The organism is Brevundimonas faecalis (genome assembly GCF_040549405.1).
Taxonomy (GTDB): domain Bacteria; phylum Pseudomonadota; class Alphaproteobacteria; order Caulobacterales; family Caulobacteraceae; genus Brevundimonas; species Brevundimonas faecalis.
Genome location: NZ_JBEPTF010000005.1, coordinates 1 through 57,671, shown reverse-complemented (window position 1 = coordinate 57,671; position 57,671 = coordinate 1). Strand labels below are relative to the sequence as shown.

Below are 57,671 nucleotides of genomic sequence, written 5' to 3'. Positions count from 1 at the left end.
GCAGATGCCGATCTATCGGCGCATCCGCTACGGCAAGTTGGCCGAGTTCTTCATGCTGGACGGTCGCCAGTACCGCTCGAAACAGCCGTGCAGCGCCGGCGAGAACGGCGGAAAGGGCCAGATCGTCTCCGACGCGACCTGCACCGACCGCCTCGACCCGTCGCGCACCTTCCTCGGCTTCGAGCAGGAGCGCTGGCTCTACGACGGCCTGGCCCGCGCCGACGCGCGCTGGAACATCCTGGGCCAGAATCTGGTGATGGCGGGCCTGCGCCTGTCTCGCAGCCCGGCCGAGGAAGACCGCTACTGGACCGACACCTGGGACGGCTTCCCCGCCGCCCGCGACCGCCTGACCTCCGCCCTGGCGGAACTCAAGCCGTCCAACCCCGTGGTCCTCAGCGGCGACTACCACTCCTTCTGGACCAATGACGTGAAGCTGGACAGCCGCGACCCGTCCTCCCCGACCGTGGCGACCGAGTTCGTCGGCACCTCCATCACCTCGACCGGCCCCAGCTACGACGGCCTGATGGCCGTCATGCCCAATAATCCCCAGGTGAAGTTCTTCGACAGCCGCCCGCGCGGCTATATGTCGATCGACGTGCGCCCCGACCGCATGGACACGCGCTATCAGGCCATCAGCGACGTGCGCGATCCCAAGGCGAGCCTGTCGACCCTGAAATCCTGGACCGTGGAGTCGGGCCGCCCCGGCGCCGTCGCCGCATGATCCCCGCCTACCGGAGCTCCGCCATGACCCAGCCGCGCCTCGTCTCCTCCCTCGTCGCGATGAGCCTGGCTCTGACTCTGGGCGGGACCTTAGGCGGTTGCGCCGGCGCGGTCTCGACCCAGACGGCGGCGGTCGCCGCGCCTGCCGCGCCGGTCGCATTCTGGACCGGCTTCCGCGATCACCCGCACGGCTATCTGACGGCCGAGAACACGCCCAACGCCGCCAACTTCCTGTCGCCGCCGCCGGCCGAAGGCTCGCCGCGCGAACAGGCCGACATCGCCGCCTATCGCGCCATGCGGTCGCTGGAAGGCTCCGAACGCTGGGCCATCGCCCGCGCCGACAACGAGATCGAGACGCCCGGCGCCCCGCGCGCCTTCGACTGCGCCCTCGGCTTCAAGTTCGAGCCGGAGAAGACGCCGACCCTCACCCTGTTGATGGGCAAGATGCTGGGCGACCTGGAGATGATCCAGACCCCGGCCAAGAAGGGCTGGTTCCGCAAGCGGCCCTTCGTGGTCGAGCCCCTGCCGACCTGCATCGCGCCGGAGACCTGGCTGGCGGCCAGCGGCTCCTATCCGTCCGGCCACTCGGCCCTGGGCTGGGCCTGGGCCCTGGTGCTGGCGGAACTGGCCCCGGACCGCGCCGATCAGATCCTGCGTCGCGGCCTGGCCTATGGCGAAAGCCGCGCGGTCTGCGGCGTCCATTACATGAGCGACGTCGAGGCGGGCCGCATTGTCGGCGCCGTCATCGTGACCCGGCTGAAGGCCGACCCCGGCTTCCAGGCCGACTTCTCCCGCGCCAAGGAAGAATTCGAGACAGCACGGGCTGCGTCCAAGGAGGCGACCGCAGCTTGCCCTGCTTCGCTCATGCAGCCTCTTATCTGATGAGAGCGCTTGAGCCACACACGGCCAATCCGCTGAGGAGCCTGGAATCCTGGATTCTTAAAGTGTTCGCAAAAATGCGACCAGCGCCTCACGCTCCTCGGCGGACAGATCCAGGCGGCGAAGCAGCGGATCGGTCTGGGGGAACAGAGGATCCTTCTCTTCTCCAACGCGCGGGCGAGGATGCGCTCCACCCGCTGTGTAGAAGTTGACAGTCGCCTCAAGCGAAGCAATCAGGCCATTGTGCATATAGGGGCCGGTCTGGTTCACGCCACGAAGGCTGGGCGTCCGAAAGCGCCCCACGTCTTCCGGCGACTGGGTGATCTCATAGCGCCCGAGATCCTGAAGCTCTCGTCCATAGAAATGCAGGCCAAGATTGTGGAACTTCATATCCGTCAATAATGGACCGCTGTGGCAGTTGGCGCAGCCGGCCCGCGTTCGGAACAGGTGAAGTCCCGTCAGTTGCTGATCGTTCAGCGCGCGAGCATCGCCCCGTACAAACCGCTCAAAACGGCTCCCTCGCGGTCGTAGTGAACGCTGGAAGGTCGCCAGAGCCATTGAGATGCGGCGTACCGTCACTTGTTCGTCTCCAAAGGCCGCCGCGAAGTCCGTCGCGTAAGTCAAGTCGCTCGCGACACGTCGCTCGACCCCGACAAGGTCCGCAGCCGCCATCTCCTTGGGATCGATCAAGGGGTGCAGAGCTTGATCCTCCAGGTCAGGACTACGCCCGTCCCAGAATAGCGGCTTCATCCAGGCGACGGTGAACAGGGATTGCGCATTGCGACGTCCGCGCTGCCGGTCATGCCCGAAAGAAGTTCGGACTCCATCGCCAAATCCCAACTCCTGCGCGTGGCACGATGCACAGGCGATCTGACCTGATTTCGACAACCTGGGGTCCTCGAACAGGCGCCGACCCAAGGCGACCTTGGCGTCATTGAACGGATTGTCCGCCGGGTGCTCGACCTGCGGCAACGGGCCGAACTCGGTGAACACAGCTCCTTCATGCAAGGTCGGCCGCGGCCAAGTCTCGGGGGACCCGGCGTATGCGAGGCGCAGTTCCGCTGTCGTTTCCGGAACCTGAACCCTCGACATCGCGGCTCCGGCGGCGAGATGCGCCGCCAGAACCATGACGCAGACGATCAGACCGTCCCGCAACAGCGAAGTGCGCGCCGACATCAGTAGCGATACTTGAGACTGAGCCAGACATTGCGCCCCAGTTGGTAGGGCTGCGAACCGCTGGTGTAGTCCTGATCAAGAACCGTATTGAACAGGTTGTTGACGCGCAGGTCCAACAGCGCCGAGCCGTACTGCGTCTTCACCAGATCAATCGTCGCCGACAGGTTCACATCCACCGAGGAGTCGAACTCTACCTTGTCGAAGACGTCATAGCGAACGCCGTCGACGGTGATGTTGACAAGGGTGTCCGCGACACGCGTGAAGCTGTCGCGCCAGCGAGCGTTGACGTTGGTCCGCAGACGGCCGTCGAACCAGCGCGCAGCCCAGTCGGCGTTGATGATGAACGGGTTGGCGTAGTCCTCGAGCTGATTGTCAGCCAGGGCCTGCAGCTTGGGCACGACCTTGCCTTGATAATAGACCAGTTCGCCCTCGAACTCGGTCTCATCCGCCATGTCGAAATAGCTGATGTTGGTCGCATCCGTGTGAGACAGATTGGTGCTGAACGACAGGGTGTGGTTACGCCCGAAATCGCGCACGTATTCCAACGACAGCCCTTCATAGCTGCGCTCGCCGTCATTGGTGATGGTGCGCGTCGTGCGGCGCGCCGTCGTGCCCGTCTCTGTGTCGTAGAAGCTGGTTTCAGCCGCCGAACTGGCGAACTGGTCACGACTTTCGCGAATGATCCCCTTGATGCGATATTCGCCGCCCAGCCATGCCACCGGCCCGTTCACGGCGATGGTGAACTCATCCGAGTAAGGCGTGTCCAGGCCGATGTTGGACCAGCGCGAGGTGTCGGTATGGTTCGTCAGGGTCCAGTTATCGGACCAAACCCTCTGACCGTTCACGACAGCCGGGGTTCGCATGTAGCCGCGTGTGACGCCGGCGCCTTCACGCAAGGCGTACCCCAGGAAGCTGCGCCCATAGTAACGATTTGCGCCGACCGTCAGATTGATCCCGGCCCAAGGCAGATCACGGGACACCGACAGGCGCGGCGCGATGTTGTGATTGCCCAGGAAGCTCTCATAATCGTAGCGAGCGCCTGTGCGGATCATGAAGCCCGCCCAGTCGAAATTATACTCGGCCCACAGGCCGAAGTTGTCGATCGAGGCCTTGGCGTCAAAAGCCGCATATCCATTCCGTCGCGCCGCCGCATAGACGCCCGGAATGCAGCTCATGCCTTCGTCTTTCGCACAGGCCGTGTTGAGGCCGGCCACGCCGCCTAGGTAGGCATAGACGGTTTCATCTCGCCTCTTTTGTCCTTCGATGTGAGCATAGTCGAAACCAGCCCGCAGTTGGCCGGTTCCCCACTGCTGCTCCCATCTGCCCTTTAGGCCCGTATCGCTCTGTTGCTGGGTCAGGGGTCCTACGCTGCCCAGAACGCAGCTTGCGCCCAATGAGCAATTTTCAAAGCCGGTCGCAGTGGTGGGAATTTGAATGGTGCCGGCCGGCCCATCGCGATCATTGTCCGACCAGGCGTGGGTCAGGTCCAACGTCCAGTTCGCCAGACCTCGCCGCCCTTCGAGCCCCAGCTTCGCCGTCAATCCGCCGCCGTGCGACTCGAGCAAGTTGTCGCGACTGTTGATCGGATGGAATTCGCTCTCATAGGGACTGTAGTTGACCTGCCCGGTCAGCAAGAGGTCCGAGGCCAGATCATACTCGCCCTTCAGCAGGAAATTGTCGCTGACGCTGCGCTGGCTGAGGTTGCCCAGTGCGACATAGTTGGTCGATGGGTAGTTGGTGACGCGGGCTTCCGAGCGATTATAGGCCGCCAACATTCGCAGGCGCTCCGACACCGGCAGGTCGACGCTGAAGCCATAGCGACGCTTGTCGTAGTCGGGCTTGGCCGGCAGCACGCTCAAGGCGGCGCGCGCACGGTCCGACACGCGGAAGCTGGCCATTTCCGTACTAGTCTGACCGTAATAGACCTCGCCGCCGTAGGTCCGTGAGGGCGCACGCGTGGCGATCTGGACCACGCCGCCCGTAAACTGGCCGTACTCCGCCGAAATGTTTGAATCCCGGACGGCGACTTCGCCGATCAGGCTGGCGTCCATCCAGACGGTTTGCGCCGAGCCGTTGCCGACATCGTCGAAGGCCGCGAGATTGGTTCCACTGACATCCAGACGCGAATTGACGCCGACACCATCCAGCACGAACAGGTTCTCATAGATCGAACCGCCGGAGATCGAGATGTTCTCAGGTCGCAGATCCTGCAGTTCGGCCCTCGTGGCTCGTCCTTGCGTCGAGGTGAATTGGACCGTCGGCAGCGCCTTCAGAATTTCGTTCACGTCGCCCGATCCGGGTGCTCGCGCTTCGACGGAATCGCGCTTGAAGGTGCTGGTTCCCGAGTCCTGCGCATCTCCCATGCGATAGTTTCGCGCCGCCTGCCCTTCCCCCTCGATCACCACCGTGGGGATTTCACCCGCTGAGGGCGAAGGCGCCGTCTGCGCCAAAACGGAACCGCTCGCAGTCAAGACGGCGACGGCGCCGACTGAGGTCAGCAGCAGAATACGCATGGGTGGGGCCCCTTCATTGAACAGGGGCGCGGCCTAAACCCTCGCCTTAGAAATTGCAACTGACTCGCAGTTGCGATATTTTTTCGCCGCCATTAGAAGGTGCGGGTGCGCATGCTCTCCGCCTCGACACCCGCCGCGATCTCGGGCGGCCGGCCCCTCATCTGGGCGGGCGTCGTCGCGCTGCATACAGCCGCCCTATTCGGCCTCTCGCTGGATTTACGTCCGACGCCGGTCATGGTCGGGGGAGCGCCCGTCATCCAGTTGACGCTGACGCCACGCGCTAGTTTCAACGGCGTCAACGCGCCCAAGATATCCGCGCCGAGTAGTTCGCCCCCTTCTGCATCCGCCGAAAGAAACGCCATAGGATCTGAAGGCTCGGCGCCTGAAAAACCGACGCCCCGTCCATCCACGTCTACAGCCCCGAGCGTCGGGCCGACGACCATTAGCGTCCGTCCGCCAGGAACCTCTGTGCGGCCTGGACAGCAGGACGGAACTATCCGCACAACCATCAGGCAGGCCAGCCCAGCCTCAGAATCCGGGCTCACCTCAGGCGGAGGCGCTCCAATCGTTGGAGCGTCGGCGGCTTCAACCGCCGACGTTTATGAAGCCCAGGTCCTGGCGTGGATCGAGCGCCACAAGCATCATCCCGGCGGCCCTGCTGGCGCTGTCGTCGTCGGTTTCACCCTTGACCGGCGCGGCAAGGTCAGAAGCAGAGAAGTGCTGACAAGCAGCGGAATTGGCTCCCTTGACCATGCCGCACTGTCCCAACTTGAAGAGGCAGAGCCCTTTCCTCGACCGCCGTCCAGCACATCATGGCGGACACGAGACTTCATCGTCCGCATAGACTTCCGAACCTTGCGCGCATCTGAATAGGCAGTGTGTTGATCGGCTCTATATGCGCCGAAATCGTCCACAAGGCCGGTCAGAACCGGGTAGGCGTGGCTATGGACCGTCCTCTCCCTCGGCGAATTGGAGTCCGACACAGACATCCTGCGCCGCCGTTGGCCCGGTCTCGCCAAGCAGCCCGACCGCGGGCCAGGATCACCGAACAGGTCTCGTAGAAGTTCATGACGCCTGGCGAAGCTGGATTTCGCCGCCCGGCGTCATTTCGGCCGTAACCGGGAAAACATCAGTCACGGCGCGCACGAACCCGTCGACATCGGACGTTCTGAAATAGCCGCCGAGCTTCAAGGAGGCGGTCGCTTTGTCCATCAGGACGATCTTCTGCTCATTGTAGCGGTTGAACTCAGCGCTGGCCTCGGCCAGGGATTGACCATCAAGCGCGATCGCGCCCTGCCGCCAGGCCAGACGCCGGTCCACTTCGCCCAAGGCAACCGTGCGCACGTGCGCTTGCCCATCATTCAGAACGGCAGTCTGAGCACGGGTCAGGCTCGCAACCTCGCGGCCCGCGGGGTTCATCGCGGAGACCTTGCCCTGGTGTACGATGATTGATGCGTCATCTCCCGGCATGAGCCTCACGGCGAGTTCAGCGTCGCGCGCCGCAAGGCGGCCGTCGGGCGTCACGATGATGAAGGGCCGGCTATCGGCTGCGACCTCGAACATCGCCTCTCCACGAACCAGTTCGACTTCGCGCTGTCCGCGGCGATAGCGCACGACGACTTTCGAGTTGGTATTGAGCTCCATGCGCGTTCTGTCCGGCAAGACGACAACACGACGCTCCCCGAGCGCCGTGGCGTAGGCGGGCGATGTTAATGTCGACACCGCCAGCGTCGCGACCAGACCGACCATAAGGGCGAATCCTGCCGCAATAGCCCACGGCCTTCTCCACGGCGCCCCTCGCATGGTTGAGCGCCGGGAGGCTGAACGCCTTGGAGCCAACAGGTCCGGGTCTGGACGTCCGTTGCCAGGACGAAGAGCCTGAAGTCGGTCCAACTCGGCCCAGGCTGCGGCTTCGCGTTCATAGGCGGCCTCATGTGCGGGATCTGCGTCTCGCCAGGCCTCGAAAGCGGCGCGATCCCGGGGCGCAGCGTCACTGGCCGTGAGCCTGACCACCCATTCGGCGGCCGCCTGCCTTATGTCTTCCCGTCGAGGTGACGACGCACGCGCCATGATGCTCCCGTTTTGACCGTTTCTGCTCGCGGATGGCGTGCCAGCTCGTCAGAGCAGATGCGCAGGCTTTTCGCGAGATGCTTCTCAACTGTACTGACGGACAGCCCCAGGCAATCCGCTATCTGCTTGTGCGAGAGTCCGTAGACTTTTCGCAAGGTAAAGACCTGACGCAGGCGTTCGGGCAACTGGGCGACGATATCGGCAAGCAGCCGCAACTCGTCGCGCCACAGGACGTCCAGTTCGGGGCCAGGTTGATCGACGCCGATCGAGAGCATCTCGACATCAGCGACGCTCTCGATCGCCACGATCCCTTCCCGCCGACGCTGATCGACCGCGATGTTCTTGAGCACCCGGCTGGCGAAAGCGGGCGCATTGGTCAAGGTCGCCCAATTTTCATACGAGATGAGGCGCGCGAAGGTCTCGTGAACGAGGTCTTCGACATCGACGGCGCCGCTGCGCGAAAAGCGCCGTGCATACGCACGCAAGCCAGGCTCCAGCGGGAGGATCTCCCGACGGAACCACGCCCTTCGCGCATCCTCGGCATTGCTCATTGCGATTCAAGAATAGCCGCGATCGTGACGGTCGCTATCGCTAGCCAGGTCAACTCGTCCTGGACTGTGTCGCGACGACGGAAACCACCGACGTCTCCCATATCAGGGCGTCTCATCCACGACCTCGGCGCGCTCCGGAATGAGATAGCGGTCGATCCAACTGATTGCAGCGTAGAGCTGGTCTCTCTGATCGGCTTCACCGATGAGGACGTGGTTGGGATCGTCGTAGATGCGATACTGAGCATCGACGCCCTGCTCCCGCCAGGCGGCGTACATCCACCCATAGAGATCGCCGGGCAGCGCGCCGCCGCGATGGCTGACGAACATGGTCGGCGTCGTTACGCCACGCGTGAAATTGATCGGCGACATGCGGCGATAGACATCGGGATTGTCGATGGGCGTGCCGTATAGCGTCGTAGCCAGCTGGTTCGTGCGTGCTCCCGCTCCCCAGCCCGCCATGTGATCGGCGAAGCCGCCTTCCTTGGAGATGGCCGCCTTGAACCGGTGGGTATGGGTGATGATCCAGTTGACCTCATAGGCCCCGTAGCTGTGACCGATCACCGCCATCCTGTCGGGATCGGCGACGCCGTCGCGGATCGCCGCATCGACGTTGCACATGATGTCGGTAAAGTCCTGAGCATAGGCCTCGCCCGTCCGCGACACCGCGTCGAAACCATAGAGCCCGCTCGCACGATAGTCGGCTACCAGGACGGCATAGCCCTTGGCCGCCCACATGTCGTGTTCGAGGCTGCTGGAGGACAGGATGGTGCCGGGCGTGTAGGCGCCGTGACTTCCGCCGTCCAACCCGCCGCGCGGTCCGCCATGAAGGTCGACGATGAGCGGATACCGACGGCGCGGATCATGGTTTAGCGGCAGCACCAAGATCGCCTCAGGGCGCACGCCGTCCGTGCTTTCGCAGCGAACGAACCTGCGTTCGGCCCGTGCATAGGACGCCAACGGCGGATCCGCCTTCCAGATCTGGCGCCGGGGCGAAGCCTGCCAGACCCCGCTGGCCTTGCGCAAATCGGCGACTGAAAGGCTCGCGGCGCCGTAGAGATCGATATCGAGCCAGGCTAGGCGGCGACCGTCCGGCGACGGCATGGCGTTGGCCGGTATCCCAGGGAGTTCGGTCTCGCGCCCCTCGATGTCCACAGTGGCGAGACGCCGCGTCAAGGGATGAGCGCCGGAGATGTCCGCCAGCACCGTCCGTTCGTCGAGCCAGCGGGGACGCTCTCTGGGGTCCATGGACACGACGTGGATTCGGCTGTCGGCCATCGAGGCGATGGCGAACTGCTTGCGCAGCTGATAGCCGAGGCCTTCCTTGTCGTAGGTGAAGGCGACATACGGCCCGACAGGGGCCGCTTGCAGGAAGGCGGCGCCCTGGCCGCCGATATTCGCCGCCAGGACGCTTCCCTGTCCCGTGGCGGGATCGAAGAGATGCAGATCGCTGCGAGGAAAGCCTTTTCCCGGCACCGGCGTCGCCGTGGCGGCGACGATCTTGCGGTCCTGGTCGGCCCAGGTCATTCGTCCGATCCGCGTCTCCGGAAGATCAGCGATGCGACGCGCGTCGCTACAGTGCTCATCAAGAACCCAGACGGCGACGTTGTGACCCCAAATTTCCGGCGCCGCGGCCTCAAGAACTCTTACGGCCGCTCCATTGGTCGGCGCGGCCGCCGGCGCTGCAAAACGCGACGCTCCATAACCGACCGCCACAGCGATATGACCGCCGTTCGCGGCAAGGGCTACGGCTTCAATTCCTGTCGTGTCCGACATCAGTTCCGAAACGGAAACCTCGCAGGTCGCGGTCCCGCCTGACCGCGCGACGACAAGGCGGCCGCCGCCCGAGCCTTCGGGGTGATAGGCGATCACATCGGCCTGCGCCGCCACGACAGGATCATAGCCCACGCCGATATCCGTGGTCGCCCCGGTGCGGACATCGACGGTCCGCTGCAGGTAGCTGAGCGGAACATACTCGGCGAACTGACCGCGTCCAGCGCCCGCTTGCGTCTGTACCGTCACCGTACTGATGAGAATGCGCCGACCATTGTCCAGCCACTGCATCCGAGGGTGAACCGGCGTCTCCTCGGCGTTCCTCCTTATGTGGGACAGCAGGATATCCGGCGTGACGGGGACGCCTCGATCCGCCGCCGTCGCCGCCGTGAATGACGTCAGCAGGAGGGCGCACGTCATCGTGCGCAAAACGGTCTTCACCATTGCTTTGTCACCGTCAGCGAGATGAATCGGCCGAGAGGATTCGCGTTGGTAGGGTCAAAACCGCTCCCGGACGGCGTAAGGACGAACGGCGGATCTTCGTTGAAGAGGTTTTGAACGCTGAGCGCGATGGATGCGCCGCGCAGATAGGATGCCGCTCCCGGCGGCGCGCCATATCGTATGTCGAGATCGACGGTCTTCCAGGCTTCGACAGACGGGTCTGCGACATTGCCCCGATCGCTATATCCGCCGACATAGTTGAGAAACACGGCGGCCGACCAATCGCCGCGAGCCAGGGTCGCGCCTGCGCGAGCCTTGAAATCCACGGGCAGGAACGCCTGATTGAGCGCATCGGCTTCCGGCGACGTCTCGATCACCTTGCGGGTTCCCGAGAGGATGTATTGGCCCGCCGCTGTCAGGCCGATGCGGTTGGGGCCGACTTCAAACTCATAGCCGATGTTGAAATCGAGACCGTCCTGGAAGGTCGCCGCGTTGTTGCGCAGACGGTTGTCGAGGATCACCTCGACATCGCTTTCATCCTGACCGGCAGGCACCGCGAAAGGCCCTGCGCGTGTCAGCGCATATTGGGCCCCGGCCAGCCCCATGTCCCTGAAACGGGTGATCAGATCCAGACTCGGACTATAGGTCAGGATCGGCGCATAGGGCGCCGTATCGCTCGCGAACAGGGTGGTGAAATTCCCAGGAAAGCCGCGATCGATCCGGTCGGTATAGGAGATGCGATAGTAGTTCAGCCCCAGGGAAAGGCCTTCGACGAAGGTCGGCTTGAACTCCACGCCCCCCGTCCAGGTCGTCGCCTTCTCCGCATCTAGGTCAGGATTGCCGCCCTGCAGGAGCATCAGGTTCGTGCGCCCCGTCGGAGCCCCCGCGTTCGGCAGATTGACGACCACGACGACGGCGTTCTGCGACTGCAGATCCTCAAAGATCGGCGCCCTGAAAGATGTGCCATAGGTGCCGCGGAACAGAAGGCCCGGCGCGGCTTCCCAGAGCAGACCCAGCTTGGGGTTCAGGGTCGAGCCGAAGTCGCTGTAGTGGTCGTATCGGGCTGCAATCGTCGCCTCCAGCCTTTCGGCGCCGGCGAAACGATTATTCGGACCAACGAGTGGCACAATGGCTTCGCCGAACACCGAAGCGACGTCACGGGCGCCGCTGACGGTCGGCTGCGGCCTCGTCCCTGCGGTGAAGCGGTTCCGATAGTCTTCGCTTCGATACGTCGCGCCCAGGGCGACCCGTATCTCACCGCCGGGAAGGGTGTAGAGAGGGCCGTCGGCCGCCAGATCCACATACCGGGAATCCGACGCAATGCTGAAGCTCGAAGCCGGGCTGACCACGCCGGCAGGCGTCGTCGAAAAGCCCGTCCGTTCGACATCGCTGTGACCGACAGCGCCGCTCAGCCGCACCTGCCAGGCTTCAGACAGGTCGTATGTCAGGGCGCCGGAAAGATCATACTGCTCTGTCGAGGGCGCGCCGATCTGATAATCGCTGGCCGTCGCCCGCACGGATCTGACGTCGCGCTTGGCGTAGAGGCCGTTCAGTTCGAGCGAGAGGTTCGGCGTGATCGTCTGCGAGATCGCGCCATAGAGACTGTGTCGTTCCGTCTCTGGATAGAGATCATAGGGTTGGAACGGCGCATTGCGGGAGAAGCCTCTCTCGGAGACGTCGAGATTATCCTGCGACAGGAATTCGTAGCTCAGCAGGGCCTGGCCGCTCGACCAGTTCCAGCCTCCTGTCTGGACCGCCTGAAACTCTTCCAGACCGCCCGAGGTCGCGCCGCCGTAGCGCAACCGGGTCTCGTAGCCCTCGAAGTCCTTGCGCAGCACGATGTTCACGACGCCGCCGATCGCATCGGACCCATACAGAGCCGACGCCCCATCCGTCAGGACTTCGATCCGTTCAACCGCCGACACGGGGATCAGCGAAATATCGACATACTGGAATTGGTTCGAGGCGGTGAGGCGGCGACCGTTGAGGAGGGTCAGGGTGGTGCCGGTGCCCAGTCCGCGCAGGTTCAGACCCGAGCCAGCCCCCCAGTTCGACCCTACATCGCGATCCACCCCGGAGTTGGCGTTGTTCCCGGCATTGGCGCCGCCGCCGAAGTTCTGCGGCAGCTTGTCAAAAAACTGCTGAAGCGTCGCGGCGCCGGACTGAGCGATCATCTGGTCATTGAAACGGATGACCGGAGACGCGCCGCTTCCGGCCCCACGAATGTGCGACCCGACGACGACGATTTCGTCCAATCGAGTGACGCTTTCTTCGCCGGCGGTTTCGGGTCTGGCGGAACGCATGCCCGTCGCCCGTCGCAACGTCACCGTCCTTGCATCATTCGTGACCACTTCAAGGCCTGCAGCCTGGGCGAGACGGGCGAGAACGTCGGCGTCATCAAACCGGCCGATGATTGCTGGCGCGCGGCGTCCATGCGCGGCGTCGAACGGGAACAACACCTGTTTGCCGGATTGCCGCCCGAACGCTTGCAGGCTCGCGGCCGCGTCGCCTGCGGGTATGTTGTAGGCGCGTGTCTGCGCGACTGCAGATGTCGCCGTCGCCAAGACGGCGACCGTGCCAAGCAGCAGATACCTGAAGTCCATCAACATTAGCTCCCCCTGCCACGCGCCACTCGAGCGGGCCTTAGCCGTACTGACGAGCGAGGCGGCGCTATCCGCCACGCACGGCTTCAAAAAAAACCAACGCGAGCGAGCGGCTGGAACGACGAACCGACGGAGGTCGAGCACAGCCTGGATCGCACGCAGAGGATGCGCCCCGCGAGGGCGTCGGCTCCTGTCGGAAACAGCATCAGCGCGGCTCACATGCCACGACATAGTCGGCGCCGTGCCTTAGGCCGTCTCGCTCAACGCATAGCGCCAGGCCTCTCTCCCGAACTTCAGTGACAGCCCGAGACAGGCTCGCGGCCAACCGACTGTTCTTGATGCCGGGCAGTCGCCGCAAGGCCATGTCCAGTTGAGCGTTCACCCATTTCGCCTTGTAGCGATTGGGAAATCGGCGGGCCGAGAGCACCCTGAAGCCGGCGCTGGCGAGTGCGTTCAACGTCCACTCCGCCGGATACTCCCGATAGGGCGTTTCGTTCGCCAACATCAGCACCGCGTCCCGCAGCCTGCCGATCTCTCGCACCATCCTCGCCTCGTCCGTCTCGGCGGGCCCGACGATGTAGGGATCAAGTCCGACGACATAGAGCCGTCGTCCCGTGTGAGGCCTCAATCGCCGCAGCAATGATTGCTGGAAATAGGGCGCGAACCCTTCCACGGCGCCGATCAGGTAATCAGCCAGAACCGTGTCGTGGACCTCACCCGCCAGAAGGCTTGCGTCGGTCCAATTGCCCAGCAGCAACCTGTCCTGCGGCCGAAGATGCGCGCCCACCGCGACGCGCACCTGGTCTGCATGGCCGGCCGCAGCGGTCACGCCGGTCCAGGCGTCAGTGGTCAGAGCCGCGCTCCAAAGGCTTGAATTAACGCCCGTGCCAGCATCCAGAAAGCGCCCCCAGGGCATGTCCCCCTGCAAGGCCTCGACGTGATCAAACAGACTCATTGCGCCTGGGCCTGGACGGCGCGAAGCGTCGCTCGTCGGATCAGCCGCACCTCAAGGTCATAGCCCATGGCGTCCGCGAGACGCGCCGCCGCCTTCAGCGTCATTCGCTCACGGTCTCTCAACCACAGGCAGACCTGCCCGCGCGGCACGCCGAGCCTTCTCGCCAGTTCCGACTGACTGAGGCCCTTCGCTCTGCGCTTTTCGTAAGCGCGTCCGATCATTCGCCAAACCTCGGACTGCACCCGTTCCGCCTCCGCCACCGTCCCCTCGCCCCTCATTCCAATCACCTCTCAAGCTCGCTTGATGAATGTTATGATATAACATAATAGCGACTCTCTTCATGAACGGGGAGTGTCATGCGCACAAGATCCATCCTGCTCGCAGCCGCGAGTTTTTCCGCCCTTTCGAGCACCGCCTTGGCGAACGCCCTGCCTCAGTCGGGCCCGGCAACGACCCGTGTCGATGATGTAGTCGTGACCGCCGACGCCCTGGGTCGGTCGAGCAAGGAGGTGGTCTCCAGCGTGGCGGTGCTGCGCGGCGACGAACTGGTTCAGCGCCGGCAATCAACCCTGGGCGAAACCTTGAACGGCCTGCCGGGCGTCAACTCCGACACCTTCGGCGGCGGGGCCAGCCGCCCGGTCATCCGCGGCCAGACGGCGCCGCGCGTAAAGGTTCTGACCGACGGATCGGCCCTGATGGACGCCTCGGAAGTTTCGCCGGACCACGCGGTCTCCGGCGAGCCCCTGCTGCTGGAAGGCGTCGAGATCCTGCGCGGCCCCTCCGCGCTCCTCTACGGCGGGGGCGCCATCGGCGGTGCGGTCAATCTGATCGACAAGAAGATTCCCACACGCATTCCCGAAAACGGCGGCGAAGGCGCAGCCGAATTCCGTCTGGGCACAGCCGACAATGAAGAAGCTGGCGTAATCGGCCTGACAGCCGGCGCCGGATCCTTCGCCATTCGGGTCGAGGCCGCCGGCCGCCGTACCGACGACTATGAAGTTCCCGACTTCAGCGAAGCCACGCTGGACGGATCGTTCAACCGGAGTTCGACCGCGACCCTGGGCCTGTCCTGGATCGGTTCGCGCGGCTATCTCGGCGCCGCCTATACGGAGCAGCGCAGCGAATACGGCCTGCCCGGCCACAGCCACGAATACGAGTCCTGCCACCCGCATGGCTCAAGCCTACACTGCGGCGGCCACGACCACGGCGACGACGACCATGACCACGATCATGATCACGACCACGATCATGGCCATGTCCCGATCGTCGATCTGATCAGCAAGCGCGTGGACGTGCGCGGCGAGATCGAGGATCCGTTCGCCGGGATCGAGCGTATCCGCTTCCGCGGCGGCTACACCGACTATCGCCACGACGAGATCGACGACGGCGAGATCGCCACCACCTTCACCAACCAAGGCTATGACGCCCGCGTCGAGGTGCAGCACGCCCCGATCGGCGGGGTGCGCGGCGTCATCGGGGCCCAGACATCCCACAGCGACTTCGCCGCAGTAGGCGCAGAGTCCTTCATTCCCGAGAGCCGGACGGAGAACCATGCCGTCTTCCTCATGGAAGAATATGCAACCGGCGACTGGCGCTTCGAAGGCGCCCTGCGTCAGGAATGGCAGGACGCACGCGCCCTGGGTCGGGCGGACACGAGCCACTCGCCCTTCTCGGCCTCGGCCGCGGCCAGCTGGACCTTCACGCCCGGCTATGTCGCCTCGCTGTCGGTCGCGCGGTCACAGCGCGCCCCGACCGCCCAGGAACTCTATGCGCGCGGCGTCCACCTGGCGACCAACACCTATGAGATCGGCACGGCCGGCCTCGACGTCGAAACGGCCAACTCGATTGAACTGGCGCTGAAGAAGACCGAAGGCGCCACCACCTTCGCCGCCAGCCTCTATCACTACGACTATGACGGCTACATCTTCGCCGCCACGCTCGACCAGTTCGAGGACTTCCGCCTGATCCGCTACACTCAGGCTGACGCCCGCTTCACAGGGATCGAGGGACAGGTCACCCACGATTTCCGCCCCGGCCTGTCGGCCACGGTCTTCGGCGACTATGTCCGGGCCGATCTCAAGGGTGACGGAGGCGACCTGCCGCGCATTCCCGCCGGTCGTCTCGGCGTGCGCGGCGATTTCTATCAGGGCGTCTGGTCCGGCAATCTCGAATACGTCCATGTCTTCGAACAGGACCGCATCGCCGCCTTCGAAACCACGACGCCCGGCTATGAGATGGTCAACGCCACCCTCGCCTACGACGTGGGTCTGAGCGGCGTCGGTCTGGGCGACATCGATGGCCAGATCTTCCTGCGCGGAACCAACCTGCTGGATGAAAAGGCGCTGAACCACGCCTCCTTCATCAGCAACCTGGCGCCCCTGCGCGGCCGCAACATCGTTCTCGGCTTCCGCGCACGGTTCTGATCCGCACCGCCTGACGCCGAAACAGGGCGGGGACAACCTTCCCGCCCTGCAAGGCTCCGTTCCTCCCTCGTAGAGTCATCGCCCTTGCGCCTCCTCGCCTTCTCCTCCCTGTCCGCCCTCACGGTCGCGACCGCCTCCTCAGCCTTTGCAGCGGACGTCGAACAGGACCGCCCCACGGTCATCGCGCCCGTCATCGTCACCGGCCTCCGCACGCCCGATACGGCGGAAATTCTGTCCACCGCCAGCCGCGCCGGTCTCGCGGGTCAGGCGCTGGAGCGCGCCCGGGCGCCCAGTCTCGGCGAAACCCTCGCCCGTATTCCCGGCGTACAGAACAGCAGCTTTGGTCCCTCCGCCGGCAGACCGGAGGTCCGCGGCCAGTCCGGCCCCCGCGTGGCCATTCTGGTCAACGGCATGGCGTCGCGTGACGCCTCCGCCCTGTCGGGCGACCACGCCTCCCCGATCGAGCCCTTTCTCGCCGACCGGATCGAGATCCTGAAGGGCCCGGCCGCCGTCCTTCATGGCGGATCGGCCATCGGCGGCGCGGTGGATGTGATCGACGGCCGCATTCCGCTCGCCCTGCCGAGCAAGCCTCTTTCAGGCCGGGCGGAGATCAGCGGCGGCTACAACACCGACTTCACCACCATGGCTCGCCTCGACGGCGGCCGCGGCGCCTGGACCTGGCACGCCGACGCCCTTTACCGCGACCGTCCCGACCTGCGCATACCCGGCGGCTCCAAGGTCGACGCCTGCCGTAGCTGGTCGGATCTGGTGTCCAATGTCTATGCCCAGACCCTGTGTCAGGTGAGGTTGGCCAACCCCGTCTGGGCTCGCGATCCCGCCAGCGGGCGCTGGGTCGATGGAACTCCGCCGGAGCGCCAGATCATCACCGACCACAATCCCGGCGCCGTGGGTCGACTGCCGCAAAGCGGCCAGACCACCACGGCCTTCACCCTGGGCGGCAGCCGTATCACCGAAGACGGCTACATCGGGGCCAGCGTCCAGCACTACGCCAGCGACTACGGAGTGCCCGGCTTCGCCTACATCACCTCGGCCCACCCCCAGCCCTCGCCGATCGACCTCGAGGTCGAGATGACCCGTTATGACGTCCGCGCCGGCTTCTATCCCCGTGCTCTCGGCGTCGAGCGTGTCGACATCCGCCTCATGAGCAGCCAGAGCGACGACCGAGAAGTCATCGACGGCGCCGCCCACACCCGTCTGATCACGGACGCCGACGACATCCGCATCGACATCGCCCATACGCCCTGGCGCGGCTTCTCCGGCGTGTTGGGCCTGCAGGCGAGCAGCCGCGACCTGTCGACCGAAGGCGCCAAGGCCTACCTGCCGAGCGTTTCGACAACCGAAGACGGGATCTTCTGGGCCGAGCAGTTCGTCTGGCGCAGACTGACCCTGAAAGGCGGCCTGCGCCACGATCGCATCGACTATAACGTCGATGAAGACACCATCCGCGACGGGCGCGGCCTCGGCTCCATGGCCCGGGATCGCAGCTATTCGACGATCAATGCTTCGGTCTCGGCCCGCTACGACCTGCCGTTCGGCCTCTTCGCCGCAGCCCGTTACGACGACGCCGAGCGCGCGCCATCCCTGATCGAGCTCTACGCCAACGGCGACCATTACGGCATCCTGACCGAAGAACAGGGCGACTACCGGCTGGACGTGGAGAAGGCCGAAAACATCGAGCTCGGCCTCGGTTTCGACAATGACCGTTACGCCCTCTCGGTCCGCGCCTACCGCACCGACTACGAGAACTACATTTATCTCGGAAACACCGGAATCTCCCGCACCCTGCCGGTGCGTGAATGGCGTCAGGGCGACACCCGGATCGAGGGTCTGGAGATCGAGGGCTCGGCGCGCTTCATTGGAACTCGCCTGGGCGATTTCGTCCTCAGCGCTTTCGGCGACTTGGTCGAGAGCGCGCCGCGCTTCACCCTGCCGGACGGCTACAGCCCCTTCGGCTCCTCCCAGACTACGCCCGCTTGGGACAGGGAGTATTTCCGCCGGAATCTGGACGGTGACTATCTGCCTCGCATGCCCGTCTCTCGCTACGGCGCCGACCTCGCCTGGTCGGCGGGTCCGTGGCGCGCCTCTCTCGGCGCCGTCCACCATGAGGCCCAGGACAAGACGGCGAAGAACGAGGCCCCGTCCAAGGCCTACACCCTAGTGGACGCCCACCTCGCCTATGCCTTCGCGGCGCCCGGCGGCCAGTGGGAAGCCTTCCTCGACGCCTCCAACCTGACCGATGAAGAAGCACGGCCGCACAACTCCTTCCTGCGTTACCGGGCGCCGCTCGGCGGACGCGCGGTTCGCGCCGGTCTTCGATTGAGCTTCTGATCTCCCGCGCCCCGGCCGCGACATCTCCCCGCGTCGCGGCCGCATCCCCGAAAAGGAAATCCATGCCCGCTCGTATCCAGACCTGGGGCGACGCCGCCGCCATCGGCCTGTCGACCCTCTGCATGGTCCACTGCCTGGCCCTGCCCCTAATCGCCGCCAGCCTGCCTTTCCTCGGCCTGCTCGCCGAAGCGCCCTGGGTGCACTGGGCCTTCGCCGCAACCGCTGCACCCATCGCCGCCTGGAGTCTGTCGCGTCCCATGAGCGACGGTCGCCGGAACTGGACTCTGCTCGGCCTGGGAAACCTGGGTGTCGTGCTCCTGTTCCTCGCGGCGGCGGAATGGCCCAGCCATGATCTGGAAACGCCAGTTACGATCTCTGGCGGCCTGATGCTCGCTGCAGCCCACGGCCTCAACTGGCGAAAGCGCTCACACGATCATTGAGTCAGCGATGCATGAGCGGTCACTCATGTGCTAGCCCAAAGCGGCCACTCAACTAACCGAGCCAATAGGCGCCAGCGTGTGAAAATCACTGGAGTGGAAGACCAGCGGCATGATCCCGTCGACGGCGGCCGCCCTGTGAAGACGGAAGAGGACGATGTCGTGATCCCCGGCTTCGATTTCGGTCTCGACCGAGCATTCCAGCCAGTGCTCGCGCATGCGCAACCGCCGCCAGGTCCAGGAGCCCTGCTTGATGCAGACCGACACCAGGGGCGGGTTGAGCGAGACCGCCACGAAGGCGCTGGCGGTCATGCCCACGGGATTGTCCTGATCCATCGCGCACAGGGCAGTGACGCCGGTCGGGAATCGGCCGAACAGCCGTCGCAGATCGGCGTCTCCGCAGACAGCAGAAAGCCCCGGAGCTTTTGGCTACGGGGCTTTGAGAAGTTTGGGTGCGGGAGCAGGATTTGGACGATACCTCACACCTGTGATCCGGTTCATGGCGTAGATTGATATCTTCGCCTCTCATGGCTGGTGCCTACTTCGTCACCGATAATGCAGCGGCAGACTTCATGGCCGAGGCGCGCCCCCAATGCATAGGGTCGTGTACCCGACAGAGGCGCTCAGCCGCCAAGGCGCCGACAGCGGGCATCCGCGTCCTTTCACATCCGCCCGTTCATCCGAAACGACAGGGGCCGCGGCGTTCGCCGCAGCCCCCTTGTCTTACCAGCCGTACTTCAGGCGGATTTCCGCGCCGTGGCTTGTGCTGGCGTCGCCGAGGTTGGAGCGATAGCCGAGGCTGAACATCAGCTGGTCGGTCAGCGACCACTCGGCGCCGAGGTTCACATTGATCGCATTGCGTGACCATGCGTCCAGCGGGACCAGGTAGGTCGGGCTGGCGGCCCAGTCGGCGTAGCGCACGCCCTGCATCCCGACATCCTCCAGTTCGTGCGACCACTCCACACGGGCGCTGGGGGTGATCCGGCCATAACGGCGTGTCTCCACCGTCCAGCGCCAGGCGGCGCCGAGGTTGGCCGACAGGCTGCTCTGCTCGACCTCATCCCAGATCAAGGAGCCGTAGCCCCCGCCGGTTTCAGTGAAGCCGTCCAGCGCGATCTCGCGGGCGTCCACGCGGGCGTAGAGGTCCGTGGTCATCCCCCCGCCGCGCAACAGCCGCCCGAAGGCCGACGATGCGAAGCGCACGTCGCCCGATCGCTCCGACGCCGAATAGCCGTCGGGTTGACCGCCTAGGCCCTCCGTCCAGCGACGAGCGTCAAAGTCCAGGTCGGCGTAGCCGACCACGCCGTCGATGTAGAAGGCCTCGGCCGGACGCCAGCTGGCGTACAGGGCTCCGGTCAGGGCCGATCCTCTGGATATCGAGCCGTTGTCGCCGACCTTCGTCTTGTCCTCGCCGTAGCCGAGGCCGCCGCCGACGATCAGACGATCGGAAACCCGCACGTCCAGGCCCGCCGTCACCCCTTGGGTGCTGAAGCGGTAATCGCGTTGGCCGTCGGCGTCCTGACGTCCCCAGTCCACCGCACCCGCGGTCCAGAAGCCGACGGCCGAACCGCCTTCGGGTCCTCTTCCAGAACCGCCGGAAGTCGATTGGGCGCCTCGGCGATCGGCGGAGATGTCGGCTGCTTCCGACCCGACCTTGCGGTCGGCCCAGATATCCAGACCCAGCATGTCGCGCGAGCGGTCGTCCATGGCGCCCGGATCCGTCTGATCGCGACCGCCGAACTGGCGACGCAGGGCCGCCCGCGGATCATTGTCCAGATCGTTCCGGCCGCCGAAGCCGAGGTTCAGGCTCAACCCGTTCGACGAGCCGTTGGTCCCGTCGTGCAGCGCCTGCAGGCGGCGCTGGAAGTTGTTGAGCTGGGCGTCGGCGAAGCGTCGGGCAGAGGTCACCTGCGCCGTCGCCACGCCCCGCACCTCGACGTTCTGGGACGGATCCGGCCGGGCCTCGACCGCGATGGCCAGGGTTCCGTTGGTCGTCCCTGCGGCATTGGTCAGGCTGAAGGTCGCCACGGCCTGGCCGCTGAAGCCGTCGTCTGGCGTGAAGGTCAGATTCCACTCAGCTCCAGCGCCCGTGACGACGGCCGTACCCGCGTTCGCAGGATTGATCGACACCACGGCCGCGCCGGTGAAGGGACCGCCCACGGTATTGCTGATCCGCACCGTGACCGGCACGCCCTGAAGCGTTTCCGCCGTCAGCGCCTGGGCGCCGGGCACCAGGTTGGAGGTCAGGTCGATCCGGCCGGCCGCCGATGAGCCGAACGGCAAATCGACGACATAGTCGAGCGAGGTCGCCCCGCCGTTGGCCGCGCCCGGCGTGAAGACGATGTCCAGACCATCGACGGTCGCCGTTCCAAAGGCCGGAGGACGCGTGATGCGCACCGCATTGAACGGACCGCCGACCAAGCCCGCCGTCGGCGACAGTCTGACCACGGCGTTCGAGGCGATCGCGGCCGTCAGGTCCGGCGCCTTGCCCGCCACCTGGAAGGTGAAGGTCACGGGGGCGGAATCCCCGCCGGGGCCATAGGCCACCACGGTCACCGTATCGGTCCCCATGAAGTTGGCGACCGGCGTATAGACCAGTCGGACGCCGCCCACGGCGCGCGGCGCCGCCGAGCGGCCCACGGACGCGAGACCCGCCTGCCCGCCCTCGATCAGCTCCGCCGCGCCATGGAGACTGGTCACAGTGATGCGGAAGCCATCGACGACGCCCTGGCTCACCGCTCCAAGATCGACGGCGATCGAACCGCCGCCTTGGGACGGAGGCACGGCGACCGGATCGGCCGGCGGGGTGACGACAGGCGCCGGCGGCGTCGCCACCGTCAGCGAAACCGTGGCCGGGGCAGACGCGCCGCCCGGGCCAGTGGCCGTATAGGTGAAGCTGTCTGCGCCGTAATAGGTCGCCGCCGGCGTATAGGTGATCACGTCCCCCGCCACCGAGGCGGAGCCGTGCGCCGGAGCCGTGGCGATGGCGATGCTCGCGTGCACGCCCGTGACCGAACCCGACAGATCGATGGCCGTGCCCGCGCCGTTGTACGGGATCGCCACGCCGCTCTTGTCGGCCGCGACCGGAGCCGCCGGGGTCGCCACGACGACGCCGACCGTGGCCGGAGCCGAAACGCCTCCTGGACCCGTCGCCGTGTAGGTGAAGCTGTCCACGCCGTAATAGTTGGCCGCCGGGGTATAGGTGATCACTTCCCCCGCCACGGAGACCGAGCCATGCGCCGGAGCCGTGGCGATGGCGATGCTCGCGTGCACGCCCGTGACCGAACCCGACAGATCGATGGCCGTACCCGCGCCGTTATACGGGATCGCCACGCCGTTCTTGTCAGCCGCGACCGGAGCCGCCGGGGTCGCGACGATGATGCTCACCGTCGCCGGGGCCGAAGTCCCGCCCGGGCCAGTGGCCGTATAGGTGAAGCTGTCTGCGCCGTAATAGGTCGCCGCCGGCGTATAGGTGATCACGTCCCCCGCCACCGAGACGGAGCCATGCGCCGGAGCCGTGGCGATGGCGATGCTCGCGTGCACGCCCGTGACCGAACCCGACAGATCGATGGCCGTACCCGCGCCGTTATACGGGATCGCCACGCCGTTCTTGTCAGCCGCGACCGGAGCCGCCGGGGTCGCCACCGTCAGCGACACCGTCGCCGGGGCCGAAGTCCCGCCGGGGCCGGTCGCCGTATAGGTGAAGCTGTCCGCACCATAGTAGGCCGCCGTCGGGGTGTAGGTGATTACGTCTCCCGCCACCGAGACGGAGCCATGCGCCGGAGCCGTGGCGATGGCGATGCTCGCGTGCACGCCCGTGATCGCACCCGACAGGTCGATGGCCGTACCAGTGCCGTTGTACGGGATCGCCACGCCGTTCTTGTCGGCGACGACCGGAGCCGGCGGGGTCGCCACCGTCAGCGACACCGTCGCCGGAACCGAAGTCCCGCCGGGGCCGGTCGCCGTATAGGTGAAGCTGTCCGCGCCATAATAGGCCGCCGTCGGCGTATAGGTGATTACGTCACCCGCCACCGAGACGGAGCCATGCGCCGGAGCCGTGGCGATGGCGATACTCGCGTGCACGCCCGTGATCGAACCCGACAGGTCGATGGCCGTGCCAGTGCCGTTGTACGGGATCGCCACGCCGCTCTTGTCGGCCGCGACCGGAGCCGCCGGGGTCGCAACGATGATGCTCACCGTCGCGACGTTCGACGTCCCGCCGACGCCAGTCGCCGTATAGGTGAAGCTGTCCGCACCGAAGTAACCGGCCGTCGGGGTGTAGGTCGCCACGTCGCCCGTGATCGTCGTCGTACCGTGCTGGGCGGCGGTTCCGATGGCGATGCTGTTATGCGGTCCGCCGCTGATCGAGCCGGACAGGTCGATGGCCGCGCCCGTGCTGTTGTACGGAACCGCCACGCCCGTCTTGTCCCCCGCGATCGGCGCATTGATGAAGGTGAAGACGCCCGAGGTGGTGCTCGTCTGACCGTTGACGGAGACCGTGACGGCCATGGGTCCCGATCCGACCGCCGGCGCGGTGACAGTGAGCGAAGTCGCGCTGGCCGCCGTGATCACGCCGGGACCGGCCGCGCCGAAGGCGACCGTATTGTTGCCGGGCGTCGTGCTGAAACCCGTGCCCGAGATCGTCGTCACCTGGCTGCCCGGGCCGGAGTTGGGCGAGACGCCGGTCACCGTGGGAACGACGGCGAAGCCGGCGCCTCCGGTCGCCGACGTGGCGGGATAGCCGCTAGGCGTGAAGGCGCCGAGCACGAACCCCGAGGTCGAGCCCGCTGTGACGCCAGTGTAGCTAATCGTGACGGTGCAACTGCCCGACGGAATGCTGAAGCCGTTGAACTGGAAGTTCGCACCGATATCCCATCCGCTGGCGCTGCAGGAGCCGCCCAGCGCGCCGCCGCGGCTGACCAAGGCCGAGCCATTGAACAGCGGAGCGATGCTGGGCGAGGCCGAAGCATTGGGATTGGTGAAGGTGATCGTCGCTACGCCCGTCTCGCCGACGCCGAGCGAAGACGACGAGAAGCTGATCGACGAACTTATCGCGGCCGCCGCGCCGACGCTGAAGCTCTGTTGCACCTGGGACGCGGCGTTCCAGTTGGGGTCGCCCGCCTGATTGGCGTTGATCACGCAGGTTCCCATCGACTGGAAGGTCACCGAACCGCCCGAGATCGAACAGACCGCGGCGGCGCTGGCGTCGATCAGGACCGTCGGCGTCAGGCCGGAGGATGCGGTTGCGGTCACATTATAGGCGCCGCCGCCGACAGAGGCGCCGACCGGCGCGGTCGAGGTGAAGCTGATCGTCTGGTTGCCCCTGGCGATGTTCACCGTCGTGACGCCGGTGTCGGCGAACAACGGCTGACCATCGGTGACGCGGACGATGTAGGAGAAGGAGCCCGCGACGGTCGGCGTCCCCGAAACGACCCCGGTCGCGGTGTCCACGCTGGTCCCCGGAACGAAGGCTCCGGCGGAGAGGCTGTAGGTATAGGGCGTGAGACCGCCCGCCGCCGTATTGGCCTGGCTATAGCCGACGCCGACCTGAAGTCCGGCGGCGGCGGCGCTGTTGATCGTCAGGGTCGCCGGGGTGACGGTGAAGCTCTGCGTGACCGTCGGCGCGACCTCATAGGCGGCGTCGCCCGCCTGATCGGCGTTGATCGTGCAGACGCCGAGGTCCAGCAGAGTGACGCTGCCGCCCGAAACGGTGCAGACTCCGGTCGTGCTCGAGGTGAAGCCGACCGTCAGACCCGAATCGGCCGTCGCAAGGACGCTCACCGGGGAGGCGGACAGCGAGACGTTGGACAGGGGCCCGAAGTTGATGGTCTGCGCAGCCTTCACGATCGTGATCGAATAGGATTGGCTGGCGGTGAAGGCGCTGCCGGCCGCAGCGGCCGAATTGTCCGAGACATTGATCGTGAAGTTGAACGTGCCAGACGCCGTAGGCGTGCCCGAGAGCACGCCGCCGGCCGACAGCGTCAGACCCGACGGAAGCGAGCCGGTAAAGCTGAACGTGTAGGGCGTGGAGCCGCCGCTGGCCGTTAAGGTCCGCGAATAGGCGTTCCGTGCCGTGCCGCCCGGCAGGGCGCCCGCGGCCGGCGACAGGGTGATCGGAGCAAGATAGGCGAACCGGTCGGCCGCTGAGGTCGCGCTGGTTCCGCCCGGCGTGGTCACCCGGATGTCCGCCGTCCCCGTGCCCGACGGCGCCACCGCCGTGATCGAACTGGCGCTGTTGAGGGTGAAACCGACCGCCGCGGACCCGCCGAACGTCACGGCGGTGACGCCGGTGAAGTTAGCCCCGGTGATCGTCACCGACGTCCCGCCTGCGGTCGGGCCGGCCATCGGTGAAATCGCGTTCACGGTCGGCGCTGGTATGTAGGTGTACTGGTCCGCAGCGCTGGTGGCGCTGGTTCCGCCGGTCGTGGTGACGCGGATATCGACCGTTCCGGTCCCTGCCGGCGCGGTCGCGGCGATCGACGTGCCGCTGAGAACGGTATAGCCCGTCGCCGCCACGCCGCCGAAGGCGACAGCGGTCGCCCCCGAGAAATTGGTCCCGGTGATCGTCACCGTCGTACCGCCGCTGCTCGGGCCGGAGGTCGACGAAATGGACGTCACGGTCGGTGCGGGCACGTAGGTGAACTGATCTGCCGCCGAAACGGCGCTGGTCCCGCCCGGCGTGGTCACGGTGATGTCGTAGGTCCCCGCCGAATTGGCTGGCGAGGTAGCCGTTATCTGTGTGTTGCTGTTGATGGCGTAGGTCGCATTGGCCGCACCGAACTTCACAGCGCCCGTTGAGCCCGCCGTGGAGAAGCCCGTCCCGGTGATGATCACCGTCGTGCCGCCTCCTGTCGGCCCCGCCGTCGGCGAGATTGAGGTCACCGTCGGCGCCGAAACATAGGTGAAGGAATTCGAAGCCGAGCCGCCAGGGGTCGTCAGAGACACTGTGACAGCCCCGGCGGCGTGGGCGGGGGTCGTGAAAACGATGGACGTGTCGCTCGCGTACGTCGGCGTAACAGTAGCGCCGTCCAGGGTCATAGATGCATTGGCCAGGTAGGAGCCGGTAAGCGTCACGTTTGTCCCGCCGCCCGTCGGCCCGGAAGCTGGGGAAATACCCGAGATGATCGGTACGGGCGCGGTGCAGGTGGCCGTGATCGTGACGGTGCCGTCTGGAGCGCTGGCGCCCACAATCCGTGATTCAAGAGCAAACTCGGCACTGTTCAGCGCGTAGGTGATCGTTCCGCTGGCCGAGAGATTCGTGCCGTTGACCAGAGTGCCGATCGAATTGCTGGAAGCTCCGCGATAAAGGCGGGCGTTGAGGCCAGTTCCGTTAATGGTGGCGTTGACCGTCACCTGCTCGGCGCTTCCGTGGAAGTATTTGGCGCCGCCGTTGTACCAGCTCGCCCGGGCGGCGTGCGTCGACTGGTTGGTCAACAAACCCTGCAGGGTAGTCAACGCGCTCGTCATTCGAGCATTGGTGGAGATCAATGTTCCACCGCTGTACGTCGCTGTCTGGTCGAGCGCGCCAGCGTTGATGGCGGAACAGAATGCCGACTGCGCTTGCGCCAGGCCGGGGGTGAACGCCAGGACTGCAAACAGCGCGGCAAAGGCTTTGAGGCGCGCCCGCCGTGCAGACATCGCCAGCCATGCCGCCGCAAGCCACAGCCCCTGCAGCTTCAGTCCGACCGCCCTGATCGGTTCACACGCAAGATTTGGCGCACGGCAAGCGGCCAGAAGCATCGTCAGCATGGATAATCCCCCGATGCGAACACGAGTCCGCATGCATTTCATCCACGCCTATCGAACAGCAGTCGTTGACCAAGTGTTTACAATCTCAAGAAACACCTCCCATCAGGCTCAGCTCTCCTTGATCTCCCTGCACCGTGCCGTTTCAGAGCCGTTCGTACGCCCAGTACGGACTTTCAGTCGCGCCCCGTCAGCAAGTGCGGCTCTGCGCTAGGAGTGAACATCGATCTCCAGATGACAAGCAGACATTCAGTCGGCTTAAGACTCTAGGTCCGCTGTCGCCCCATAGAGCCATCGGCGCCGGAGATCCGGCATTCCGAGAAAGTCATGCGACAAGCCCTTGGGAGCCGAAGTCGCATCAACGGCGTTGCCTAGGCCTCGACCGAGCGAGGGCCTTGACGATGTTGATGAAGGCGACAGAAGCGGCAGATTCCGACGGGCTGGCTTGGTCCAGCGATGACGGCCCCGGCCTGATCCGCCGCCGAAGCGGCCGAGGCTTCTGTTATCGCGATCCGGAGGGTCGCCTGATCCGCAAGCGGACTGTTCTCGACCGAATCCGCGCCTTGGTCATACCGCCCGCCTGGGAAGAGGTGTGGATCTGCCCTGACCCGCGCGGTCATATCCAGGCGACAGGACGAGACGCCCGCGGTCGTAAGCAGTACCGCTATCATCCTGACTGGACGGCCAGAGCCGCCTCCGACAAGTTCGAACGGCTTCCCGATTTCGCCCGTCGCCTGCCCCGCCTGCATGAGCAGGTTGAGCGGGACCTTTCGCTGCGCGGCCCTCGCAAGGACAAGGTCCTGGCCACGGCGGTGCGTCTGCTGGAGATCACCCTGATCCGGGTGGGCAACGCGACCTACGCGCGCCAGAACCGCAGCTTCGGCTTGACAACCCTGCGCAAGCGCCACCTGGAGATCGACGGCTCAGTCCTGACCTTCGAGTTTCGTGGCAAGAGCGGCAAGGCGCATCGGGTCAAGGTCAGCGATCAACGCCTGGCCCGGGTGCTGCGCGGGCTGGAGGGCCTGCCGGGCCAGCATCTGTTCAAGTATCGCGACGCCGAGGGCGATCTTTGCTCGATCAGTTCGGACGACGTGAACGCCTACATCCGCCGGGCCATGGGCGCTCAGTTCTCCGCCAAGGACTTCCGGACCTGGGCCGCGACCGCATCCGCAGCGCGGACCTTCCGCGAGATGGCGCCGCCGACATCGCCAACCGACGCCCGTCGCCATGTCTCAGCCTGCATGAAGGCGGTGTCCCGCAGCCTCGGAAACACGCCGACGGTCTGCCGGGCCTCCTATGTCCATCCGCGGGTGATCGCGCTCTATGAGACAGGCGAGATAGCCGACCTGCTGCCAGGTCAGGACGCCCAGAGTTTCGAGCCTGTCCTTGCGCGCCTCCTGAACTAGATCGCTTAGCCCAAGCTTCCAGACCCTGGCCGTATTCCGCCGCCTCCTCCTGCTGGCAGAGCCGGTTGTGGTTGAGGCGCCATCCAGGGACGGACATTCTGCGGGTCTCGCAGATCAGAGCCTCAGATCCGTTGGAACGGCCCATGGCTCCTCGCCTTCTCTATGCAGCCTTTCGCATGGAGACGCCCCATGACCCATTCCAGCAGCTACCGGATGCTGGCGATCAGCTTTGTTCTGCATTTCATCATCATGTACCTCGTCATGTACGCGATGATTGCGACGCTCGATCATTTCCGGCTGAACCTCGACAACGTCTACATGACCCTGATGATGGCGGCGCCCATGACGCTGCTCATGGTGGCGACCATGCCGTCCATGTATCCTTCACGGTGCACCAATCTGCCGATCGCCGTGCTTGTGGTCGCGGTCTTCGGCCTCTCCTTCTGGGGCATGCGAACCCAGGCCGGTATTGGCGACAAGGAGTTGATCCGCGCGATGATCCCTCATCATTCGGGCGCGGTCCTGATGTGCGACCAAGCCAAGCTGAGCGATCCTGAGCTCATTCGGCTGTGCGACGGCATCATCGAAGCCCAGAAGAAAGAGATCGCGCAGATGGAGACCATTTTGGCGCGCCTCTAAGCCTATCGCGAAACGGCCGCACGGCCCGAGCGTTGGAACAGGGAACGACAAGGAGATCGCCATGCCAGGACGCCCCCTGTGGCAGGGACATCTGAAGCTGTCTCTCGTGACCTGCCCCGTCGCACTCTACACCGCCACGACAGCCAGCGCCCACGTCAGCTTCCACCTGATCAATCCGGACACCCATAATCGCATCCGCATGGTGCCGACCGATCCGGACGTCGGGCCAGTGGAGCGCGCCGACCTGATCAAGGGATACGAGGTGTCCAAGGACGAATACGTCCTGTTCACCGAGGCCGATTTCGACAAGGTCCGCCTGGACAGCACACGCACCATCGGCATCGACCGCTTTGTGGACGTCGCGGACATCGACCGTCTCTACTGGGACGCGCCCTTCTACGTCGTGCCGGAGAAGGGCGTCGGAGTGGAAGCCTTCGTTGTCATCCGCGACGCCATGAAGTCGGCCGGCAAGGTCGCCATCGGCAGTCTGGTCCTGCGCGGGCGCGAGCGGCAGCTGGCGCTGGAGGTTCGAGACAAGGGGCTGATCGCCTGGTCCCTTCGGTCCCACGACGAGGTCCGCGCCGCCGACGACTATTTCGACGACATTCCCGCCGTGAAGGCCGACAAGGACATGGTCGAGATCGCCGGTCGCATCATCGCCCAGAAGGAGGCCCCCTTCGATCCATCGGAGTTCGTCGACCGCTATGACGACGCCCTGCGCGCGATGATCAAGTCCAAGCAGAAGGGCGGCAAGGGCCTGGTGGCCGCGCCCGAACCGGACGACACCAATGTCATCGACCTGATGGCGGCCCTGCGCAACAGCCTGAAGGGAACCGCCTCGCCCGCCGCCAAGAAGAAGTCCGTGCCCGGAAAGACCGCGAAGCCCGCCGCCCGCAAGAAGGCCTCGACCGGCAAGGCGGCCTAGCGCCGGCTTACAGCTTCAGCGTCTTCAGCGCCGGCCGCAGGCTGGCCTCGGCCTTGCGGAAATCGGCCCACGGATCGGGACCGTCCAGCAGCCGCGCGGCGTCGTGCAGGGTGAAGGCCCTGGGGTCCAAGGACGCGTTCGCCTGGTCCCAGGCAATCGGCATGGCCAGGCCCGCGCCGGGCCTGGCGCGCGGCGACCAGGGCGCAACCGCCGTGGCCATCCGCCCGTTGCGCAGATAGTCGATGAAGATCTTTCCGCCGCGCGCCTTCTTGGCCAGGGTGGTGGTGAAGCGGTCAGGCTCGGCCCTGCGCATGGCTTCGGCCCCCGCCTTGGCGAAGGCCTTGCACTGATCCCAATCGACACGGCTGCGGCCGTCCGACCGGATCGGCGCCACGACATGCAGCCCCTTGCCGCCCGTGGTCTTGACGAAGGGCGTCAGGCCCAGGTCCTCTAGCCGCGCTCGGACGGCGTGAGCGGCCTCGACCACCGCGCCGAAGTCCAACGCCGTGTCGGGATCGAGGTCGAACGTCACCTGGTCCGGCGTCTCCGGATCACCCGGCCGGCAACCCCACGGATGCAGTTCCAGCGCGCCGGACTGGCCCAGGGCGATCAGGCCGCCGACGTCCGTCACTCCGACATAGGGCTTGCCCTCGCCGATCTCGAACAGCTTCAGCCGGGGTCCGGCGCCGGGCGCAGCGTGCCGTTGGAAAAAGGTCTGACCTTCGATCCCGTCCGGTGCGCGGATGATCGACAGCGGACGATCGGCGACATGGGGCAGGATGCGCGCCGCCGCCGCCTCGTAATACGACGCCAGTTCCCCCTTGGTCACGGCGGGCGCCCCATCCGTCGCGGGCCACAGGATCTTGTCGGGGTTGGACAGGGTCACGCCCGCCACCACGGTCCGTCCGCCCTTCGCGCCGGACACGATCTTCGACGGCGGTTGCGGCGCGGACGTCACCTCGCGCGCCGTCTTGTCCTCGCGCAGGCCCTTGAACGCCGCCTGGCGCAGCGCGCCCGCCTCGGTATAGCCGCCGTGCTCGACCTCGGCGATCAGCGTCGGCTTCAGCCAATGGACCCCGCGCGCCGACGGCGCCCCCTCGCCTTCGAACGGCGAGGTCTTGGCCGCCGCCCCCTCCAGCGCCGGCAGCAAGGTCTTCAGCAGGGCGCCGGAAAAGCCCGTGCCGACCCGGCCCATGTATCTCAGTCTTCCCGCCTTCATGGTCCCGACCAGCAGCGACCGGAACCGCCCGTCCTGGGACGACCAGCCACCGATGACCACCTCGTCCCGTCCCCGGCATTTCGACTTGACCCAGGCCGCCGAGCGCCCGCCGCGATAGGGGGCGTCCAGCTGTTTGGAGATCACCCCCTCCAGGTCCATGCGACAGGCGCTCTCCAGCACCGCCTGGCCCGAGGCGCCGAAATGATCGACGTATCTCAGCCGCATGCGCGCCCTGGCCGGGACCCGGTCCACCTGGGCCTGCAGCCGCGCCTTGCGCCGGGCCAGGTCCAGGTCGCGCAGGTCCGTCGCCCCTTCCATCAGAAGGTCGAAGGCGAAATAGGCCAGCCTGCCGGTCTCGCCCTCGGACAGCGCCATCTGCAAGGCCGAGAAATCCGGCGCGCCCTCCGCGTTCAGGGCGCAGACCTCGCCGTCCATCACGCCCTCCGGCCAGGAGGCGGCGTCCCTTGCCAGTTCCGGAAAGCGGTCGGTCCAGTCCAGCCCCTTGCGCGTATAGAGCCGCGCCTCGCCGTCACCCGAGGCGATCTGAATGCGATAGCCGTCGAACTTGATCTCGTGCACCCAACCGGAACCGCTGGGCGGATGATCAACCGTCTTGCAAAGCTGAATAGGTAGGAAGGCGTGGGGACCGCCGGCCTTCTTGCGCGCCGTCGGCTTCGGCGCCTTCGTCATTTTGCGTCCGGCCTTCGTTCCGCCGTTCGACGCGCTTTCTGTCGCACCTTCCGCGATCTGGGCCAGGGTACGGCCGGTGGCGACGGAGGCGTCGATCTCCATGTTGGCGTCGCCCTCGCCCGGCACGGCGTGCTCGTCCTTCTCCTTGATCAGCAGCCAGTTGGCGCGCTTGGACGGCTTCCCTCGATCCGACTTCAGCCGCACCAGGGCCCAGCCGCCCGAAAGCCGTTCGCCATGCAGGGTCATCTTCAGGGAGCCGCGCTTCAGCGCCGCATCCACGTCCGGCTCCTGCGGTTTCCACGATCCGCGGTCCCACATCTGCACCGTGCCGCCGCCGTAGTCGCCCTTGGGGATGGTCCCCTCAAACGTCCCATAGGCCAGCGGATGGTCCTCCACCTCGACCGCCAGCCGCTTCACCGCCGGATCGCGCGACGGCGCCTTGGTCACGGCCCAGGATTTCAGCCCCCCGTCGTGTTCGATGCGGAAGTCGTAGTGCAGCCGCGTCGCGGCATGGCGCTGGATCAGATAGGAGCCGCCCTCGCCCGCCCAACCCTCGCCCGCCTTGGGGCCGATCGCCCCGCGCGGTTCGGCGGTACGCCGGAAATCCCGTTTCGCGCGATAGGGCGCCAGCTTGTCGGCCATCGTTCCCTCCGGCTTCCAAAATCCAAAGCCGACCGCAGCGCCGATCTCATGACCACGGTCGATGAACCCTGCTTGAAACGCCTCCTCATCGCTTCGGCTCCCTCCGAAGTCGTCTGGAACCCCGCCGAACCGGCGTCGTTGAATTCACGCTCCCACAAAGCCGGGGTCGGACGACCACGCGCAACCAAGGAGAAACACCATGCCCGAAGACCTTCCTCACGAAGAACAGACCATCGAAACCGAAGATGCGCGTCAGGGACGCGGCGGACGGCGATTGTCCGCCGAAATGGTGATCGCTCTCGTCCTGACGATCATTGGCTTCGCGGCGGTATGGGTGATGTGGGCCCGACCTTTCGCCTCTGTCGATTCCGCCCCCCAGAAGGGCGATGTCGCCGAGTTCCAGGCGCCCCAGACCCCCGCCTCCAACGTGCCGCCTCCCACCCCGCCGCCAGCGGTCCCGACGAACTGACCCACCCCTCCAGGCCGCCTCCCAGGAAGCTCGCCCTCCATGTCCGATACGGTCGCCGATCCCGCCTTCGAACCGCCGCCGGAGGCGCAGGCCTTCTATGAGGAAAGCCTGGGCCTGCTGAAAGATTCCGGCGTGCCCTTTCTGTTGTCGGGCACCTACGCCGTCACCGCCTATACCGGCATCCGCCGTCCGACCAAGGACTTGGACGTCTTCTGCAAACCCGGCGACTATCCCCGCATCCTGGCCTTCTTCCAGGCGCGCGGCTATCGCACCGACGTCGAGGACGAACGCTGGATCGCCAAGGTCTGGAAGGACGACAAGCACTTCTTCGACGTCATCTTCGCCATGTCGAACGGGACCATCGCCGTGTCTGACAGCTGGTTCGGCGCCGACCGCATCACCGTCTATGGGCACGAGGTGACGATCACCCCGCCCACGGCCCTGATCCTGTCCAAGGCCTTCATCCAGGACCGCTATCGCTACGACGGCGCCGACGTGAACCACGTCATCCTGAAGCAGGCCGACGCCATCGACTGGAAGTCGCTGCTGGACCAGATGGACCTCTATTGGGAGGTGCTGATGGCGCACCTGCTCAACTTCCGCTTCGCCTATCCTACCGAGCGGGGTCTCGTGCCCGCCTGGCTGATGACGGAGCTGATCGGCCGTCTTCAAGCCCAGGTCGATCTTCCAGCCCCGCGCGTGAAGGTCTGCCGCGGCCGCCTGTTCAGCCCGCGCGACTACATCGCCGACATCTCCGAATGGGGCTTCGGCGACGTGGTGGGCAAGGGCCTGGAGGAACGTCATGACCCCGTCGCCTGAAACGTCGCCTGATCCTTCTGTTCCGGCCGAAGGCCAGACGCCCCAACCGGGCATGGAGGCTGGGCCGGGCAAGAAGCTGCGCGTCGCCGCTGTCGGCGACCTGCATGTCGGCGAGACCTCGCAGCGCGCCTATCGCGACCTGTTCGACCGGGTGGATCAGGACGCCGACGTGCTGTGCCTGTGCGGCGACCTGGTCAACTTCGGCAAGACCGTCGAGGTCGAGAACCTGCTGGAGGATCTGCGCGCCTGCCGTATCCCCATGGTCGGAGTCCTGGGCAATCACGAGCACGAATGCGGTCAGCCCGAGGAGGTCGCACGACTACTGTCCGACGCCGGCGTCAAGATGCTGACCGGCGAGGCCTATGAAATCGAAGGAGTCGGCTTCGCCGGCGGCAAGGGCTTCGTCGGCGGTTTCGGCCGCTACATGCTCAGCCCGTTCGGCGAGGCGTCGATCAAGCATTTCGTCAAGGAGGCGGTCGAGGACGCCAATCTGATCGAGAACTCCATCCGCACTCTGCGCACCGAGCGCAGCGTCGTGCTGCTGCACTACTCCCCCGTCGTCGACACCGTGGTCGGCGAGCCGCCCGAGATTCACCCCTTCCTGGGCTCCTCGCGGCTGGGCGAGGTGGTCGACCGCTACGAGAACGTCAAGCTGGTCGTCCACGGCCACGCCCACCGCGGCGCTCCCGAAGGCCGCACGGCGCGCGGCGTCCCCGTCTACAACGTCGCCCTGCCCGTCCTGCGCACCTTGGGCGACACGCCCTATCGCGTATTCGAAGTCTAGAACCTAGGCGATCCCGGCTCCGCCCGTGACGCCCCAGACCTCGCCGGTCACGAAGCTGGCTTCCTGCGACGCCAAGAGGACATAGACTGGCGCGATCTCGACCGGCTGCCCCGGTCGGCCGAAGGCGCTGTGAGCGCCGAATTTCTCGACCTTCTCCTGGGGTTGACCACCGCTGGGTTGCAACACCGTCCAGAAGGGCCCCGGCGCCACCGCGTTCACCCGCACGCCCTTTTCGATCAACTGCTTGGCCAGGGCCTTGGTGTAGGTGACGATCCCGCCCTTCGTCGTGGCGTAGTCCAGCAGGATGTCCGACGGCTCATAGGCTTGGATGGAGGCCGTGGTGATGACGGACGCCCCCGGCGGCAAGTGCGGCGCCGCCGCCTGACACAGCCAGTGCAGGGCGTAGAGATTGGTCTTCATCGTGGCGTCGAAGTCGGCCGTGGAGAGGTCGGAGACCTCTTCCCGAAACTGCTGCCGGCCCGCATTGACGACCAGGATGTCCAACCCGCCGAAGGTTTCGATCGTTCGCTGCACCATGGCGGCGTTCCACGCCTCTTCCCGCACATCCCCAGGCAGGGCCAGGGCCTTGCCCCCTTCTGCCTCGATCAGGGTCGTCACCTCTCGTGCATCCGCCTCCTCCGACGGCAGATAGGCGACGGCGACATCGGCGCCTTCCCGGGCGAAGGCGATGGCTACGGCGCGGCCGATGCCGGAGTCGGCGCCCGTGATCAGGGCTCGCCGCCCCTTCAACCTGCCGGCGCCGCGATAGGAGGTTTCGCCGTGATCAGGCTCTGGCTCCATACGGGCGACAAGGCCAGGAGCAGCCTGGGGCTGGCGAGGGAACGGCGGGCGCGGGTATTGGCTGCGGGGATCCTGCATCGTCAAACGGTCGGGCATCGGACGTCCTCTGAACGGCTGAAGGCATGCTTCCCTAAGCCGCCCTGTCGAGAGCCGTTCCCAGAATCCGCGCCTCCATCAACGACCGGGGCCGTATGGAACGCCTTCAATCCCCTCCGCTTGTCTCTGAAGAGGAAGGAAGCCGCCATGGTTCGCCCAGACGCCGCCCGGTTCTCAAGAGACCGGAACAGACCCGCCATCCTGACCTGGCCTCGCCGGCTTCTGGCCGTCGTGGGCGCGATCCTGGCTCTTCTGCTCCTCGTCTATCTGGCCACGGCGGCGACAGGCTTCCTTCGCACGGAGCAGAAGGTCCCCGATCCGCAAATGACCGGCGGAGAAGCGCCGCTGGAACGCGCCATGTGAGACCGGCGACGATATCCGCTCTCACCTCGATCAAAGGAGTCTCGACCATGAAATTCTACGAAGTGCTGGTAGGCGGCGACGAGGGCCCTCAACGCAGACTGAGGGTCGCGTCGCCGACAGATGTTCAAGCCGCCGACGCCGCGGCGACGCTGATGCGGACGCATGAGGCCATCCTGTCCATCCGCCAGTCGCCCGACGACGGCCTGCAGCGCGCGGACGCCCCGCCGCCTCGAACCCAGGCGGAAGAGGCGAGCGAAGCCACGCCCGGCATGGCCGCGAAAACCTGATCACGCCACGAAAGGAATGAATGATGAAACGCCCCGCTCTCACCCCCGTACTCGCCGTGGCCGCTCCCGCCCTCCTGTTCGCGCTTGTCGCCTGCCAGCAGCAACAGGGCTCGGAGGCCGTCGACAAGGTTCAAGACGCCGTATCCGCGCCCGTCGGTCAAACCTCCGCGGCGACCATGGGCGCCAATATGGTCAGCGCCTATGTCCCCAACGCCGCCATGGGCGACATGTATGAGATCCAGGCTGCAGACATCGCCCTGGAGCGCTCGAAGAACGCCCAGGTCAAGACGCTGGCTCAGATGATCAAGACGGATCATGCCGCAGCCAGTTCCGCCTTGGCCGCTGCGGCGCTCCAGGCCGCACCGGACGTGGCCCTGCCCACCACCCTGGATCAGCGTCGCCAGGGGCTGATAGACAACCTGCGGTCCGCCTCGGCCGCCGATTTCGACAAGGTCTATGTCGATCAACAGGTCGCCGCTCATGAAGAAGCTCTGACTCTCCAACGCGGGTTCTCGGACAAGGCCGATGTGCCGGCCCTGGCCGAACACGCACGAACCGTCACGCCCAAGATCGAAACCCATCTGCAACGCGCCAAGCAGTTGCAGACCAGCCTCGGCGCCTGAGGAGACAGTTCATGGACCCGAAGCAATCGGAAGGGCGCAGGAAGAACGCCGCCACTCCCGGCGGCAAGCCGGAGGCGGCCTCATCGGAAGAAGACGTCCGGCGCGTCGGCCGTATGTCTCGCACTCGCGCTGGCCCTGACGGCCCGGACGCACGCGAAATCGGAGACACTTTCAAGAAACGGCCTGACGAGCACCGACCGTCTAAATGAACAAGAGCAGAGGCCAGGACAGCTTGCCGCCTGTGTCGTCTACCCGACCCAACCGGAACGACGACGGTCCTGAAACGCTCTCTCCTCTGGCGGCCCAGCCGCGCGGCCTATGTCGCGAGGCCTTCTGGGCTTCCCTGTAAATGAAGGGAGAGTGCCGTGCTTCTGAGAAAGCCGATCATCGAACGCGCCTTCGAACTGGCTTCGTCAGGCCGATTTCGCATCCCAAGCGATGTTCACAAGGCCCTGCTGAAAGAAGGCTATACGCAATCCGACGCCTTCACCCTGGAAGGTCGCGCGACCTGGGCGCAACTGCGAGAGCGCTGCGCTACCGCTCAACAAGGCTAACCCTCGCGGCCGCTATATCGGTAGCCGTTCCAGACGGAGGTAGGCGGGGTTGAACTCCGCCGCCTCTGCGAGGCGGTCCCACATCAAAATCCGAATATCGGCCCCGTCCCAGGTCAGCCACCCCGCCTCACGCAGCACCTTCAGGGTGCGGTTCACGTGAACGGCCGACATCCCCAGGAAATCCCCCACCTCAGCCTGGGTGACGGGAAAGCGAAAACGGAAGTCCCGGGCCAGGCCCACGATCTCCAGCCGGGAATAGATTTCGCACAGCAGCAAGGCCATTCGCTCCAGAGCCTCTTGCCGACCCAGCGCCAGCAACCACTCGCGGTGAATGGCCGCGTCGACCACGGTCTCCAGCCACAGCAAACGGGTCAGATGCGGATGACGCGCCGTCAGAACCTTCAAGCGTGAATGGGGAGCCATGGCGACGATGCAATCGGTCAGGGCTCGAACGCCATGGTCCACGCGTTTCAGGACAAACCCGTGCAGGTCGATAAAATCCCCCGGCAGATTCATCTGGGTGAACTGCCGTCGCCCGTCCGCCAGATCCCTGTAGCGGGCGCAAAAGCCGTCAACGACCAGGCTGGAGCAATCGACCAGGGCGTCCTGGGAAACGATGTCCTCGCCCGCCCGCTTCAGAACCGTACCCGCGAGGACTTCGCGAAGCGCCTCGCGTTCGTCCGGCGTCAGGTCGTCCCGCCGTTCCAGTTTCCTCTCGAGAAGCAGGCTCAATTCGCGCGTCATGAAGGCCCAAGCCTTCGACGACGGCTAAGGTTCCCATCTCGCGACGAAGAGCGTTTCCACGGCTTTTCCGGCAAGCTGTGCCAGAAGCGTGTTCGACTAACCTATGTAAAGAACGAAACCCCCGGGGCCGTGCTTGTGGTCTGGGGGATGAAGAATCAGTCTTATCAAGACGATCTGGAAGTCGCAGCCGCCTCGCTGGAGCGCGTGTTGTCGAGCTTCGGCGCTCTTGCGCCTGGCGACCCCTTGCGTATTCGCAGCGGCTTTCGCGGACCTTCCCTGCTTCACACGCCCGGAGGCGCCGTTCCCATGTGCCCGGAACGAGACGACGCTCGCGTCGTGGCCCGCGGCTGGATCGCTCGGGGCGCCATGCTCGAGGACGGACGTCGCCAGATCGTCGGTCTGAGCCTGCCGGGCGACGTGATCCTGGCGACTGAAACCATAGACACGGACATGGCGGCCTGGGCCCTGACCGACGCCGTGACCCTGGACGCCGCCCCGCTGCGATCCGCCGTCATGGAGGGACGGGACGTGAGCGTTCGCATGCTGGACGCCTGGCGTCGCTCGCGCTCGGCCGAACGCCTGCGTCTCGCCCGCCACGTCATTCGGCTCGGCCGGCTCAGCGCCTACGAACGAACCGCCCACCTTCTGCTTGAGCTTTATGAACGACAGAGCCGGTTGGGCACGACCGAACCCGGCGTTCTGCACCTCCCCCTCACCCAGGATGTTCTGGCCGACATCCTGGGCCTCAGCGCCGTGCACATGAACCGCACCTTGCAGCAACTTCGACGCGACAGACTGGTCGACTATCGCGCCGGTCGCACCATCCTGCGGGATCGGCCGGGCCTGGCCCTCGCGGCCGGGCTCAGCGTGATCGAAGATGTTTCGGACGAAAGCCTGCCTGGGGACTAACCCATGTAAGTGGCCGAACGCCTGCTCCGTGGCACGACGATATCCCAAGGAGTCGTCATGCCCGCGCAAGCCGCCGTCGAAGCTCTGCCCGTTCGCCTGCGTATCGTTCCCCGTCGGCGATGCGATGTTCGCGACCATCCCGTCTACCTGGCCCTTCCCCCTGCCGCGCAACGCAGCCTTTTGCAGACCGGCGCGCCCGTGGACTTGCTCGCCGCAGAAGAGGTCAGCCTCGAAGGCGACTATCTCTGGTTCGTTCTATCCGGCGTGCTCGGGCTATTTCCCCAGTCGAGCACGGTCTGCGTGTCCCACATCCCTTCAGGTAGCGTCCACGGATGGCGTCACGCCCTGGGATCTTCCTGCGGCGATACGGAAGCCAGGCCGCTTGTAGACGTCCGGTTGTTTCGCGTTCCCGCCCATACGGTGCGAACGGCCCTAGGCCATGACTGGTTGTCGCGGTTCGTCGCCTTCCAGACCATGCAGCGCCTGACCCAGCTCGAGTCCGAGGCCGCATGCAATGCTTCGCACAGGGTCAATGAGCGTCTGGCGAAATGGCTCGTTCGACTGGAAGGGGGCGCCAACGGCGCGCCTCTCAAACTCACCCAGGCGCGTCTGGGCGCCATGCTGGGCGTCCAGCGCACCAGCATCAACGCCGCCGCTCAAGAATTGCAGGAAGCAGGTTTGATCCGCTTCGGACGTGGACGCGTGGAGGTCTTGGACCTGCCCGGCCTGGCCACCGCCTCTTGCGGCTGCGGCGCCTAGGAATTTGGGGAGAATAGCGTGACCTACTTCTGTTTCATCGAATCTTCCATCTTCGGCGTCCCGCATATGGAGCCGCTCGTATCGGACTCTCTCGAGGATGCGGTCGTGGAGGCGGAGGCGCTTCTGAAAGCCCACTTCAGCGGCATCGCCGCCCATGTCTTTCTGGGCGAAGAGCGTGTGGCCACGCTTCGCAAAGAACAGGTTCGCGCCCAGCCCACCCTCGGGAACGAAGACCGACAAGGCGGCTTGTAGCCTCATCAGAAACCCACCCTGACAAGGAGCATGAGTCATGTCTCTCGAAGCAGAGCTTTTCGACATCGAGGAAGGTTTCTGGCTGTCCGGTGAAGACCATTTTCTGAAACACCTGGACGTGCGATGCCTGCTCGCCTTTCCGCAGGCCGGAGAAATGCATGGCGTGCATTCGCGCGCCGATGTCGCGGCGACGGCCACGCCTCAAAATCGGTGGCGTGATCTGTCGATGAAGGATCGCAGCCTGCTGCAGCCGGTCGAGGACATGGCGATCATCAGCTACAAGGCCGAGGTGATGCGAGCCGATGGGCAACCCTATTCGGCCATCGTCAGTTCAGCCTATGCTCGACGGCCCGAAGGATGGAAGCTGGCCCTTCACCAGCATTCGCCGACTTGATCGACGAATGACCGAGATCAGGGTTCAGACCAACCCAGCACGCGCAATTTCGGTTCGGGGCGTTCGTTGGTGGAGAAAACCAGACTGGCCTTCTTTCGCCCCTGACCAGGGACGTAGTCGAGGGTCGCGGTAGCCCGCTCGCCCGCCGCCTCTCCTTCAATATCCACCGCGGCCGCTGTCAGGTCGCCCTGGTTGGCGACCGTCACCTCCACGATCCATCCCGCCTGCGCCGGCCGTGCGGCTTCCGCCTTCACCGTCAGGATCGCCGGCGCGGGAACAGAAAAGGCTTCTCGCGCCAAGACGCCTATCACGCCAAGGGTGATGAGGAGGCCGGCCAAGGCGCAGGCGCGTTGCAAACGCGATACCCCCGCTTTCCGCTGTTTCTGCGCCTTCTCCTTGCGCGCCACGGCTACACCAGCAATCGGGCGGCGGCGGCGCCGATGGCCGCGGGAAACGCCAGGATAACGACATTGGCTGCAAGCGCTTGAAGCCCATGCCCATCCGTTCCGCCGAACACCCACAGCATGGCGAGGCTCGCCAACAGGCATAGGGCGTAGCCGGGAAGCGTGAAGTCGAAGAAGGCGCGCGTCGGCGTCTCCGCTTCTTCCTGCCCAGCGAAGCCGGCCTCGAAAACGATGAGATGCAAAAGAACGATCGACAGTATGAGCACGCCCAGCGCTCCCGCCGGCGTGGCGAGATAGGCGATCAGCCTCATCTCCTCGGTCGGCGCGAGATTCATCGCGAAGTAGAGGGCGCCCGCCAGCATGAGGAAGAGCTCGCCGGGATAGGAGGCTTGGTCTTCGGCGCCCTCCTCCAGATCGCTCGAGAGCTGACGTCGCGCAGCCAGTGCGCCGAGCGCGGCCGGAACCGCCTGCAAGGAGATTTGCCCCACGGCGGACGCCGCTGAGCTCAGGTCCAGAACATTGAACACGCGCAAAAGCGCGGCGGACGTCACGAAGCCCACGGCCAATGCGACGAGGGTGTCGAGGGCATTGTTCAGCAGACCTCGACGTTCTGAAAAGCCTGCATAATGCGCCAGGCCGAAAAGAACCGGCAACGCCGCTAGAACGAAGACCAGACGACGCTCCGGCTGGGTGGAAAAGCCGAGCGTCCACATCTCCATCGTCATCAACAGAGGCAGGCTGAACAGCAAGGCGCCGCCAAAGGCGCGGCCGAGGTCGCGAATATAGGATTCATCGCCCGACCGGGCTGCGTCCTGAGCCGAGATCATGTCGATGCAACGCTGCGACGGGGTTTCGGCTCCGGTTTCAGGATCACGCCTCTCAGGGCCTTTCGCGAAAACGCCACTTCATCACCAGCACCGCCGTCGCCATGATCAAGGCGCAGGCATTGGCCAGCACCACCGGCCAAGCTGAGGTCAGCCCTCCGTAGATCACCCACAGGATGAAGCAGGCCACCGTCAGGGAATAGGTCTTCAGGCTGACCGCCGAAGCGTCCCGTTCTTTCCAGATCTTATAAGCCTGAGGCGCGAAGCTGGAAATCGAACAGACGGCGGCGGCCGAGCCGACCAGGTTAGCCGGAACATCGCTCATACCTCGCCAACGTGAGGCCCGCAGCCGCGTTCCTTTCGTCTCAAGGCGACGTCCGCACCTTTTCCGGCACACGTTCTTCCCCGATCTCATCTCCGCCTCCGCCGGGAGGGACATCCTCCAGAGGCGGAGGCTCAGGGCTCTCTGGCTCTGGCCCGGGATCGTCTGGTTCGGGCTTTTCAGGATCGTTCTCGCTCATGGCGTCTCTCTATGACTGTCGCCAAGAAGAGCGCGCCCTTTGCGCGCATGTTCCATTTCGTAGCGCTTCCCATGCGGCGCGCCGTCAGGTCTCGAAACGATAGGGATCAAACAGCTGCAGATCCCCATCTGGCGCCCCGGCCAGTGCGCCAGGAAGCAGTTCCGCTGCAAGGCGCGCGAAGGTGATCCCATTGCCGCCGAAGCCGTAGGCCAGCCAGATCCGCTCCGTATTGGCCGCCCGCCCCAAGGCCGGCAGTCCGTCCGGCGAGCTTCCAAAGACAGCCGCCCAGGCATACTCGGCCCGCAACCTCTCCACGCCCAGCAACCGCGCGCCTTGGGCCTCCAACCATCCCTGTTTCGTCGGCAATAACGCATCCCGTTTCGTTGAATCGACGCCGGGAATATCACCCCCGCCGATCAGGATACGGTCGTCGCTGGTGCGCCGAGCGTACAGATAGGGATCAGCCGCCTCCCAGATCATGGCGTCGCCTTGCCAAGTCGGAGCCGTCCCCGGCGCCGTGGCGACGGCGAAGGTCGCGCTCCGCGTGAAGGCGTCCGGCAGAAACCATGGAGAAATCTCGTACCCGCTGGCCAGGATGACTTGAGACGCCCGCACCGCCGTTCCGTCAGAGCAACGCACCGACACCGCTTCCTTACCCTGCTCCAAGCCCGTCGCTTCGATGGGATGGACGATCGCAGCCCCCGCGTTCCTGGCGCGCTCCAGCAGACCCTGTGTCAGGGCGACAGGATTCAGACCGAAGGCGTCCTCCGACAAGAGGCCAGCCCGCTGCGGGAGATTGAACCTTGCCGAGACTTCCTCCCCTTCCAGGAAGCGGGATGGCAAACCCGCAGCCCTGCGGCGTTCGCCTTCAGTCCTGAGACCCGCCTCATCCAGTAGGTTTCCCGACAGGTACAGCTCCGGCTGGCGCTCCCAGTCGCACGCAAGCCCTCGATCACGGATGTTCGCATCAAGGTTCACCACGGCCCGATGCATTAGTCGCCAGCTTCGAACCGCCCGCTCCGCTCCCCACCGCCGCGTCAGGTGCAAAAGAGGCGTATCCGCCGCCCACTGGACGAGAGCCGTCGAGGCCACAGTGCTGCCGTGCGCGGGCGATCTCCGGTCCAGCAGCAAGACGTCATGCCCGTCCTGACTGAGGCGATCAGCCAGCATGGCCCCCATGATCCCCGCCCCCACGATTGCAATGTCGCACCGATCCGGCAGCGGATCGGATGTCATCACCTCAGGAGCAGGCCAGACGGGGCGCCCGCTTCTCAGATCCAGCTTGTCGGTCAGTTCCACGCCGCACCCTTCGCCAAGGCGACCTTTGTTCAGGTCTCTGAATCGAAGCGACGAGGTCGAGACGAGGTTCCGTCCCCTTCAGAGGGTGGGGTTTTCACCCCGGCGTTCGTCTTCCGGCGTCGAGCTTTAAGGCCCCGCTAGAGACGGGGCATTCCCCTTGGCCGGTTCGACTGCTGGAATGGAACGAGTTACGGGCAGTAACGACCAACGAGGGAGAGGGTGATGCGGATGATCGGCCGATGGAGTTTAGGCGTCCTGACGCTTGTGCTTTGCGCTCCAACAGCAGCCGTGGCGGAGGGCCGTGAGTGCGGGGACGCGGCGGCGATCGTGCGCCAAGCCTATCCTGACGCCGTCGTGCAGGGTGAGCGCGCCGTCCGGGTCCGCGACCGCACCCTGACCCTTCCATCCGCAACCTCCATCGATCCTCACGCCATGGTCTGTCGGCGCTGGCGGGGCCGGCCGGGGCTCCTGCTGGTCGCGGTTCCCCTCATCGCCCAAGTCCGTTCGGACGGAACATCCGGCGATCTGGATGTGCTCGTCGTCGATGAATCCACTGGGGCGCCACGCCAACGCCTCCGCCTGCCCCATGCCATGGACGACGACGCCATAGGCGTGTCCGACGTTTCATTCGACACCGCCGCCTATCAGATCGGGCCTGACCGGCTCGCGTTCGGAGTGCGGCAAACGCGGATGGGGAGCTCGCGTCCCAATCCCCTCCTGGAGACGACGCTGTCTCTCTACGAAGTGCGGGATGGCGCCCTGGCGCCCGTCCTGGAAAATCTGGTGGTCTCTCGAAGCCTGGGCGAATGGGATCTATCCTGCCCAGGTGAAACCCTCTCGACCGAACGTATCCTGCGGATGACCCCAGGCCGACGCGGTCAGGACATTTCGATTCTGGAACGCCGCGCTCGACGCGTCTCCAAGACAGATAAGAGCGGGCAATGCCTGACGACGGATCGCACCGAACCTCCAAGAACGATCCTCATCCCCTTCGACGGCGAACGATACGCCCTTCCCCCCTCTCTCAGGCGAGACTGACCCGCGCCGAGATCCGCAAGGACATTAGAAACGCGAGCGTGAACCCCAGGTGGACGCCGAGGAAGAGCTTCGCCAGTTCTCGCGCCTCGCCGGTCGCAACGCCCCAGACATCATTTAGCGCGACGACCCCGAAACCGACGGCGTTGGCGATAAGGACCTTTTGTAACGAGACTGCGGGCACGCCGCGCGAAAGCCAGTTCAATACGGCTATACCTAGAAACGGCCCTCCCAGAAGCCTGAGCAGAGCGATGAGCTCCGTCGAAGCGTCAGTCGGAACGGCTCCGACGCCGAACTGAAGCGGCACGAACAGAAGCGCCAATCCCACGGCCGCGAGATAGACGGACGAAAGCGTCAAGGTCAGGCGGATCATAAATCCCCTCCCTGCTCGAGAACGAAGCTGCCGTTGTGCGTGACAACGACGAACGAGGCCAATTCGCTCCTTTGGTGTGTCCGACGCCTATCTGCCCCAGATGCCTTTTGGGCGAACACGTCGCGAGCCCGCGCCGACATCATCGCCCACCTTCCTGAACGGTCGTTGTTTACCTCGTATAGTCCGGTTCAGAACTAGCGGAACGGTCAAGCCTATGTGGCGTTGGTCGATGGTCACGCCATCATCAACACTCCAAAGGACCGTCAATGTTTCGTTGGGCCATCATCTTCTTCATCATCGCCTTGGTCGCTGCCGTTCTCGGCTTCGGCGGCATCTCGGGCATGTCGTTCGAGATCGCGAAATTCATCGCCATCATCGCCGTCATTCTATTCGTGGTCTCGCTGGTGGTAGGCGGTATGCGCGGACGTGGACCGCGAATCTGACGCCTCGCCTTAGTGGCGCGTGAAAGGCCTCGGTCGTTGCCGGGGCCTTCTTGCTGTCAGCCTTTCAGGGGATGCGGACCCTACCGCAGCCAGCGATCATCGCTCGATTGAGGCAGGCGCAGACAGCAGAAAGCCCCGGAGCTTTGAGCTACGGGGCTTTGAGAGTTTTGGGTGTGGGAGCGCGCACTGCTCACCATAGTATTTACGGCACGATGGATATTCCCGCTTAGACAGCGACTGGAGTTGCGCGAGCGGCCGTCGCTATCGCACTCCCGACCTCTGCCGCAGTCGGCAAGGTCACCGCTGAGGATGGAGCCGGACAAGGCAGAGCGAGCACGCACATCCCCGTCGGATCGGTCTTATTGACCGGATCATTGCCAACATAAGCGTAGAGGTTGACGTCATCCTCGTAGCCGATGGGGTCGGCCTGGAGGAAGCGGCCCAGGGTCGGGGAGTAGATGCGGGCCTTGTAATGATACATGCCCAGTTCGCGCAGCCAGGTCTGCCCCGTGTACTGGAACCGGCCCGTGTTCGTGGCGTTGGGGATGCCGTACTCGTCATAGGCGTTCACCGCCGTCACCGCACCCGCAGCGTCCGTCCTGGCGACGATCGAGCCCTGATGATCCGCAAGCAGGTATTGCGGCGAAGTCGTCCCGGCCCCCTCGAACCAGACGAGCGGCGCGTCCTTCCCATCCCCGTGCACATAGCGTCGCAACAGGCCGCCCTGGCCGTCGTACTCCGCGATCAGCCTGTCCCCGTCGTACACGTAGCGCGTCGCCGGATAGCCGCTGCTCGAGCTCTAGAACAGGCGCCCCAACGGGTCCCACGACAGCAACGCCCCGTTCGGGCCCCCGACCAGCCGGTTCTCCACTCCGCCACGCACGCCAGCTCAGCGCGCTTGCCGGCCGGGAGATGATCGAGGGTGCGGGGCATGCGTCCGGTCTGACGGCGACCGCGGGCTTTGGCGCTCCGCGCTTGGTTTCCCGCCTGATGACCATGCCGGAGTCTCACCGATCCGACCGCTACGGACAAGGTTCAGAAGGCGCCGCTACGGCTCGAAAAATCCGCAAGTCGCCGCAAGTCGTCAGGGTGTCAAAAACCGATTGCGAAGCAAGAGGTTACGACGCCCCTTTTATCTTGCCCTCCGGCCATCTCTGTTAGTCCTTGTAATCGATAAGGCAGTCGGCCCGCTCCAAAATTGCGGCATCTGCGACGCCGGGACCGTCACGTCCCGATATCAGCCCTTCAACTCGACCAAGCCGATACTCGAAGCTGCAAAGCGCACCGACTGGAGGGAGTGGTTGGTCTTCACGTCGGAATAGGACATAAAATTCAGAGCGCGCGCCCTGAGAGTTTTCCGCGCCGACTAAGACCCAAGACTGCACATATCCGGATTCAGGAGGACGCTCACTGACGCTTGTAACACGAAGGCGCGTAGAGCAAATCGTCTGACAAGTAGGAGTAGCGAGCTGCGTCGGCTGATAAGCATCGATGTCCAATATCATACTCCTTAGGGAACTGGTCGCGGCGTTCCGTTAGCATCCAGCCTGAACTGATAGGATGCAACAGTACCGCCCGAAGGTGAGATGTAAGTTGGGTTGAACGTGGAGCCTGGCGTGAAGCCGGAAAGCCCTCCGAAGCGCCCCACTGCACCCAACGCTTGGGATTCTGGCCGTATGGCGTTGGCGTGAGCGCTGGGGTAACTCGCGCCCTGCGCCATATCCACGCGTTCGGCGAACACGTGGGTCAGCGTAGCTGCCCCAAGGTTTGCATCCACAGCCGCCATTGAAGAGATATCTCCAACATCAACGTTCATTGATGAGGCGCTATCAATAAATGTTCCGGCCTCATCCTTCACAATGTTGAACTGAAGCTGATCTTTAGAATTGATAGCATTGAGAACAACGCCTCCGGCGAATGTTGATGCCGATGCGTCTGAAGATACCAGTTTTCCGTTTTCCTCAGACACACTCAATCCCGTTGTATCTCCCACCAGTTTCACGAACTCCTTTCTGTCACTCGCACTTCCGGAGAGGAGTACTTCTCGTGTCCCGGTCGGGTCGGTCCGGTTCACCGGATCATTTGCTACATAGGCGTAGAGGTTGACGTCATCCTCGTAGCCGATGGGGTCGGTCTGGAGGAAGCGGCCCAGGGTCGGGGAGTAGATGCGGGCCTTGTAGTGGTACATGCCCAGTTCGCGCAGCCAGGTCTGCCCCGTGTACTGGAAGCGGCCTGTGTTCGTAGCGTTGGGGATGCCGTACTCGTCATAGGCGTTCATCGCCGTCACCGCACCCGCAGCGTCCGTCCTGGCGACGATCGAGCCCTGATGATCCGCAAGCAGGTATTGCGGCGAAGTCGTCCCGGCCCCCTCGAACCAGACGAGCGGCGCGTCTTTCCCATCCCCGTGCACATAGCGTCGCAACAGGCCGCCCTGGCTGTCGTACTCCGCGATCAGCCTGTCCCCGTCGTACACGTAGCGCGTTGCCGGATAGCCGCTGCTCGAGCTCTCGAACAGGCGCCCCAACGGGTCCCACGACAGCAACGCCCCGTTCGGGCCCCCGACCAGCCGGTTCTCCACGTCATAGACATAGGTCCCGCCCTGGCCGTCCGACGTCAGATTGCCGTTGCCGTCATAGGTGAAGCTCGCCGGCCCCGCGGCCGTGTACTGGTTCAGCCCGTTCACCGCATAGGCCCGGTTCACGGTCACATGGCCCGTATATCGGTAGACGCTGCTGTTCTGCGACCGGCTGACGACCTGGCCCGACGGATTATAGGCGAAGGTCGTCGCCACATCGTGTCCGACGCCCGCCGGATCATGCGCCAGCCCCGTCAGTCGCGACAAACCGTCATAGGCGTAGGTCGTCGGCGACGACCAGGCGCCGTTGTTCGCGCGCTTGACCGTCGAAACCCGGCCCAGGGCGTCATGCTGCAGTTGGACCACAGCCACCACGTCGTTCAGGCTGACGACCGTCGTCCGGCCCAGACCGTCGCGTCCGTAGCGGGCGTATTGGCCGTCCGGATAGGTCAGGATCGTCCGCGCGCCGCTGACGTCGTACTGATAGCCCTGCGTCGCCGCCAAGCCGTTCATCGTCGTGGTCGAGGACGTCTGCCGCCCCGCCAGATCATAGGCGTTCGTCACCCCCTCGCCCGTGTGTCCGTCGAACCGGGCGTAGAGTTGCAAACCCCGCAGATCATAGCCGTAGTAGACGTCTCGCGTCGCCCACGCCGGCAGGTTCCCGCCATCGGGAATGATCTTGACGCTCATCCGATTCAAGGCGTCGAAACCATAGGCGATCGTCCGCCCCGACGTCGATCAGGCCTCTGTAACCGGCTTGGCGCACGACGCCCTGAAACACCTGTTCGCACTGACTGCAGAATGAAAGAGACCCTTTGACGAGAGCGGATGCGAAACCGTCTCGCCTGGCTCTCTTACGGGGCCAGGGCGCACACAGGAACATACACGGAACATTTATTCTCAGTCTGACGCTCTGCCAGCGCTGAAAACTCGCCTGGAGGCCTTGGATCGGGCCGGCGGTCGTCGCATCGGCGCGGGCGTGCGCACGGGAAGCGATGACGCCTTTGCGTCGCTGGCCACACCGCCCACCCGCAACCGCCGCGACATCCGCCGCACCGGCATCCGCGCGACGTGCGCATCCTGCCGGGGTCGCGGGATTTTCACTAAGCGCCGTGAGCGGTCGTTCATGCCGCGCCCGAAAGTTGGCATCCACAAGCCGTTAGCGGGTCCTCGTCGTCAGGCCTTCTTACGTCGCCGTTTCGGCAATCCGCTCGGGTTGCCCCAGAAGGTGACGACGGCCAGGGATCCCAACAGCGTCAACGCCAGGCCCGCCACAGTCACGATCAGCCGATAGGCCAATCCCCCGACCTTGGCCGCATGGATCGGATATTGGGCGTTGGCGACCCGCAACCCCAGCGGCAGGGTCAGGGCGTCGCGCGCGCCGACGATGCGACCATCGGCTGGGTCGAACCAGACCTGGGTGCGGCCGTTGGGCAGCCATTCCGCCGCCCGGCGCATGCGCAGGCTGATCAGCCCCCCGGGCTTCGTGGGCAGGGACAGAATGCGCGGTTCCGCGTCGGGAAAACGACCTTGCGCCTCAGCCATCATGGCGGGCCAGTCCAGATCGGACGACAGAGCGCCGCCCTCATGCTCGGGCGGAGCCATGATCGCCTTCAGGTCCTTGCCCGGCGACAGGGCCACGGCCAAGCCCTCATAGAGCGGCAGCGCTAGGATGGCCCCGGTCGTCAGGACCACCGCCAGTACCGGCGCGCTCCACACCCCCAGGTCGCGGTGATGCTTGACGACCCCGGCCCGCTTCCAAGTCTTCGGCAGGACGGCGAAGGCGAAGGTCCGCCGCGTCGGCCACCACAGGATCAGCCCGGTGATCACGAAGCCCAGACCGGCCAGGCCCGCGATCCCGGCGATGGTCTTTCCGACATCGCCGATCAGCAGATAGTGGTGCAGGTCGAACAGCCACAGTTCGGGCCGCGCCCACAGGCTGTCCCATCGCGCCACCACCTGGCCCGTCTGGGTCGCATAGGCCCCGCGCGTCTTGTCCTCGTAGTTCAGGCGATGGATGCCCAACCGGTCGTCGGCCAGAATGACCGAACGCGGCCGATCAGGCGCGGAAAAGGCCTGGTCCAGCGCCGCGCCGATGACCTTCGGGTCCGCGATCCGCGCCTCGGCCGCATGGGGCACGACGGCGCGCAGCCAGTCGTCCTTGAACACCAGAACGGTCCCGGTCAGCCCCAGGACGAACAGCAGCAGGCCGATCAGCCCCCCGGTCCAGCGATGCGCCAGTCGAACCAGACGCATCAGAAGCGACGGTCCCACCCGAGGGTGAAGGAACGGCCCCGACCGCCGAAGTAGCGCAGGTTGTCGGTCGGATTGCTGGTGTCTGAGCTATAGGTCACATAGTCCTCGTTGAAGAGGTTCTGCACCGCCAGCGACACGCCGCCGAACGAGAAGTCGTAGCGCAGATAGGCGTCGGCCACGGTGTAGCCTTCGAAGTTGTTGCGCGGATCGCCGCCCTCGAAGTCACGCGACAGATAGGCCTGGACCTGCAGACGCGCCGACAGCGGGCCGTTGGCGTAGACGGCGGCGGCGTTGATCCGGTCCGGCGAGATGTTGGCCCCGTCGAGATCCTGGTCCACCCGGCCGTCGTCGTTTGTGTCGGTCTGACCGCGCAGGCGGGCGTAACCGGTCGAGACCGTCAAGCCTTCAATCGGCGTGCGAGCGCGCAGGTTCAGTTCCAGCCCCTCGATCTCGACCGCCTGACGCTGGACGTCATAGACGCCGTCGGCGTTGCGAACCAGGAACTGGCCCAGGTCCGACGAGGACCAGAAATAGGTGGCGCCGATCTCGAACGGCCCGCGCTTCACTTCCAGGCCGATCTCCTGATTGTCCGAAACCACAGGACTGATGTCGAGGAATCTGTCGACTTGGACACCGTCGACATTGATCGAGCGCAGGATGCGGCCGACGTCCGGCACGGTGTAGCCCTCGGCGTAGCTGGCGTAGGCCCGCACGCCGTCCATCGGCTCATAGACCACACCGCCGTTGACCAGGGTGGCCTCGAACTTGGGCGTGCCGCCTTTCACACGACGCGAGCCGTAGGAGGCCAGGGTGGTGAAGTCGTCGACCGACAACTCGACGTTCTCCTGACGCACGCCGCCGGCCAGACGCACCTTGCCGTCGAACAGACGCATATTGGCCTGGACGAAGGGGGCGATGCTCTGGAACTCGGTCGGCGGCACCCAGGCGCGGTTGGTGGCGATCAGAAGTTGCTCGGTGCGGTCCTTCAAGGCGTCCAGACCCAGGGTGGCGGTCAGACCCGGCACGCCCGGCACGGCCCGCTCATAGCTGGCGCGCGCGCCCAGCTTGCGCGAGCGGTTCGAGGATTGATCGAACAGGGTGCCGATCGGGGCGATGCTGGCGTCCTGCATGGTGGAGGAACGGTCCCCGCCGAAGGTGTCGCGCGTCCGGTTGAAGAAGACTTGGGCGCTGAAGTCGCCGCCCCACAGGTCGCTGTCCGCGAGCGAGGCCGAGACCGTCTCGACCCGGTTGCCGGCGGGTTCGCCCTCGATCTGGCCGCGCTCGCTGCTGGCCGGACGGCCGATGCTGCGATCGCCCGGAACCCGAACATAGTCCCCGTCGCCCTTCAGCTCGAAACGGTTGGCCAACAGGTCCAGCCGCACCGTGTCCGTCAGATCCCAGCCGAAACGGCCGAAGAAGGACAGGGCCTTGGAATCCTGCACCTCGCCCTGGGTGTTGTCGACACCGACGCGGCGGCCGTTGGCGTCATAGAAGGCCCCGCGCTGGTCATAGGCCACGCCGAAGACGCCGTCGAAGTCCCCGTGGCGATAGGCGGCCAGACCGCCCAGCTTGGCACCGATCCCGTCGCCTTCCGGCCCGCCCGAGCTGGAGACCTGGGCCAGCATCCGGCCGGTCAGCCCGCCCTCGCTCGGCGCGCCCACCGTCACCTGATTGACCACCCCGCCGGTGGCGCCTATGCCCTGCAGGGCGTTGGAGCCGTAGATCAGCTCGACCCGGTCCACGAAGAAGGGGTCGATCGTATAGCCGTCGCGCGAACCGTCGCGGATCGGCGTCGATTGCGGAATTCCATTGATGGCGTAGAGCGGCGAGCGCCCGCGCAGGCTCTCGCCCGAGCCGGTCAGCTTCTGCCGCGTCGGCGAAAAGGAGGGCGACAGGGTCGCGACCGCATCGATCACCGAGCCGCTGATAGCTACCTGTTCCGACAGGGCCTTGCGGGCGATGACGTCCACGGTCATCGGCAGGGCGCTGGCCGGCAGGACCGTGCGAGCCGCCGTCACCACCACCTCCTCCACCGTGCTGACCTCCGGCTCCTGCCGCGTCGTCTGGGCGGCGGCGGTCGAGGCGAAGGCGGTTCCCGCCAGCAGGGCTGAGACGGCGACAAATCCAGACGACCGGCGAAGCGGCAAGGCGCGCGAGAGGAAAGGCATGGGGAGGCTCCTGAAGAAGGCCTCGCGCTTAAATGCAATTGAGAGCGATTTGCAACACATGATCTAGCCAAAGTGTCTCATTTGGCTGGTTCCAATCCCTGTCGTCCCCCTGCACCAACCCCCCACACGCCTGTAGCGTGCCTCCTCTGTCGGCATTGCGCCAACAGCGGTCATTGGCACGGGTCAGGAAAGCCGCCACTGGGCTAGGTGTTAGGATAGCGTCCGAGGCCCGTGCATATTTCACGCACTCTGCATGACCGAGATTTAACTGGCCGCGCACCGGCGCCGCTGACTACCAAGCCTGAACACGGATTTTGGTATGTCATGCTCCTTGCCCTTCTCGCCGCCCTGTCACTGACACCGCAGCCTTCTGAACCTTTCGACTCCGAGACGCGCATCGAGGACGCCATCGCTGTCGTTCGTCCCGTCGCCTATCGCAGCCGGCAGGTGGACTGGGACGCCCTGGCTGAGGACATGCGCCATCGCGTCGAAGGCGCCCGCGACGACGTCGACATGCTTCCGGCCTGGGCTGCCCTGGCGCATGGTCTGGGAGACGGCCATTCCTTCGTTCAACCTACCTCCGAAGCGGTCGCCGCCTGGCGTGAGCGATATGGCGATCGCCCGCTCATGCCTGATGCGCCGCCTCGGCCTCGTCCGAGTTCCCGGTTCATGAAGCGAGCGGAGATCGAAGCCCACGCGCTTACGCTCGGCGCCGATCATGACGCCGAGCTGATCACGGTGCCCTCTGTCACTGGCTTTGGTGAAAAGGCCGCGGCCTACGCCTCCCGGCTGTTCGGCGCCGTCGCTGACGCCGGCCCGCGCACTTGCGGCTATGTCCTGGACCTGAGGGGCAATACGGGCGGCAATATCTGGCCGATGCTGATCGGGCTTTCGGGTCTGCTTGGGGACGGGCCCCAGGGCCGGAGCGAGGAAGCCGATGGCCTGGTCGAGGATTATGCCGCGCTGAGCGAAGGATCTGCGGTCGTACTCGTCGAACAGGGGCGCGGGTTGACCATGATGGCGATCGACAACTGGCGTTCCATCCCATCGCTCGCCGAATCCCCGGTCGCGCTTCTGCTGGATGACGCGACCGCCAGTTCCGGCGAAGGGGTTGCAGTCGCATTCGCCGGACGACCGCTCACCCGCACCTTTGGCATCCCTACCTACGGGATCGCCTCCTCCAACGAGGGGTATCCACTGGCCGACGGAACCAATGTGGTCGTGACCACGGCCATGATGATGGATCGTAACGGTCGAACCTATCCTCAGGGTATCACGCCGGACCAGATCGTCGATGACGAAGGGGAAGATCCTGTAGACGTCGCCCGTGCTTGGCTCGCCCTCCAGCCCGACTGCAAATAAGCGCTGGCGGAGGTTGCGCGGGTCGCTTCAGCGCCAGAAGCGGTCATTCACTGTGGACCGCAAAGGCGACATTCAGCACGCGCCTGAAGTCGGTTTCTAAGCCCGCTCTGTGCCAAAGCTAAACTCGTGCTGGAAATCCGACGCAAGCCTGCTGCTTGATTTTGCCGATCCAGAAGTCCGTGGGGCAAGCTCAGACCCGCGCCCAGATACACAACCAAAGATCTCGCCGTTCGGCGAGAGCACGGCTAGACTGTAGAAGTCTAGACCGATTCAACGGTCGCGCGGGAAGACACATGAGCCTAGTCGAACTGGAGAAGCCGCCGAAAAGCGCTGCTGCCGGGCAGTACCTGGGGTTCTCGCTTCAGCAGCTTCGCGCCTGCTACCATCTGTTTTCTGCGGCCGACAGCGACAGCGTATCTCTTGAGTATCTCGATGATGTGGCGGTTCATCGGGCGGATGGCTCGCTTCTCCTCGAGCAGGACAAGAGCACGCTCACCGGGAACCCGGCGGCCGACAAGGCTGTGGACCTCTGGAAGACGTTCTCAAACTGGGCGACGCTCTGCACCGACAAGACGATTGATCCTGCCAGAACGGATTTCCGGCTATTCATCACTCCAGCGAAGACCGGCGCGCTCGTAGCCGAAATGAGCGCCGCCACGACGGCGGCGGCCTGCGCCACGGTGTTGGCGAAGATCGGCAAGCTGGTAGATCCGAAGAAGCCGGACGTCGGCTGCGCGCCGCAGGTTCGAAAGTTTCTCTCCGCGAAGCCTGAGATCTGTAGCGCCATTATCGCCCGGTTCAGCCTGATCTCGGAAACCGACGCGCTTGAGAGCGTGCGCCAGTTTGTACGCGCAGGCCTTCCTCAAGCGGCCGTCGACAACATGACCGCAGCGGCGATTGGCATTGCACGCGATCGCTATGACCGAATGCTTCGCGAGGGCAAAACGCGGAAGATCGATGCGGTCGTGTTTCGTCGTCAGTTCCAGGCCTTCACCCGCACGTCCAATCTTGCGGGCTATCTCTTATCAAAGGCGCCTGTGCCCGCCGATGAGGTGGTGGCTATGGTCGTCAGTGATGCGCCGACATTCGTGCGACAGCTTCAAGCGGTCGAGGCCTCGAGCGAACTCCTGACCTCGGCCGTGAGCGATTACCTCCGCACGATATCCGATAAGGTCGAATGGGCTGAGGAGGGTTCCGTCGTCGCGGAGTCGTTCAATGAGCTCGATGGTCAGCTGATCCGCAAACATACTCTGGTGCGCGACGAGGTAGAGGACATCCATTCGGGCCTCAGCGAGCCTGAACGGGGACGCCGGGTCTACCGAGAGTGTTCCAAGGTTCAGCTCCCGCTAGATGGCCAGAGCTTGCCGTCCCACTTCATCGCCGGCGCTTTCAACGATCTGGCCGAGGGCGTGCGGTTGGGTTGGCATCCTGCCTATGCGGCTCTGTTCAAGGGCGTCGCACAATGACCGAAGTTCCCCTAACTCCGGTCGAGCTGGTCCAGAACCCCGCATTCGGCTCCCATCTCCTATGGACCTTCTGCCAAGCCTATCAAGCCGAAAAGATCTGCGAGGTGTCGCCGATGACGCCCTTGTTCCTGGTGCTCCCACTCACCTTGCATGGGCACACGATGCGGGTCGTGAAATCGACCAATCAAAGCTCAGGGCTGGCCAAGTTCGTCGCCAAACTCGCTGAAGAGCGCGAGCATCTCCTCGCCGTTCATACGCGCGCCCTCGCTATGCGCAATTTGACACTACAGTCGCTCGGTTCAGGGATCGTCGCAGGCCTGCTCGCCGTGGACTACGACAAGGCTCTGGTGCGCGCCAATCACGCCAGCCCGCCGAAGCCACCAGAACGACTCAAGTATCATGTCGCGAGCGCAGAAAAGCTCGGGCGATGGTTCGCTCGCCTGCCCAGGAATCAAGTCTTCTCTCTTCTGCAGGTCGAGGCCTGATGCATTTCCAGATCCTCAAACTGGTCCTGTGGTCGAAGGCAGGACATCCGCCGCGCATCGTCGAGTTCGAGCCCGGCATGGTCAATGTGATCAGCGGCGCCTCGAAGACAGGCAAATCCGCCGTTATCCCAATCATCGACTACTGCCTCGCTTCTGGGAAATGCAGCATTCCTGTCGGCGTGATCCGCGAAGCCTGTTCCTGGTTCGGCATCGTCATCGATACGCTCGAGGGGCAGAAGCTCCTCGCCCGTCGTGAACCGGGGGAAGCCCGTCAGACCGGGGACATGTTCCTGCTGGAGGCCGACGAGATCGAGGTCCCGGAGGAAGCGCCCGTCAAGAATATCACCGCAGACGCCGTCAAGCGCCGCCTGGACAAGCTCGCCGGGCTTTCCCAGCTCGGGCTAAACCCTGACGCAGAGGTAGCCCGCGTCAGCTTCCGCGACCTGATGGCTTTCACCTTCCAGCCGCAATACATCGTCGCGAACCCGATGGTCCTCTACTTTAATGCGGACACGACCGAACATCGCGAGAAGCTCAAGGCAATCTTCCCCTATGTTCTCGGCGCGTTGACGCCACCGATGCTCGCCGCGCGATGGGAGATTGATCGGATCAATCGGGAGCTCCGGCGCAAGGAGTCCGCCCTCAACGCGGCTCGCACTGCCGTCCGCACATGGCAGACGGAAACGCAGGGCTGGCTCCGCATGGCCATGGAGTACGGCCTCCTTCCGGCCAACACTCCCATCCCTGAAGACTGGAACGTCATCGTCGACCTGCTGCGAAAGGCTTCCCAGTCGAACACTCGCGGCGCTGTCGCCACGGTGGAGTCCATCGACGGAGCTTTGGCGCAGTTGCAGGCCCTTAGAGAAGCTGAAAGCAAGGCGGCGGTGCATTTGGCTGACGAGCGTCAGCGCCTGAACGAAATCCAGCGCCTCTTGAGCAGCAGCGAGGCCTATGGTTCGGCAATCCGCATTCAGCGGGACAGACTCGACATCGCCGGGTGGTTGAAGACGCGCGCCGCTTCGAGTGACGATCCTCTCGTGGCCTTGGGAGACAGCGGGCGAAATCGTCTCGATGCGCTGACCGAGGCTCTGGCCAGCCTCGACGTTCAGCTTCGCACCAAACCCGAGATGTCCGACGCGTTCGACCGCGAGCGGCTGCGACTGCGCGGAGAGGTCGAGAAGGCCACTGGAGCGTTGGCGGGAATTCGCCAGCAGATCGTCCTGCTCGAACAGAAGTCCGAACAGGTTCGGGCGGTCACCTTCCGTCAGGACAGTATCGAACGCTTCGTCGGACGCCTCGAACAGGCGCTACAGTCCTTCGAAAGGTCCCAGGACGGATCCGCTCTCGCCGATGAGATCGTCCTTCTGCGCCAGCAGCTTGATGCCCAAAAGGCGATCTATTCCGAGGCCGCGGTTCAGCGGAAAATGACCAACGCCCTGCTGCAGGTCGAGAAGTACGCTGGCGAGATCGTTCCACGGCTTGACGCCGAATGGCCCGATGCGCCGATCCGGATCTCGGTGCCCGACCTGACCATCAAGGTCGTTCAGACCGACCGTGAAGACTATCTCTGGGAGATCGGAAGCGGAGCGAACTGGCTTGCCTACCATCTGGCCGTGACCCTCGCGCTTCAGCGCTTCTTCCTCAACGACGTCAATCACCCCGTCCCCGGGCTGCTAGTTTACGATCAGCCGAGCCAAGTCTACTTCCCGAGCGGATTCGAAGTGACGGATGTCGAGCAGCCAACGGGACGGACGCGGGACCAAGACATCGCCGCCGTCCGCAAGGTGTTCGAGACCTTGGGCTCCGAGATTGTTCGCGCCAAGGGACGCCTTCAAGCCATCGTGCTGGACCATGCGGGCGATGACGTGTGGGGCGAGATTCCGGGCGTCGCCTTAGCACAGGCTTGGCGGGGCGATCAGAAGTTGGTCCCGCCTGAGTGGCTCCAAGGCTGATTGAAGACCCGAGAAGCGCCAGAAGCGGACATCGCTTCCGGACCAGTTAGCAGACATTTCGACCTGAGTTGCCCTTTCGAGATCTCACCGTCAAACCGGAACGCGCGATTCAGGCCGTCATGCAGATCCCGCTAAGGTAGCAGTTCTTCGCCACTGGTGCTCTCTCCCGTCAGAACTCGATGCCGATCGACGGATACAAGATCCGCCGCGGCATCCTGCCGTTGAACCGATATCCTTCGTTGATGACCACCCATGGCAGCATCACGCGTGGCTGAGATTTCCGAAAGCCAGGCAGGGACGAAAAGCCCTGCACGTTCTCCAGATGGTCGTGGACGGCGAACTTCACGACGTCTTCCAGCTCAAGATAATACGCCGGTCGGGCCTGAACGCGCTCGAACCGAACCCGGCGGCGTTGCTGGCGCTGGGTCAGGCGCAGACAGCAGAAAGCCCCGGAGCTTTGAGCTACGGGGCTTTGAGAGTTTTGGGTGCGGGAGCAGGAT

General features: G+C 64.9%; 49 protein-coding genes and 1 pseudogene (1 of these 50 running past the window's edge). 26 read left to right on the top strand and 24 right to left on the bottom strand.

Annotated features, from left to right (window positions below; all coding sequences use genetic code 11):
* Nucleotides 1–721 carry the end of an alkaline phosphatase D family protein gene (locus ABIE19_RS15585; RefSeq protein ID WP_354090144.1) on the top strand. It extends 860 nt beyond the left edge of the window, so 721 of the gene's 1,581 nt are visible here — the last part of the coding sequence; the start codon falls outside the window, past its left edge; its stop codon occupies nt 719–721.
* Between the two features lie 23 nt (nt 722–744).
* On the top strand, nt 745–1,602 hold the full coding sequence (locus ABIE19_RS15580; protein ID WP_354090143.1) for an acid phosphatase: 858 nt from the start codon (nt 745–747) through the stop codon (nt 1,600–1,602).
* Between the two features lie 57 nt (nt 1,603–1,659).
* On the opposite strand, the gene ABIE19_RS15575 is transcribed toward ABIE19_RS15580, so the two are convergent.
* Complete coding sequence (locus tag ABIE19_RS15575; protein ID WP_354090142.1) at nt 1,660–2,775, bottom strand: cytochrome-c peroxidase; 1,116 nt, start codon at nt 2,773–2,775, stop codon at nt 1,660–1,662.
* Nucleotides 2,775–5,288 carry a TonB-dependent receptor plug domain-containing protein gene (locus ABIE19_RS15570; protein WP_354090141.1) on the bottom strand — a complete coding sequence of 838 codons (2,514 nt, stop codon included), beginning with the start codon at nt 5,286–5,288 and terminating at the stop codon, nt 2,775–2,777. Before ABIE19_RS15570 ends, ABIE19_RS15575 begins: the two co-directional genes overlap by 1 nt.
* A 111-nt stretch (nt 5,289–5,399) precedes the next feature.
* Here ABIE19_RS15570 and ABIE19_RS15565 point away from each other — a divergent pair, with 111 nt between their 5' ends.
* Entirely contained in the window at nt 5,400–6,161 is a 762-nt protein-coding gene (locus ABIE19_RS15565) for a TonB family protein (protein WP_354090249.1), read from the top strand.
* Nucleotides 6,162–6,353: 192 nt separating this feature from the next.
* Here ABIE19_RS15565 and ABIE19_RS15560 read toward each other — a convergent pair whose 3' ends face one another.
* From ABIE19_RS15560 to ABIE19_RS15530, 7 genes and pseudogenes are all read right to left on the bottom strand, one after another.
* Nucleotides 6,354–7,037 carry a FecR family protein gene (locus ABIE19_RS15560; protein ID WP_354090248.1) on the bottom strand — a complete coding sequence of 228 codons (684 nt, stop codon included), beginning with the start codon at nt 7,035–7,037 and terminating at the stop codon, nt 6,354–6,356.
* A gap of 177 nt (nt 7,038–7,214) precedes the next feature.
* A pseudogene (locus ABIE19_RS15555) lies at nt 7,215–7,358 on the bottom strand (FecR/PupR family sigma factor regulator); the annotation flags it as partial.
* The gene (locus ABIE19_RS15550; protein WP_354090140.1) at nt 7,322–7,909 is read right to left on the bottom strand and encodes an RNA polymerase sigma factor; all 588 of its coding nucleotides are present in this window, start codon (nt 7,907–7,909) and stop codon (nt 7,322–7,324) included. The gene ABIE19_RS15550 and the pseudogene ABIE19_RS15555, both read right to left, overlap by 37 nt.
* A 102-nt stretch (nt 7,910–8,011) precedes the next feature.
* Nucleotides 8,012–10,099, bottom strand: coding sequence for an alpha/beta hydrolase family protein (locus tag ABIE19_RS15545; protein ID WP_354090139.1), 2,088 nt, complete (start codon nt 10,097–10,099; stop codon nt 8,012–8,014).
* Nucleotides 10,100–10,116: 17 nt separating this feature from the next.
* A complete protein-coding gene (locus ABIE19_RS15540; RefSeq protein WP_354090138.1) occupies nt 10,117–12,729 on the bottom strand; it encodes a TonB-dependent receptor domain-containing protein in 2,613 nt (870 codons plus the stop codon).
* 199 nt (nt 12,730–12,928) lie between these two features.
* Entirely contained in the window at nt 12,929–13,678 is a 750-nt protein-coding gene (locus ABIE19_RS15535; protein ID WP_354090137.1) for a hypothetical protein, read from the bottom strand.
* Complete coding sequence (locus tag ABIE19_RS15530) at nt 13,675–13,899, bottom strand: helix-turn-helix transcriptional regulator (RefSeq protein WP_354090136.1); 225 nt, start codon at nt 13,897–13,899, stop codon at nt 13,675–13,677. Before ABIE19_RS15530 ends, ABIE19_RS15535 begins: the two co-directional genes overlap by 4 nt.
* A gap of 252 nt (nt 13,900–14,151) precedes the next feature.
* On the opposite strand from ABIE19_RS15530, the gene ABIE19_RS15525 reads away from it, so the two are divergent.
* The 3 genes from ABIE19_RS15525 to ABIE19_RS15515 all read left to right on the top strand — a co-directional run bounded on the left by ABIE19_RS15525 (nt 14,152) and on the right by ABIE19_RS15515 (nt 18,890).
* On the top strand, nt 14,152–16,101 hold the full coding sequence (locus tag ABIE19_RS15525) for a TonB-dependent receptor domain-containing protein (protein ID WP_354090135.1): 1,950 nt from the start codon (nt 14,152–14,154) through the stop codon (nt 16,099–16,101).
* 84 nt (nt 16,102–16,185) lie between these two features.
* A complete protein-coding gene (locus ABIE19_RS15520) occupies nt 16,186–18,450 on the top strand; it encodes a TonB-dependent receptor (protein ID WP_354090134.1) in 2,265 nt (754 codons plus the stop codon).
* A 62-nt stretch (nt 18,451–18,512) separates the two neighbouring features.
* Entirely contained in the window at nt 18,513–18,890 is a 378-nt protein-coding gene (locus tag ABIE19_RS15515) for a MerC domain-containing protein (RefSeq protein WP_354090133.1), read from the top strand.
* A gap of 48 nt (nt 18,891–18,938) precedes the next feature.
* Here ABIE19_RS15515 and ABIE19_RS15510 read toward each other — a convergent pair whose 3' ends face one another.
* The gene (locus ABIE19_RS15510) at nt 18,939–19,265 is read right to left on the bottom strand and encodes a flavin reductase family protein (RefSeq protein ID WP_354090247.1); all 327 of its coding nucleotides are present in this window, start codon (nt 19,263–19,265) and stop codon (nt 18,939–18,941) included.
* 345 nt (nt 19,266–19,610) lie between these two features.
* The gene (locus ABIE19_RS15505) at nt 19,611–26,342 is read right to left on the bottom strand and encodes an IPT/TIG domain-containing protein (RefSeq protein ID WP_354090132.1); all 6,732 of its coding nucleotides are present in this window, start codon (nt 26,340–26,342) and stop codon (nt 19,611–19,613) included.
* Nucleotides 26,343–27,040: 698 nt separating this feature from the next.
* Here ABIE19_RS15505 and ABIE19_RS15500 point away from each other — a divergent pair.
* From ABIE19_RS15500 to ku, 3 genes are all read left to right on the top strand, one after another.
* Nucleotides 27,041–28,039 carry a DNA topoisomerase IB gene (locus tag ABIE19_RS15500; RefSeq protein ID WP_354090131.1) on the top strand — a complete coding sequence of 333 codons (999 nt, stop codon included), beginning with the start codon at nt 27,041–27,043 and terminating at the stop codon, nt 28,037–28,039.
* Nucleotides 28,040–28,228: 189 nt separating this feature from the next.
* Complete coding sequence (locus ABIE19_RS15495) at nt 28,229–28,678, top strand: DUF305 domain-containing protein (protein WP_354090130.1); 450 nt, start codon at nt 28,229–28,231, stop codon at nt 28,676–28,678.
* Between the two features lie 61 nt (nt 28,679–28,739).
* A complete protein-coding gene (gene ku / locus ABIE19_RS15490; protein ID WP_354090129.1) occupies nt 28,740–29,603 on the top strand; it encodes a non-homologous end joining protein Ku in 864 nt (287 codons plus the stop codon).
* A gap of 7 nt (nt 29,604–29,610) precedes the next feature.
* On the opposite strand, the gene ligD is transcribed toward ku, so the two are convergent.
* Entirely contained in the window at nt 29,611–32,154 is a 2,544-nt protein-coding gene (gene ligD, locus ABIE19_RS15485; protein ID WP_354090128.1) for a DNA ligase D, read from the bottom strand.
* 199 nt (nt 32,155–32,353) lie between these two features.
* Between ligD and ABIE19_RS15480 the strand changes: the two genes are divergently transcribed.
* From ABIE19_RS15480 to ABIE19_RS15470, 3 genes are read left to right on the top strand one after another with little or no spacing between them, the layout of a single operon-like run.
* Nucleotides 32,354–32,623: a hypothetical protein gene (locus ABIE19_RS15480; protein WP_354090127.1), complete on the top strand. Its 270-nt coding sequence runs from the start codon at nt 32,354–32,356 to the stop codon at nt 32,621–32,623.
* Between the two features lie 39 nt (nt 32,624–32,662).
* On the top strand, nt 32,663–33,442 hold the full coding sequence (locus ABIE19_RS15475) for a nucleotidyltransferase family protein (protein ID WP_354090126.1): 780 nt from the start codon (nt 32,663–32,665) through the stop codon (nt 33,440–33,442).
* On the top strand, nt 33,426–34,226 hold the full coding sequence (locus ABIE19_RS15470; protein ID WP_354090125.1) for a metallophosphoesterase family protein: 801 nt from the start codon (nt 33,426–33,428) through the stop codon (nt 34,224–34,226). The genes ABIE19_RS15475 and ABIE19_RS15470 overlap by 17 nt, the downstream gene beginning before the upstream one ends.
* A 3-nt stretch (nt 34,227–34,229) precedes the next feature.
* On the opposite strand, the gene ABIE19_RS15465 is transcribed toward ABIE19_RS15470, so the two are convergent.
* The gene (locus tag ABIE19_RS15465; protein WP_354090124.1) at nt 34,230–35,123 is read right to left on the bottom strand and encodes an SDR family oxidoreductase; all 894 of its coding nucleotides are present in this window, start codon (nt 35,121–35,123) and stop codon (nt 34,230–34,232) included.
* A 147-nt stretch (nt 35,124–35,270) separates the two neighbouring features.
* On the opposite strand from ABIE19_RS15465, the gene ABIE19_RS15460 reads away from it, so the two are divergent.
* From ABIE19_RS15460 to ABIE19_RS15445, 4 genes are all read left to right on the top strand, one after another.
* On the top strand, nt 35,271–35,486 hold the full coding sequence (locus ABIE19_RS15460) for a hypothetical protein (protein WP_354090123.1): 216 nt from the start codon (nt 35,271–35,273) through the stop codon (nt 35,484–35,486).
* 47 nt (nt 35,487–35,533) lie between these two features.
* A complete protein-coding gene (locus ABIE19_RS15455; RefSeq protein ID WP_354090122.1) occupies nt 35,534–35,773 on the top strand; it encodes a hypothetical protein in 240 nt (79 codons plus the stop codon).
* Nucleotides 35,774–35,793: 20 nt separating this feature from the next.
* The gene (locus ABIE19_RS15450; protein ID WP_354090121.1) at nt 35,794–36,396 is read left to right on the top strand and encodes a DUF4142 domain-containing protein; all 603 of its coding nucleotides are present in this window, start codon (nt 35,794–35,796) and stop codon (nt 36,394–36,396) included.
* Between the two features lie 365 nt (nt 36,397–36,761).
* Entirely contained in the window at nt 36,762–36,950 is a 189-nt protein-coding gene (locus ABIE19_RS15445; RefSeq protein WP_354090120.1) for a hypothetical protein, read from the top strand.
* A 12-nt stretch (nt 36,951–36,962) separates the two neighbouring features.
* Here the strand turns inward: ABIE19_RS15445 and ABIE19_RS15440 are convergent, their stop codons facing one another.
* A complete protein-coding gene (locus tag ABIE19_RS15440) occupies nt 36,963–37,682 on the bottom strand; it encodes a Crp/Fnr family transcriptional regulator (protein WP_354090119.1) in 720 nt (239 codons plus the stop codon).
* A gap of 318 nt (nt 37,683–38,000) precedes the next feature.
* Here ABIE19_RS15440 and ABIE19_RS15435 point away from each other — a divergent pair, with 318 nt between their 5' ends.
* Genes ABIE19_RS15435 through ABIE19_RS15420 form a run of 4 tightly spaced genes read left to right on the top strand, consistent with a single transcriptional unit; the run spans nt 38,001 to nt 40,008 of the window.
* A complete protein-coding gene (locus tag ABIE19_RS15435; RefSeq protein ID WP_354090118.1) occupies nt 38,001–38,603 on the top strand; it encodes a Crp/Fnr family transcriptional regulator in 603 nt (200 codons plus the stop codon).
* A gap of 57 nt (nt 38,604–38,660) precedes the next feature.
* Nucleotides 38,661–39,362, top strand: a complete 702-nt coding sequence (locus tag ABIE19_RS15430) for a Crp/Fnr family transcriptional regulator (protein WP_354090117.1) — start codon at nt 38,661–38,663, stop codon at nt 39,360–39,362.
* An 18-nt stretch (nt 39,363–39,380) separates the two neighbouring features.
* Nucleotides 39,381–39,614: a hypothetical protein gene (locus ABIE19_RS15425; protein ID WP_354090116.1), complete on the top strand. Its 234-nt coding sequence runs from the start codon at nt 39,381–39,383 to the stop codon at nt 39,612–39,614.
* Between the two features lie 37 nt (nt 39,615–39,651).
* Nucleotides 39,652–40,008, top strand: a complete 357-nt coding sequence (locus ABIE19_RS15420) for a hypothetical protein (RefSeq protein ID WP_354090115.1) — start codon at nt 39,652–39,654, stop codon at nt 40,006–40,008.
* Between the two features lie 17 nt (nt 40,009–40,025).
* On the opposite strand, the gene ABIE19_RS15415 is transcribed toward ABIE19_RS15420, so the two are convergent.
* The 4 genes from ABIE19_RS15415 to ABIE19_RS15400 all read right to left on the bottom strand — a co-directional run bounded on the left by ABIE19_RS15415 (nt 40,026) and on the right by ABIE19_RS15400 (nt 43,056).
* Nucleotides 40,026–40,415 carry a hypothetical protein gene (locus tag ABIE19_RS15415; protein WP_354090114.1) on the bottom strand — a complete coding sequence of 130 codons (390 nt, stop codon included), beginning with the start codon at nt 40,413–40,415 and terminating at the stop codon, nt 40,026–40,028.
* A 2-nt stretch (nt 40,416–40,417) separates the two neighbouring features.
* On the bottom strand, nt 40,418–41,239 hold the full coding sequence (locus tag ABIE19_RS15410; protein ID WP_354090113.1) for a TIGR02587 family membrane protein: 822 nt from the start codon (nt 41,237–41,239) through the stop codon (nt 40,418–40,420).
* Between the two features lie 52 nt (nt 41,240–41,291).
* Complete coding sequence (locus ABIE19_RS15405) at nt 41,292–41,561, bottom strand: SemiSWEET family sugar transporter (protein WP_354090112.1); 270 nt, start codon at nt 41,559–41,561, stop codon at nt 41,292–41,294.
* A gap of 280 nt (nt 41,562–41,841) precedes the next feature.
* Nucleotides 41,842–43,056: an NAD(P)/FAD-dependent oxidoreductase gene (locus ABIE19_RS15400; protein WP_354090111.1), complete on the bottom strand. Its 1,215-nt coding sequence runs from the start codon at nt 43,054–43,056 to the stop codon at nt 41,842–41,844.
* A 222-nt stretch (nt 43,057–43,278) separates the two neighbouring features.
* Here ABIE19_RS15400 and ABIE19_RS15395 point away from each other — a divergent pair, with 222 nt between their 5' ends.
* Nucleotides 43,279–44,094 (top strand): PA3715 family protein, encoded by an 816-nt coding sequence (locus tag ABIE19_RS15395; RefSeq protein WP_354090110.1) that lies wholly within the window; start codon nt 43,279–43,281, stop codon nt 44,092–44,094.
* Here the strand turns inward: ABIE19_RS15395 and ABIE19_RS15390 are convergent.
* Nucleotides 44,081–44,464: a hypothetical protein gene (locus ABIE19_RS15390; protein WP_354090109.1), complete on the bottom strand. Its 384-nt coding sequence runs from the start codon at nt 44,462–44,464 to the stop codon at nt 44,081–44,083. The genes ABIE19_RS15395 and ABIE19_RS15390 overlap by 14 nt on opposite strands.
* A gap of 266 nt (nt 44,465–44,730) precedes the next feature.
* Between ABIE19_RS15390 and ABIE19_RS15385 the strand changes: the two genes are divergently transcribed.
* On the top strand, nt 44,731–44,907 hold the full coding sequence (locus tag ABIE19_RS15385; RefSeq protein WP_354090108.1) for a DUF1328 domain-containing protein: 177 nt from the start codon (nt 44,731–44,733) through the stop codon (nt 44,905–44,907).
* A 226-nt stretch (nt 44,908–45,133) separates the two neighbouring features.
* On the opposite strand, the gene ABIE19_RS15380 is transcribed toward ABIE19_RS15385, so the two are convergent.
* The 4 genes from ABIE19_RS15380 to ABIE19_RS15365 all read right to left on the bottom strand — a co-directional run bounded on the left by ABIE19_RS15380 (nt 45,134) and on the right by ABIE19_RS15365 (nt 51,906).
* Nucleotides 45,134–45,673 carry an RHS repeat-associated core domain-containing protein gene (locus ABIE19_RS15380; RefSeq protein WP_354090107.1) on the bottom strand — a complete coding sequence of 180 codons (540 nt, stop codon included), beginning with the start codon at nt 45,671–45,673 and terminating at the stop codon, nt 45,134–45,136.
* 744 nt (nt 45,674–46,417) lie between these two features.
* Nucleotides 46,418–48,172 (bottom strand): RHS repeat-associated core domain-containing protein, encoded by a 1,755-nt coding sequence (locus ABIE19_RS15375; protein ID WP_354090106.1) that lies wholly within the window; start codon nt 48,170–48,172, stop codon nt 46,418–46,420.
* Nucleotides 48,173–48,658: 486 nt separating this feature from the next.
* A complete protein-coding gene (locus ABIE19_RS15370; protein WP_354090105.1) occupies nt 48,659–49,738 on the bottom strand; it encodes a PepSY-associated TM helix domain-containing protein in 1,080 nt (359 codons plus the stop codon).
* The gene (locus tag ABIE19_RS15365) at nt 49,738–51,906 is read right to left on the bottom strand and encodes a TonB-dependent receptor (RefSeq protein ID WP_354090104.1); all 2,169 of its coding nucleotides are present in this window, start codon (nt 51,904–51,906) and stop codon (nt 49,738–49,740) included. Before ABIE19_RS15365 ends, ABIE19_RS15370 begins: the two co-directional genes overlap by 1 nt.
* A gap of 324 nt (nt 51,907–52,230) precedes the next feature.
* Between ABIE19_RS15365 and ABIE19_RS15360 the strand changes: the two genes are divergently transcribed.
* The 4 genes from ABIE19_RS15360 to ABIE19_RS15345 all read left to right on the top strand — a co-directional run bounded on the left by ABIE19_RS15360 (nt 52,231) and on the right by ABIE19_RS15345 (nt 57,171).
* Nucleotides 52,231–53,268: a S41 family peptidase gene (locus tag ABIE19_RS15360; RefSeq protein ID WP_354090103.1), complete on the top strand. Its 1,038-nt coding sequence runs from the start codon at nt 52,231–52,233 to the stop codon at nt 53,266–53,268.
* Nucleotides 53,269–53,561: 293 nt separating this feature from the next.
* Entirely contained in the window at nt 53,562–54,734 is a 1,173-nt protein-coding gene (locus tag ABIE19_RS15355) for an ABC-three component system protein (RefSeq protein ID WP_354090102.1), read from the top strand.
* The gene (locus tag ABIE19_RS15350) at nt 54,731–55,219 is read left to right on the top strand and encodes a three component ABC system middle component (RefSeq protein WP_354090101.1); all 489 of its coding nucleotides are present in this window, start codon (nt 54,731–54,733) and stop codon (nt 55,217–55,219) included. Before ABIE19_RS15355 ends, ABIE19_RS15350 begins: the two co-directional genes overlap by 4 nt.
* Nucleotides 55,219–57,171 (top strand): DUF3732 domain-containing protein, encoded by a 1,953-nt coding sequence (locus tag ABIE19_RS15345; protein ID WP_354090100.1) that lies wholly within the window; start codon nt 55,219–55,221, stop codon nt 57,169–57,171. Before ABIE19_RS15350 ends, ABIE19_RS15345 begins: the two co-directional genes overlap by 1 nt.
* A gap of 169 nt (nt 57,172–57,340) precedes the next feature.
* Here ABIE19_RS15345 and ABIE19_RS15340 read toward each other — a convergent pair.
* Nucleotides 57,341–57,671 (bottom strand): hypothetical protein (locus ABIE19_RS15340; protein WP_354090099.1); only part of this gene is annotated, 331 nt, incomplete at its 5' end.

Bases quoted from the DNA above. Each gene is read 5' to 3' on its own strand.
- ABIE19_RS15580 (WP_354090143.1), top strand. From the start codon at position 745: ATGACCCAGCCGCGCCTCGTCTCCTCCCTCGTCGCGATGAGCCTGGCT.
- ABIE19_RS15575 (WP_354090142.1), bottom strand. From the start codon at position 2,775: ATGTCGGCGCGCACTTCGCTGTTGCGGGACGGTCTGATCGTCTGCGTC.
- ABIE19_RS15570 (WP_354090141.1), bottom strand. From the start codon at position 5,288: ATGCGTATTCTGCTGCTGACCTCAGTCGGCGCCGTCGCCGTCTTGACT.
- ABIE19_RS15565 (WP_354090249.1), top strand. From the start codon at position 5,400: ATGCTCTCCGCCTCGACACCCGCCGCGATCTCGGGCGGCCGGCCCCTC.
- ABIE19_RS15560 (WP_354090248.1), bottom strand. From the start codon at position 7,037: ATGGTCGGTCTGGTCGCGACGCTGGCGGTGTCGACATTAACATCGCCC.
- ABIE19_RS15550 (WP_354090140.1), bottom strand. From the start codon at position 7,909: ATGAGCAATGCCGAGGATGCGCGAAGGGCGTGGTTCCGTCGGGAGATC.
- ABIE19_RS15545 (WP_354090139.1), bottom strand. From the start codon at position 10,099: ATGACGTGCGCCCTCCTGCTGACGTCATTCACGGCGGCGACGGCGGCG.
- ABIE19_RS15540 (WP_354090138.1), bottom strand. From the start codon at position 12,729: ATGTTGATGGACTTCAGGTATCTGCTGCTTGGCACGGTCGCCGTCTTG.
- ABIE19_RS15535 (WP_354090137.1), bottom strand. From the start codon at position 13,678: ATGAGTCTGTTTGATCACGTCGAGGCCTTGCAGGGGGACATGCCCTGG.
- ABIE19_RS15530 (WP_354090136.1), bottom strand. From the start codon at position 13,899: ATGATCGGACGCGCTTACGAAAAGCGCAGAGCGAAGGGCCTCAGTCAG.
- ABIE19_RS15515 (WP_354090133.1), top strand. From the start codon at position 18,513: ATGCCCGCTCGTATCCAGACCTGGGGCGACGCCGCCGCCATCGGCCTG.
- ABIE19_RS15500 (WP_354090131.1), top strand. From the start codon at position 27,041: ATGAAGGCGACAGAAGCGGCAGATTCCGACGGGCTGGCTTGGTCCAGC.
- ABIE19_RS15495 (WP_354090130.1), top strand. From the start codon at position 28,229: ATGACCCATTCCAGCAGCTACCGGATGCTGGCGATCAGCTTTGTTCTG.
- ku (WP_354090129.1), top strand. From the start codon at position 28,740: ATGCCAGGACGCCCCCTGTGGCAGGGACATCTGAAGCTGTCTCTCGTG.
- ligD (WP_354090128.1), bottom strand. From the start codon at position 32,154: ATGGCCGACAAGCTGGCGCCCTATCGCGCGAAACGGGATTTCCGGCGT.
- ABIE19_RS15480 (WP_354090127.1), top strand. From the start codon at position 32,354: ATGCCCGAAGACCTTCCTCACGAAGAACAGACCATCGAAACCGAAGAT.
- ABIE19_RS15475 (WP_354090126.1), top strand. From the start codon at position 32,663: ATGTCCGATACGGTCGCCGATCCCGCCTTCGAACCGCCGCCGGAGGCG.
- ABIE19_RS15470 (WP_354090125.1), top strand. From the start codon at position 33,426: ATGACCCCGTCGCCTGAAACGTCGCCTGATCCTTCTGTTCCGGCCGAA.
- ABIE19_RS15465 (WP_354090124.1), bottom strand. From the start codon at position 35,123: ATGCCCGACCGTTTGACGATGCAGGATCCCCGCAGCCAATACCCGCGC.
- ABIE19_RS15460 (WP_354090123.1), top strand. From the start codon at position 35,271: ATGGTTCGCCCAGACGCCGCCCGGTTCTCAAGAGACCGGAACAGACCC.
- ABIE19_RS15455 (WP_354090122.1), top strand. From the start codon at position 35,534: ATGAAATTCTACGAAGTGCTGGTAGGCGGCGACGAGGGCCCTCAACGC.
- ABIE19_RS15450 (WP_354090121.1), top strand. From the start codon at position 35,794: ATGATGAAACGCCCCGCTCTCACCCCCGTACTCGCCGTGGCCGCTCCC.
- ABIE19_RS15435 (WP_354090118.1), top strand. From the start codon at position 38,001: ATGTGCCCGGAACGAGACGACGCTCGCGTCGTGGCCCGCGGCTGGATC.
- ABIE19_RS15430 (WP_354090117.1), top strand. From the start codon at position 38,661: ATGCCCGCGCAAGCCGCCGTCGAAGCTCTGCCCGTTCGCCTGCGTATC.
- ABIE19_RS15420 (WP_354090115.1), top strand. From the start codon at position 39,652: ATGTCTCTCGAAGCAGAGCTTTTCGACATCGAGGAAGGTTTCTGGCTG.
- ABIE19_RS15410 (WP_354090113.1), bottom strand. From the start codon at position 41,239: ATGATCTCGGCTCAGGACGCAGCCCGGTCGGGCGATGAATCCTATATT.
- ABIE19_RS15405 (WP_354090112.1), bottom strand. From the start codon at position 41,561: ATGAGCGATGTTCCGGCTAACCTGGTCGGCTCGGCCGCCGCCGTCTGT.
- ABIE19_RS15395 (WP_354090110.1), top strand. From the start codon at position 43,279: ATGCGGATGATCGGCCGATGGAGTTTAGGCGTCCTGACGCTTGTGCTT.
- ABIE19_RS15390 (WP_354090109.1), bottom strand. From the start codon at position 44,464: ATGATCCGCCTGACCTTGACGCTTTCGTCCGTCTATCTCGCGGCCGTG.
- ABIE19_RS15385 (WP_354090108.1), top strand. From the start codon at position 44,731: ATGTTTCGTTGGGCCATCATCTTCTTCATCATCGCCTTGGTCGCTGCC.
- ABIE19_RS15375 (WP_354090106.1), bottom strand. From the start codon at position 48,172: ATGAGCGTCAAGATCATTCCCGATGGCGGGAACCTGCCGGCGTGGGCG.
- ABIE19_RS15370 (WP_354090105.1), bottom strand. From the start codon at position 49,738: ATGCGTCTGGTTCGACTGGCGCATCGCTGGACCGGGGGGCTGATCGGC.
- ABIE19_RS15365 (WP_354090104.1), bottom strand. From the start codon at position 51,906: ATGCCTTTCCTCTCGCGCGCCTTGCCGCTTCGCCGGTCGTCTGGATTT.
- ABIE19_RS15360 (WP_354090103.1), top strand. From the start codon at position 52,231: ATGCTCCTTGCCCTTCTCGCCGCCCTGTCACTGACACCGCAGCCTTCT.
- ABIE19_RS15355 (WP_354090102.1), top strand. From the start codon at position 53,562: ATGAGCCTAGTCGAACTGGAGAAGCCGCCGAAAAGCGCTGCTGCCGGG.
- ABIE19_RS15350 (WP_354090101.1), top strand. From the start codon at position 54,731: ATGACCGAAGTTCCCCTAACTCCGGTCGAGCTGGTCCAGAACCCCGCA.
- ABIE19_RS15345 (WP_354090100.1), top strand. From the start codon at position 55,219: ATGCATTTCCAGATCCTCAAACTGGTCCTGTGGTCGAAGGCAGGACAT.